Source organism: Thalassotalea sp. G2M2-11 (assembly GCF_017168195.1).
GTDB lineage: Bacteria > Pseudomonadota > Gammaproteobacteria > Enterobacterales > Alteromonadaceae > Thalassotalea_E.
In genome coordinates this window covers 807,399-865,069 of sequence record NZ_JADNYL010000001.1, presented here as the reverse complement: position 1 = coordinate 865,069, position 57,671 = coordinate 807,399, and the positions used below count along the sequence as shown (strand labels likewise).

General features: G+C 39.6%; 56 protein-coding genes (1 of these 56 only partly in view). 24 read left to right on the top strand and 32 right to left on the bottom strand.

Annotated elements, in window-relative coordinates; translation table 11 throughout:
* The 10 genes from IV514_RS03700 to rdgC all read left to right on the top strand — a co-directional run.
* A protein-coding gene (locus tag IV514_RS03700; protein WP_206483542.1) for a hypothetical protein crosses the window boundary here: on the top strand, window positions 1–682 show its 3' portion. It extends 920 nt beyond the left edge of the window; 682 of the gene's 1,602 nt are visible here — the last part of the coding sequence; its start codon lies off the left edge, out of view; the stop codon is at window positions 680–682.
* A gap of 77 nt (window positions 683–759) precedes the next feature.
* Window positions 760–3,447 (top strand): TonB-dependent receptor, encoded by a 2,688-nt coding sequence (locus IV514_RS03695; protein ID WP_206483541.1) that lies wholly within the window; start codon window positions 760–762, stop codon window positions 3,445–3,447.
* Window positions 3,448–3,815: 368 nt separating this feature from the next.
* Complete coding sequence (locus tag IV514_RS03690) at window positions 3,816–4,604, top strand: DUF3450 domain-containing protein (RefSeq protein ID WP_206483540.1); 789 nt, start codon at window positions 3,816–3,818, stop codon at window positions 4,602–4,604.
* Window positions 4,605–4,634: 30 nt separating this feature from the next.
* Window positions 4,635–6,002: a MotA/TolQ/ExbB proton channel family protein gene (locus tag IV514_RS03685; RefSeq protein WP_206483539.1), complete on the top strand. Its 1,368-nt coding sequence runs from the start codon at window positions 4,635–4,637 to the stop codon at window positions 6,000–6,002.
* A 3-nt stretch (window positions 6,003–6,005) separates the two neighbouring features.
* Window positions 6,006–6,533, top strand: coding sequence for a MotA/TolQ/ExbB proton channel family protein (locus IV514_RS03680; protein ID WP_206483538.1), 528 nt, complete (start codon window positions 6,006–6,008; stop codon window positions 6,531–6,533).
* Window positions 6,534–6,558: 25 nt separating this feature from the next.
* Window positions 6,559–6,972: a biopolymer transporter ExbD gene (locus IV514_RS03675; RefSeq protein ID WP_206483537.1), complete on the top strand. Its 414-nt coding sequence runs from the start codon at window positions 6,559–6,561 to the stop codon at window positions 6,970–6,972.
* Between the two features lie 5 nt (window positions 6,973–6,977).
* Window positions 6,978–7,598 carry an energy transducer TonB gene (locus tag IV514_RS03670; RefSeq protein WP_206483536.1) on the top strand — a complete coding sequence of 207 codons (621 nt, stop codon included), beginning with the start codon at window positions 6,978–6,980 and terminating at the stop codon, window positions 7,596–7,598.
* Window positions 7,599–7,611: 13 nt separating this feature from the next.
* A complete protein-coding gene (locus IV514_RS03665) occupies window positions 7,612–8,895 on the top strand; it encodes a CDC27 family protein (RefSeq protein WP_206483535.1) in 1,284 nt (427 codons plus the stop codon).
* Window positions 8,896–9,199: 304 nt separating this feature from the next.
* The gene (locus IV514_RS03660; protein ID WP_206483534.1) at window positions 9,200–10,939 is read left to right on the top strand and encodes an ATP-binding protein; all 1,740 of its coding nucleotides are present in this window, start codon (window positions 9,200–9,202) and stop codon (window positions 10,937–10,939) included.
* Window positions 10,940–11,004: 65 nt separating this feature from the next.
* The gene (rdgC, locus tag IV514_RS03655) at window positions 11,005–11,925 is read left to right on the top strand and encodes a recombination-associated protein RdgC (protein ID WP_206483533.1); all 921 of its coding nucleotides are present in this window, start codon (window positions 11,005–11,007) and stop codon (window positions 11,923–11,925) included.
* Between the two features lie 77 nt (window positions 11,926–12,002).
* Here the strand turns inward: rdgC and IV514_RS03650 are convergent, their stop codons facing one another.
* Window positions 12,003–12,845 carry an HDOD domain-containing protein gene (locus IV514_RS03650; RefSeq protein ID WP_206483532.1) on the bottom strand — a complete coding sequence of 281 codons (843 nt, stop codon included), beginning with the start codon at window positions 12,843–12,845 and terminating at the stop codon, window positions 12,003–12,005.
* Between the two features lie 232 nt (window positions 12,846–13,077).
* Between IV514_RS03650 and yegQ the strand changes: the two genes are divergently transcribed.
* The 3 genes from yegQ to IV514_RS03635 all read left to right on the top strand — a co-directional run bounded on the left by yegQ (window position 13,078) and on the right by IV514_RS03635 (window position 15,476).
* Window positions 13,078–14,430, top strand: a complete 1,353-nt coding sequence (gene yegQ / locus IV514_RS03645) for a tRNA 5-hydroxyuridine modification protein YegQ (protein WP_206483531.1) — start codon at window positions 13,078–13,080, stop codon at window positions 14,428–14,430.
* Window positions 14,431–14,438: 8 nt separating this feature from the next.
* Window positions 14,439–14,684 (top strand): YfhL family 4Fe-4S dicluster ferredoxin, encoded by a 246-nt coding sequence (locus tag IV514_RS03640; protein WP_206483530.1) that lies wholly within the window; start codon window positions 14,439–14,441, stop codon window positions 14,682–14,684.
* A gap of 180 nt (window positions 14,685–14,864) precedes the next feature.
* The gene (locus IV514_RS03635) at window positions 14,865–15,476 is read left to right on the top strand and encodes a hypothetical protein (RefSeq protein WP_206483529.1); all 612 of its coding nucleotides are present in this window, start codon (window positions 14,865–14,867) and stop codon (window positions 15,474–15,476) included.
* 79 nt (window positions 15,477–15,555) lie between these two features.
* Here the strand turns inward: IV514_RS03635 and IV514_RS03630 are convergent, their stop codons facing one another.
* The 4 genes from IV514_RS03630 to rppH all read right to left on the bottom strand — a co-directional run bounded on the left by IV514_RS03630 (window position 15,556) and on the right by rppH (window position 20,423).
* Window positions 15,556–16,389, bottom strand: coding sequence for a thymidylate synthase (locus IV514_RS03630; protein ID WP_206483528.1), 834 nt, complete (start codon window positions 16,387–16,389; stop codon window positions 15,556–15,558).
* 100 nt (window positions 16,390–16,489) lie between these two features.
* Window positions 16,490–17,284, bottom strand: coding sequence for a sulfite exporter TauE/SafE family protein (locus IV514_RS03625; RefSeq protein WP_206483527.1), 795 nt, complete (start codon window positions 17,282–17,284; stop codon window positions 16,490–16,492).
* Between the two features lie 19 nt (window positions 17,285–17,303).
* Complete coding sequence (ptsP, locus tag IV514_RS03620; RefSeq protein ID WP_206483526.1) at window positions 17,304–19,580, bottom strand: phosphoenolpyruvate--protein phosphotransferase; 2,277 nt, start codon at window positions 19,578–19,580, stop codon at window positions 17,304–17,306.
* Between the two features lie 336 nt (window positions 19,581–19,916).
* On the bottom strand, window positions 19,917–20,423 hold the full coding sequence (rppH, locus tag IV514_RS03615) for an RNA pyrophosphohydrolase (RefSeq protein ID WP_206483525.1): 507 nt from the start codon (window positions 20,421–20,423) through the stop codon (window positions 19,917–19,919).
* 164 nt (window positions 20,424–20,587) lie between these two features.
* Between rppH and mutH the strand changes: the two genes are divergently transcribed.
* The gene (gene mutH, locus IV514_RS03610) at window positions 20,588–21,265 is read left to right on the top strand and encodes a DNA mismatch repair endonuclease MutH (RefSeq protein WP_206483524.1); all 678 of its coding nucleotides are present in this window, start codon (window positions 20,588–20,590) and stop codon (window positions 21,263–21,265) included.
* A gap of 13 nt (window positions 21,266–21,278) precedes the next feature.
* On the opposite strand, the gene IV514_RS03605 is transcribed toward mutH, so the two are convergent.
* The 11 genes from IV514_RS03605 to IV514_RS03555 form a co-directional block, all read right to left on the bottom strand.
* On the bottom strand, window positions 21,279–22,175 hold the full coding sequence (locus IV514_RS03605; RefSeq protein ID WP_206483523.1) for a D-hexose-6-phosphate mutarotase: 897 nt from the start codon (window positions 22,173–22,175) through the stop codon (window positions 21,279–21,281).
* Between the two features lie 161 nt (window positions 22,176–22,336).
* Window positions 22,337–23,578, bottom strand: coding sequence for an amidohydrolase family protein (locus IV514_RS03600; RefSeq protein ID WP_206483522.1), 1,242 nt, complete (start codon window positions 23,576–23,578; stop codon window positions 22,337–22,339).
* 14 nt (window positions 23,579–23,592) lie between these two features.
* The gene (locus IV514_RS03595) at window positions 23,593–24,975 is read right to left on the bottom strand and encodes an amidohydrolase (protein WP_206483521.1); all 1,383 of its coding nucleotides are present in this window, start codon (window positions 24,973–24,975) and stop codon (window positions 23,593–23,595) included.
* A gap of 168 nt (window positions 24,976–25,143) precedes the next feature.
* Entirely contained in the window at window positions 25,144–25,749 is a 606-nt protein-coding gene (gene msrQ / locus IV514_RS03590; RefSeq protein WP_241242160.1) for a protein-methionine-sulfoxide reductase heme-binding subunit MsrQ, read from the bottom strand.
* A gap of 12 nt (window positions 25,750–25,761) precedes the next feature.
* Window positions 25,762–26,766 carry a protein-methionine-sulfoxide reductase catalytic subunit MsrP gene (gene msrP, locus IV514_RS03585; protein ID WP_206483520.1) on the bottom strand — a complete coding sequence of 335 codons (1,005 nt, stop codon included), beginning with the start codon at window positions 26,764–26,766 and terminating at the stop codon, window positions 25,762–25,764.
* An 81-nt stretch (window positions 26,767–26,847) separates the two neighbouring features.
* Window positions 26,848–27,210 carry a glutaredoxin gene (locus IV514_RS03580; RefSeq protein WP_206483519.1) on the bottom strand — a complete coding sequence of 121 codons (363 nt, stop codon included), beginning with the start codon at window positions 27,208–27,210 and terminating at the stop codon, window positions 26,848–26,850.
* A gap of 86 nt (window positions 27,211–27,296) precedes the next feature.
* Entirely contained in the window at window positions 27,297–27,848 is a 552-nt protein-coding gene (locus IV514_RS03575; RefSeq protein WP_206483518.1) for a DUF2058 domain-containing protein, read from the bottom strand.
* 42 nt (window positions 27,849–27,890) lie between these two features.
* Complete coding sequence (locus IV514_RS03570) at window positions 27,891–28,514, bottom strand: nucleotidyltransferase family protein (protein ID WP_206483517.1); 624 nt, start codon at window positions 28,512–28,514, stop codon at window positions 27,891–27,893.
* Complete coding sequence (locus IV514_RS03565; protein WP_206483516.1) at window positions 28,502–29,515, bottom strand: XdhC family protein; 1,014 nt, start codon at window positions 29,513–29,515, stop codon at window positions 28,502–28,504. Before IV514_RS03565 ends, IV514_RS03570 begins: the two co-directional genes overlap by 13 nt.
* Before the next feature lie 21 nt (window positions 29,516–29,536).
* A complete protein-coding gene (gene sufU / locus IV514_RS03560) occupies window positions 29,537–30,004 on the bottom strand; it encodes a Fe-S cluster assembly sulfur transfer protein SufU (RefSeq protein WP_206483515.1) in 468 nt (155 codons plus the stop codon).
* Window positions 30,005–30,023: 19 nt separating this feature from the next.
* Window positions 30,024–31,286 carry an aminotransferase class V-fold PLP-dependent enzyme gene (locus IV514_RS03555; protein ID WP_206483514.1) on the bottom strand — a complete coding sequence of 421 codons (1,263 nt, stop codon included), beginning with the start codon at window positions 31,284–31,286 and terminating at the stop codon, window positions 30,024–30,026.
* 106 nt (window positions 31,287–31,392) lie between these two features.
* On the opposite strand from IV514_RS03555, the gene IV514_RS03550 reads away from it, so the two are divergent.
* Together IV514_RS03550 and IV514_RS03545 are read left to right on the top strand one after the other, a co-directional pair.
* Window positions 31,393–31,776 carry an MAPEG family protein gene (locus IV514_RS03550; RefSeq protein WP_206483513.1) on the top strand — a complete coding sequence of 128 codons (384 nt, stop codon included), beginning with the start codon at window positions 31,393–31,395 and terminating at the stop codon, window positions 31,774–31,776.
* A 260-nt stretch (window positions 31,777–32,036) separates the two neighbouring features.
* On the top strand, window positions 32,037–33,212 hold the full coding sequence (locus tag IV514_RS03545) for a chorismate mutase (RefSeq protein WP_206483512.1): 1,176 nt from the start codon (window positions 32,037–32,039) through the stop codon (window positions 33,210–33,212).
* Between the two features lie 32 nt (window positions 33,213–33,244).
* Here IV514_RS03545 and IV514_RS03540 read toward each other — a convergent pair whose 3' ends face one another.
* Entirely contained in the window at window positions 33,245–33,676 is a 432-nt protein-coding gene (locus IV514_RS03540; protein WP_206483511.1) for a hypothetical protein, read from the bottom strand.
* Window positions 33,677–34,001: 325 nt separating this feature from the next.
* Between IV514_RS03540 and IV514_RS03535 the strand changes: the two genes are divergently transcribed.
* The 4 genes from IV514_RS03535 to IV514_RS03520 all read left to right on the top strand — a co-directional run bounded on the left by IV514_RS03535 (window position 34,002) and on the right by IV514_RS03520 (window position 37,394).
* The gene (locus IV514_RS03535) at window positions 34,002–34,745 is read left to right on the top strand and encodes a hypothetical protein (RefSeq protein ID WP_206483510.1); all 744 of its coding nucleotides are present in this window, start codon (window positions 34,002–34,004) and stop codon (window positions 34,743–34,745) included.
* A gap of 58 nt (window positions 34,746–34,803) precedes the next feature.
* Window positions 34,804–35,403 (top strand): hypothetical protein, encoded by a 600-nt coding sequence (locus IV514_RS03530; RefSeq protein WP_206483509.1) that lies wholly within the window; start codon window positions 34,804–34,806, stop codon window positions 35,401–35,403.
* Between the two features lie 96 nt (window positions 35,404–35,499).
* Complete coding sequence (locus IV514_RS03525) at window positions 35,500–37,017, top strand: methyl-accepting chemotaxis protein (protein WP_206483508.1); 1,518 nt, start codon at window positions 35,500–35,502, stop codon at window positions 37,015–37,017.
* A gap of 200 nt (window positions 37,018–37,217) precedes the next feature.
* On the top strand, window positions 37,218–37,394 hold the full coding sequence (locus IV514_RS03520; protein WP_206483507.1) for a DUF3012 domain-containing protein: 177 nt from the start codon (window positions 37,218–37,220) through the stop codon (window positions 37,392–37,394).
* 173 nt (window positions 37,395–37,567) lie between these two features.
* Here the strand turns inward: IV514_RS03520 and IV514_RS03515 are convergent, their stop codons facing one another.
* From IV514_RS03515 to IV514_RS03470, 10 genes are all read right to left on the bottom strand, one after another.
* The gene (locus IV514_RS03515; RefSeq protein WP_206483506.1) at window positions 37,568–38,224 is read right to left on the bottom strand and encodes a Bax inhibitor-1 family protein; all 657 of its coding nucleotides are present in this window, start codon (window positions 38,222–38,224) and stop codon (window positions 37,568–37,570) included.
* 130 nt (window positions 38,225–38,354) lie between these two features.
* Window positions 38,355–38,777: a hypothetical protein gene (locus IV514_RS03510; protein ID WP_206483505.1), complete on the bottom strand. Its 423-nt coding sequence runs from the start codon at window positions 38,775–38,777 to the stop codon at window positions 38,355–38,357.
* Between the two features lie 193 nt (window positions 38,778–38,970).
* The gene (locus tag IV514_RS03505) at window positions 38,971–39,600 is read right to left on the bottom strand and encodes a MarC family protein (protein WP_346776892.1); all 630 of its coding nucleotides are present in this window, start codon (window positions 39,598–39,600) and stop codon (window positions 38,971–38,973) included.
* A 363-nt stretch (window positions 39,601–39,963) separates the two neighbouring features.
* Window positions 39,964–40,443, bottom strand: coding sequence for a thioredoxin family protein (locus IV514_RS03500; RefSeq protein ID WP_206483504.1), 480 nt, complete (start codon window positions 40,441–40,443; stop codon window positions 39,964–39,966).
* Between the two features lie 17 nt (window positions 40,444–40,460).
* Window positions 40,461–41,600: a bifunctional chorismate mutase/prephenate dehydrogenase gene (gene tyrA, locus IV514_RS03495; protein ID WP_206483503.1), complete on the bottom strand. Its 1,140-nt coding sequence runs from the start codon at window positions 41,598–41,600 to the stop codon at window positions 40,461–40,463.
* 10 nt (window positions 41,601–41,610) lie between these two features.
* Window positions 41,611–42,711 (bottom strand): 3-deoxy-7-phosphoheptulonate synthase, encoded by a 1,101-nt coding sequence (locus IV514_RS03490; protein WP_206483502.1) that lies wholly within the window; start codon window positions 42,709–42,711, stop codon window positions 41,611–41,613.
* Between the two features lie 297 nt (window positions 42,712–43,008).
* On the bottom strand, window positions 43,009–44,952 hold the full coding sequence (gene acs / locus IV514_RS03485) for an acetate--CoA ligase (RefSeq protein ID WP_206483501.1): 1,944 nt from the start codon (window positions 44,950–44,952) through the stop codon (window positions 43,009–43,011).
* Window positions 44,953–45,373: 421 nt separating this feature from the next.
* On the bottom strand, window positions 45,374–45,784 hold the full coding sequence (locus IV514_RS03480; protein ID WP_206483500.1) for a phosphate ABC transporter substrate-binding protein: 411 nt from the start codon (window positions 45,782–45,784) through the stop codon (window positions 45,374–45,376).
* Between the two features lie 8 nt (window positions 45,785–45,792).
* Entirely contained in the window at window positions 45,793–46,971 is a 1,179-nt protein-coding gene (locus IV514_RS03475) for a hypothetical protein (protein ID WP_206483499.1), read from the bottom strand.
* A gap of 74 nt (window positions 46,972–47,045) precedes the next feature.
* A complete protein-coding gene (locus tag IV514_RS03470) occupies window positions 47,046–48,665 on the bottom strand; it encodes a methyl-accepting chemotaxis protein (protein WP_206483498.1) in 1,620 nt (539 codons plus the stop codon).
* Window positions 48,666–48,972: 307 nt separating this feature from the next.
* Here IV514_RS03470 and IV514_RS03465 point away from each other — a divergent pair, with 307 nt between their 5' ends.
* Window positions 48,973–50,163 carry a DUF5009 domain-containing protein gene (locus IV514_RS03465; RefSeq protein WP_346776891.1) on the top strand — a complete coding sequence of 397 codons (1,191 nt, stop codon included), beginning with the start codon at window positions 48,973–48,975 and terminating at the stop codon, window positions 50,161–50,163.
* 78 nt (window positions 50,164–50,241) lie between these two features.
* On the opposite strand, the gene rplS is transcribed toward IV514_RS03465, so the two are convergent.
* The 5 genes from rplS to ffh all read right to left on the bottom strand — a co-directional run bounded on the left by rplS (window position 50,242) and on the right by ffh (window position 53,955).
* A complete protein-coding gene (gene rplS / locus IV514_RS03460; RefSeq protein WP_206483497.1) occupies window positions 50,242–50,595 on the bottom strand; it encodes a 50S ribosomal protein L19 in 354 nt (117 codons plus the stop codon).
* 36 nt (window positions 50,596–50,631) lie between these two features.
* Complete coding sequence (gene trmD / locus IV514_RS03455) at window positions 50,632–51,438, bottom strand: tRNA (guanosine(37)-N1)-methyltransferase TrmD (RefSeq protein WP_346776890.1); 807 nt, start codon at window positions 51,436–51,438, stop codon at window positions 50,632–50,634.
* A gap of 3 nt (window positions 51,439–51,441) precedes the next feature.
* The gene (rimM, locus tag IV514_RS03450) at window positions 51,442–51,972 is read right to left on the bottom strand and encodes a ribosome maturation factor RimM (RefSeq protein ID WP_206484012.1); all 531 of its coding nucleotides are present in this window, start codon (window positions 51,970–51,972) and stop codon (window positions 51,442–51,444) included.
* Window positions 51,973–51,996: 24 nt separating this feature from the next.
* Window positions 51,997–52,245, bottom strand: coding sequence for a 30S ribosomal protein S16 (rpsP, locus tag IV514_RS03445; protein ID WP_206483496.1), 249 nt, complete (start codon window positions 52,243–52,245; stop codon window positions 51,997–51,999).
* Between the two features lie 327 nt (window positions 52,246–52,572).
* The gene (ffh, locus tag IV514_RS03440; protein WP_206483495.1) at window positions 52,573–53,955 is read right to left on the bottom strand and encodes a signal recognition particle protein; all 1,383 of its coding nucleotides are present in this window, start codon (window positions 53,953–53,955) and stop codon (window positions 52,573–52,575) included.
* 206 nt (window positions 53,956–54,161) lie between these two features.
* On the opposite strand from ffh, the gene IV514_RS03435 reads away from it, so the two are divergent.
* The 3 genes from IV514_RS03435 (at window position 54,162) to IV514_RS03425 (ending at window position 57,511) form a co-directional block, all read left to right on the top strand.
* Window positions 54,162–55,232: an SO_0444 family Cu/Zn efflux transporter gene (locus IV514_RS03435; protein WP_206483494.1), complete on the top strand. Its 1,071-nt coding sequence runs from the start codon at window positions 54,162–54,164 to the stop codon at window positions 55,230–55,232.
* A gap of 114 nt (window positions 55,233–55,346) precedes the next feature.
* Window positions 55,347–56,147 (top strand): cytochrome c biogenesis protein CcsA, encoded by an 801-nt coding sequence (gene ccsA, locus IV514_RS03430; RefSeq protein WP_206483493.1) that lies wholly within the window; start codon window positions 55,347–55,349, stop codon window positions 56,145–56,147.
* A 77-nt stretch (window positions 56,148–56,224) separates the two neighbouring features.
* Complete coding sequence (locus IV514_RS03425) at window positions 56,225–57,511, top strand: HlyC/CorC family transporter (protein WP_206483492.1); 1,287 nt, start codon at window positions 56,225–56,227, stop codon at window positions 57,509–57,511.
* The last annotated feature ends 160 nt before the right edge of the window (window positions 57,512–57,671 follow it).

The window sequence follows — 57,671 nt, the reverse complement described above, 5'->3', positions numbered from 1 at the left end:
TATTGATATTGACGCAGGTTGGCAAGGGAACGCGCAGTTTTTATATATTCAACACGGCACAGTGACAACTCGTGATGGCGCAACCGCGTATATGGGTAACAATGGTTTTGAAACAGACGGTGAAAAAAATAGTGGCCCTGACTACAGCGATGTGCCAGCGTCTTTCCCAACAATCGCCAATGTTACAGTGATCACCACAGATGGTGCATCCGTTCGTGATGAAGATCCATCACAAGCACACAAATTCGACGATGCCATTAAAACCAATTATTACAATGCATTAGCCATTAAAGCTGATGCTACTAATGGCACTGAGTGTATCGAGTTTAAATCAGACGGTTTGGAAAATGCAGCAGAAATTACCTTTAACAACTCAGTATTAGCGTGTGCGGCTGAATTTAAAGACCCAACGCAAATGCCAGCGGGTATGTCCGTTGAGCAATGGTACGAAAATGGTGGCGTGAACATTCGCGTAGGCGGCGATGCTGACGTACTGTCAACTGATGGTTTCTCAACCAACTCTAGCTCAACAGCCATCACTATCTCTGCAAATAATTTATCTGACTTAGATAATAGCTTCTTTGATTCTGTAGATTTCATTGGTGCGGTATCAGATAAAGATTCTAGTTCAGCTTGGTATCAGTGGGTAGAAGCGGCGGTCGCTGCAGCAAACAACGACTAACCACTTATCACGAGTAATAAGACGCTCAAATTCCCTTTGATGCGTCTTTTTATTAAAGACTGAATTAGGAATTTAAAATGACCAATCAACACAAACTCCAAAGGCTAGCAGTTGCTGTGGGGCTAGGTTTGTTCAGTTATACAAACGTTACTGCTGCCCAAGCTGAAGAACAGCAAGTAATGGAAGAAGTTGTTGCAAAAGCGACTCGTTTACAAGGTAGTGCGGCAGCCGTAATTGAAGAACGTAAAAACCAAGCCTTTGTTGCTGATATCCTAGGTGCAGAGCAAATGTCTAGAACAGGTGACAGCGACGCTGCTTCAGCTTTAAAGCGAGTAACAGGTTTAACGCTTGTTGATGACAAGTTTATTTATGTTCGCGGGCTTGGTGAGCGATATTCAAGCGCACGATTAAATGGCGCTAATATTCCCAGCCCCGACTTAACACGCAATGTTGTGCCCCTTGATATTATTCCGTCAAGCATTATTGAAAGTATGGCGGTGCAAAAAGCATTTTCAGCGAATATGCCAGCGGCATTTGGTGGTGGTGCGATTGATATTCGTACAAAATCAGTTCCTAGTGACTTTACTGCAGGTGTTGAAATTGGCGGTGCATATGACTCTAGCGCGGATAGTGGCTTAACCTATCACCGTCCCAGTGGTGGCATCTCTGAAGAGCTTAAAAATGCTATTGTAGATTATCGTGGTAGATTTACCATCGACAATATTATTCGTCGCTCAAACCTAAGCGCAACAGAAACACAAACGGTTTCAGAACAAGCCATAGCGATCAATCATGGTTTATTAAAATCGTTACCGCGTAATTTAGCTATTTCAGAGACATCGCTTGACCCTGCGTATAATATTAAAGCACATATAGGTAATAGCATTGATGAACAATTGTTTGGTGGACGAATTGGCTTTTTAGCGTCATTAGCGTATGACAACAAATCGGATTCAGCAGAAAAAACAACCTCAGTAATTTCACAAAATCTTAAAGATGACTGCTCCACCTCATTAGCGTCGGCAGAAGATGTTGCTACTTCATGTTTTAATACCGTTAAAAACTCAACGGTGACCACGGAAAACGAGCGATACAATGGCGTTTTCAATCTTGGTTATAAGCTTAATAATCATTCGTTAGCCTGGAACAACTTATATTTAGCCGACAACGAAGATGAAGTTGAAGTATCGCAAGTTGAAAGCCCAGCCGGAAGTACCGTCTATACCATTGCCACGGATGATAGAGCAAACCGTGTACACGAGTTTGATTATCAAGAGCGCACCTTACAAGTGTCTCAATTACTGGGTCAACATACCTTTGTTGATTACTGGGGGCTAGGCATTGACTGGCAATACACGCGTTCAAAAGCTAAAACAGAAATCCCTTTTAGCGCCAAGTTCAATTTCCGTGATAACTTTAATAACGGTGTTTACGCTAACTCCAACATCACAGGTGATGACAACCGAGCAACCTACGCATATACCGATATGGAAGACAGAGTTAATTCCTACGGCGCAAATCTTACCTTACCTGTGTATGGTGATGGCTATGAATTAGAATTTAAAGCCGGTTATGATTTTTCAGATCGTGGGCGTATTTATTCAACCTCTAGCTTTGCTGTTCATAACAAGTCTGGTTCAGGAGTTGTCATCAACGACGGTTCACAATCACCTTTATCAAACAGTAATTACCTCAGTGATGACTTTATTGATGGTCAACGTATATTGGTTGATTTTAATGAACCAACAGCACCGGATGCTGATGATTACATTGCTGCACAAAAGATAGATGCTGCTTATGGTGCATTTGATATGATCCTTGATAACTCATACCGCATCAGTGGTGGTATACGTTATGAAGCATTCAAACAATCTTCTATTGGTACTTCCAGTCTAATATTTGGTCAAGAAGAATTAGACATTTTCTGGTCACCAGAGAAAATTGCCGCAGGCAGTATTGAATCGGATGATTTATATCCCTCATTGGCTTTTACTTATTTAGCCAATGAGCAATATCAAGTGCGCGCCAGCTATGGAGAAACGGTGGTTCGACCTGATTTACGTGAAGTGGTTCCCGTTGCTTATTATGATCCACTGACTGATATTCGTACCTTTGGTCGTGTCGGACTACAAAGTAGCCCGATTAAAAACTATGACTTACGTTATGAGTATTACGCCGATAACGGCGACAGTTACACCATTGCGGCCTTTTATAAAGACATTCAATCCCCAATTGAAACGGTATTACAAATTGGTGACGAAGATTATTCAGCCACCTTTATTAATGGTGAAACCGGCGAAGTTCAAGGGGTTGAACTGGAATGGATGCTAGATTTAACCAAAGTAGCTGAAGGTTTTTTCACCTCAGGTAATATTACCTTAAGTGATTCACAAGTCAGTATTGATCCGAGTTTGGCGGGTAATTTAACCAATCCAACCAAACGGATGAGTGGACATTCAGAGTACGTGGTTAACTTACAGTTAAATTACGACTCAGCAAATGGCAATCACTCGGGTTCATTAGTTTATAACGTCTTTGGTGAACGTATTATTGCTTCTGGTGTTGGTGGCAGAGAAGATGCTATGGAACAACCGTTTCATGCAGTCGATTTGGTCTACACTTACTACCCTAACTTTAACTCTCAAATAAAGGTAAAAGTTAAAAACTTACTCGATGAAGCTCAACAAGTAACACAATCAGGTATTACCGTACGAGAAAAGTCAGTAGGTACTGGTGTAAGCATCAGCTTCAAATACGATTTTTAAACCCTCTGTTTGAATCACGTTAAATGCAATAAAGCCCATCGAACACATGGGCTTTATCATTTTCAAAGAGCTTGTACTGAAAGCGAATTTCACAAAGCAGATAAACGATTCACACCTACCCCCTTTCGCGTTGATAAGATCAATTTTTCAGCAAGAGATCCCCACGCAACCCCATGCATTGCTTTCACTGGCAAATAAACTCGTAAGTGTAAGAAATATGAAACCTTTTTGTCATTTAATAAAGTTGCAATATTGCTGAAACTTAAGTGTCACAATCGATGGATAAAATAGCCTGAAAATTTTGATGATTCATGTTGCTATCTATTGATCCAACAAGTCATTCGTTTTAATCGTAACAGGGTTTATTTATGAAATTGTCCCAAATGACAAAAATTCACTTAATAGCGAGTATGGTTGCTTTAAACTGTATCTCGGTTTTTACCACCCAAGCGGCTCAAGAGAAAGTGCTCGACAAAGTCGTTGACGCAGGTAAAAAAATTAATCAATCAGCCAATCAATCCCAACAAAAAATTGATCAAATCAACGAGCAAATTCAAAGCAAATTGCAAGCATTTAAAACGGTTAATAAAGAAATCGATGGGTTAAATGTTTATAACCAGCAGATGCAAAATCAAATTGCCAATCAAACAAAAGAACTAAAACAATTAGCAACTTCAATGGAACAAGTGAGCGTGATTGAACGTCAAGTTGCGCCACTAATGGCTAGAATGATTGATACTCTTGCGGCTTTTGTTGAATTAGATGTGCCGTTTTTACCACAGGAGCGCAGTCAACGTATTGCTAGTTTAAAAGAGATGTTAAATCGCGCGGATGTGGCTGTGTCTGAAAAGTTCCGCCGAGTATTAGAAGCATACCAAGTAGAAGTTGAATATGGGCGAACCATTGAGGCTTACTCTGGTTTACACACCGTAAATGGTGCAGAAAAAGACGTTGATTTCTTACGTATTGGTCGAGTGAGCTTCGTCTATCAAACACGCGATGGCAGTGAGATGGGCTCCTGGGATCAAGCATCAAAATCCTGGCAAGCCTTACCAGCCGCTTATCGCAGTGACATTAAAAAAGCCCTGCGTATAGCTCGCAAACAATTAGCACCCGACTTAATTATGGTGCCTATCGTACAACACTCAGCAGAATAATTGGCAAACAAGCTAACTAAAGGTTTTACAATGAAAAAATTATTGAAAAATGTATCACTACTGTGCGTGTTGCCATTCGCATTCAACGCAAGTGCACAGCAAGCAAAAAGCTTAGATGAATTACTGACCCAACTGGAGCAAGGTCAAATAGCGCAAAGTGAACAAAATCGTCAACGCGAAGCGGTCTTTTTAGCGAAACAAGATCAACAAGAACGTTTACTAGCCCAAGCAAAAAACTTGCGCGATCAAGCGGTAGAGTTATCTAACGATTTAGAAGAAACATTCCAATTCAATGAGATCAATATCGCCAACAAAGCCGATGCATTAAATCAACGAATGGGCGAGTTAAAGGAACTCTTTGGTGTGTTACAGCAAGTTGCGGGCGACACACAAAGCAAATTTCAAACCTCGGTTATCTCAGCTCAGCTCCCAAATCGTGGCCAATTTTTAAATGAATTTGCCCAAAGCATGGCATCAACATCAAAGTTAGCATCAATTGAAGAAATCGAGCGCCTTTGGTTTGAATTACAACGCGAAATGACACAAAGTGGCAAAGTACATAAGTTCACCCGGGAGGTAGTGGCGGCTGATGGCAGTAAAGCAGATCAGGAAGTCATTCGCATCGGTGGATTTAATTTAGTTTCACAGGGTAAATATCTTGAGTATGTTGATGAAACAGGCTCAGTGGCTGAACTTATCCGCCAACCTGCTAGTCGTTATCTGGCAAGTGCGCAGCAATTAACAACGGCGACAAATGAAGCGGTTCAATTTGCCTTAGATCCAACCGGTGGTTCCATTTTAGGTTTACTGGTTCAAGCGCCTAATACCGAAGAACGGATTGATCAAGGAGGTCCTGTCGGTTATGTCATCTTAGCACTGGGCGCAATTGGCTTATTGATTGCTATAGAGCGCTTTATCACGCTGTTTTTAATCGGTAGTAAAGTCAACAGACAATTAAAAAGTGATACCGCCGCTCAAGATAACCCCTTAGGTCGAGTCATGCAGGTCAAAGATGAAAACGCCAGTGCAGATACTGAAACACTGGAGCTAAAACTTTCAGAGCGTATTCTTGCAGAAGTCCCTCGGTTAACCAGCCGCTTAACCATTATCAAAATCATCTCGGTAGTTGCACCACTGATTGGTCTATTAGGTACAGTTGTTGGCATGATCAACACCTTCCAGGCAATCACCTTATTTGGCACTGGCGATCCAAAGTTAATGGCCGGTGGTATTTCGCAAGCATTAGTGACAACAGTCCTTGGCTTAGTGGTCGCCATTCCAATGGTATTTTTATCAACCATGTTAAATACACGCAGTCGCGGCATTATTAATATTTTGCAGCAGCAAAGTGCCGGCATTATTGCTGAAAGGGCCGAGCGCGCGGAGAAAGGAGCATAACTCATGGTTGTCTTCATCGAAATGATGAACAGCATTCGTGAATTTCTTGACACTGGCGGTCAGGTTTTGACCGTCATTGCCGTTGTCATTGCAATCATGTGGCTGTTTATCTTTGAACGTTTGTTCTTCTTTCTCAGCAGCTATTACCAAGTTAGAAACACCATGATCAATCGTTGGCAACAAAGAAGTGATAGAAGCTCATGGAATGCTGAGCAAGTGAAGTCAGCCTACGTTGCAAGAATCACTGAAATGCTTAATAAAAATGTGGCAATTATTCAAACCTTGGTGGTGTTATGTCCGCTCTTAGGTTTACTCGGCACAGTCACCGGCATGATTGAAGTGTTCGATGTTATGGCAATTTCAGGTAGCGGCAATGCCCGTTCTATGGCATCGGGTGTCTCCAAAGCCACTATCCCCACCATGGCTGGCATGGTCGGCTCATTATCAGGGGTATTTGTCGTCACTTGGTTACAGCGTAAAACTAAACGCCGCACTGAGCAAATGGAAGACAGCTTATTAATGGCTCACTAAGGTAAAAGATCAAAGGTATAAAAAGATGCGTTCACAACTTACAAAAATTTTACAAGAGCAGGAAGAACAAGAAGAAATTAATATGACGCCAATGCTGGATGTAGTATTTATCTTATTGATTTTCTTTATTGTTACTGCCTCATTCGTCAAAGAAGCAGGCATTGAAGTTAACCGGCCAGAAGCCGCAACCGCGGTTAAGAAAGAGCGAGCCAATATTTTAGTGGCAATTAGTGATAAAGGTGAAATTTGGATCAACAAACGCCGTATTGATGTACGGGCAGTACAAGCGAATATTGAGCGTTTAAAGGCTGAAAATCCACAAGGTACAGTGGTGATTCAAGCGGATCAAAAAGCGACCACTGATGTGTTAATCAAAGTCATGGACTCAGCAAGAGCTGCAGGTGTTTTTGATGTTTCCATTGCAGCGCAAGAGGCGTGATCCTGATGCTAGGTAATATTAAACGTTACTCAGCAGGTTTTATCTTAGCGATAGTTGTCACATTTTTACTGCTGTGGAGCATGCAAACCTTGATCACAGGGGGAAATAACGCACTAAGTGATCCCCCAAGAGGTAATGTGCTTGACTTTATTCGACTGAAAAAAGATGAACAAGTGGTGAAAAAGGAGCGCAAACCGCAAAAGCCGCAAAAGCCAAAAGAGCCACCGCCCCAGATGCTACAGCCGCAAATGCAACAGAGCAATCCAGACATTCAATCGGTGTCGACTCACTTTAGTGCCGATGTACAAACGGATGCACAACTGTCATCCGGTTTAAGTTTAGACAGTAGTGATGGTGATTATCTCCCTATTGTAAAAGTAGCGCCGATTTACCCAAGACGCGCACAATCACGCGGCATTGAAGGTTATGTGATTGTTGAGTTTACCGTGACCAGCAATGGCTCAGTACGCGATCCAATAGTGATCGAAGCGAATCCCGAAGGGATATTTGATCGTGCCGCCTTAGATGCAGCACTTAAATTTAAATATAAACCTCGCGTCGTTGACGGCAATGCAACTGAAGTTGCAGGTGTTCAAAATAAAATATCGTTTGAAATAGATGGCTAGAAAGGTGATTTCAATGAAAAAACTTATGATAACAACATTGGTTGTAGTGCTTGGATATGTTACCCCAACATCAGTGATCAATCATGCTTTAGCACAAGTACAAGAACAAACGCAATCCGTACGCGTTCCCGCGATGCGTAACAGAGTGTATACCCAATTTGCTCGCGCCCAGAAAATTGCCGATGAAGGCAACAAAGCTGAAGGTTTAGCGGTATTAGATAGTGTCAAAGCACGTATCAGCAGCTTAAACGAGTATGAACGAGCCATGTTATGGAATTTTTATGGTTTTATGCATTATGCTAATGATGATTTAGCCAATGCTATAGCAAATTTTAACAAGGTAGTTGCTGAACAAGCGATCCCTCAATCACTGAGATTATCGACGCTATATTCGCTCGCTCAATTATCAATGCAGCAAGAGCAGTATCAGCAAACGATCGAATATTTAACCAGATGGCAAGCTATTAACACTGAGCCATTAACAGCGAATCAACATGTGCTATTCGCTCAGGTTTACTATCAAAATAAACAATATCAACAGTCACTTACCTCTATTGAACGAGCTATAGAAATAGCCGAGGAAAACAGTGAACTAGCGAAGGAAAACTGGTTGATTTTACAACGTGCCAATTACTATGAACTAGGTCAACCTAAACAAGTAACTAAAGTAATGGAAGCATTAGTACATCACTATTCTAAACCGGAATACTGGCTGCAACTATCAGGCATGTATGGCGAAATTGGCGAACAAGAAAAGCAACTTTCCGTCATGGAAACCGCTTATCAAAATGGCTTTATTTCTAAACCGCAAGATATTATCTCACTTGCCCAGCTCTACCGCCTTCATCACGTTCCCATTAAAGCTGCGATGCTGTTATCAGAAGCCATCGATACAGGCGCCATCATAGCTAACGAAAAGCACCTAGCAATGCAGGCACAAGCTTTTATTGCCGCAAAAGAAAGCACTAAATCGATACCTGTACTCAAAAAAGCAGCAGAAATTGCAGAAAATGGCGAATTTGATGCACAACTCGCACAGGTTTACTTAAATTTAGCACATTGGCAACTAGCAATTGACGCTGCTGATACCGCATTAAAACGCGGTGGTGTCGAACGTACAGGCAACTTGCACCTCATTATTGGGATGGCCTATTTCAACTTAGCAAAATTCAATGAATCATTACTGGCTTTTAAAGAAGCTGAAAATATCACATCTTCCGCAAAAATGGCCAAGCAATGGACAAAGTATGTCGAACGAGAACAAGGTCAACAATTAGCAATGTTAGCTAGAGAATAGAATATTTAGCTAGTTATCGCACAAAAAATGGGGCATTAATGTGTGCCCCTTTCGACTGGCAATTGAGACAAAATACACCTGAAATAAAAACAGTCGAGCAGCCGCTTAGCACATCTCATCAACCCTACAACACACATCATAGTGTGCGTTCAGTATTTTTATCTTCCTGTTTCTGATAATACATTTAGACACATTTTGTACGTATACTTCACCAACAAGTTCAAGTTTATTAAAGAAAAGACTTTAAACGTTCAATAAAATAGCTAAAATCAAATTAGGTTGTAAATAAAATAAGAAAGAGTACATGAAAGTAACCAGCATCTCTCGTAAGCTACTAACGCGCGTATTATCGTTTTATTTCGTGCTTACTTTTCTGGTCACTTGTGTGCAAATTGCTGCCGAATATAGCAACACTAAAAACCTTATCAAAAGTGACCTACTCACCCTTGAAAAAACCTTTAGCAGTAGTTTAACTCGAGCTGTATGGGAGTTAAATACTCAACAAGCGATTGATATTGCTGAAGGGTTGGTAGCTATCCCGATGATCAAAGGTATTAAGGTGACAGATGAAACCAACCAAGTGATCACCCAGTTAGGTGAAGATCGCGATATTGATGATTTGCATTCTAATGAAATAAAGCAGCAAAGTTACTTCAATTTTAATTCTGAAACTGAAGGATTATTTGGCTATAACTTCCCTCTCATTTTTGAATTTTCTGGCCGCACCACCAAAGTAGGCACAGTCACGCTGTTATCCAGTAACAAAGTTATTTTTGATCGTATTGAAGTGGGCATTTATTTTCTGATCGGTAATGCCATGGTCAAAACAGCCGCATTAGTGTTTTTATTCTCTATCGCTTTTTCTAAGTTACTCACCAATCCGTTAAATGAATTAACGGAGCAAATTAACCAGTTTGACATGGATGATCCCGAAGCGTCTAAAATTGATGTCATTATCCCCGAGCACAATGAACTGAGTATTTTACAAAATGCCCATAATAATTTGTTAACCGAGCTGGCATACAACAAAGAAAAACTTGCCAAAGCGCAAGAAGAAATCATTGCTACTAACAATAAACTCGATGAACATAACTTAATGCTTGAGCAAGAAGTGGCGAAGAAAACCTCATCATTGAGCACCACTATGTTGAAGATGGAACGCCAGCAACGTGAATTACTAGTACAACAAGAACAATTAAAAGCGGAGAACCTCAGACGAAGCCAGACTGAAACAACCTTAGTCAATACCAATCAAGAACTGAAAAACTCAATCGAAGAATTAAACCGAGCCCAAGTTCGTTTACTTGATGCAGAAAAAATGGCCATTTTAGGGACTCTTTCTGCCGAAGTAACGCATGAAATTAACACTCCAATTGGCATAGCGATCACATCAACCACTTATTTATCTGACTTAATCACAAAATTAAATGAAGAAGTCGATAATAATAAGCTCTCTAAACGTTCACTAGAAGAGTTTCGAGATAACGCTAAACAAAGTATCCACTTGCTGGTAAATAATTTAAATCGGGCGTCTGAATTGATCTCAAGCTATAAGCAGGTTGCTGTTGACCAAACCAGTGATAAAATCAGGCAGATTAATTTAGCTAAATATACCAATGAAGTCATTCAGTCATTACAACCTAAACTTAAAAAGACTCAACACATTATTAATGTTGATTGTCCCGAGACTATCGAAGTGTATTGTCATGCAGGTGCTATTTCTCAAATTCTCACGAACTTGATCATCAATTCACTGCTCCATGGTTTCGCTGATATCGAGCAAGGCACCATAGATATTAAAATCTCAATCTTAGGCTCAGAGGTAACGCTGGACTTTCGAGATAATGGTGTTGGTATGTCAGAAGATAATTTAACAAAATTATTTGACCCGTTTTTCACAACCAAAGCAGGCAAAGGTGGTACTGGTTTAGGTACCCATATTATTCATAACTTAGTTACCGATACCCTAAATGGTCAAATCACAGCAAGCTCTCCTGATCATAAAGGCTTACGTTATCTGATCACATTTAATGACATGCGATAAAAATTTAATTAAGATAACTGCCCTTTTTGAGCATAGGCCGTAAGTTATGGCCAAAGGATAACTAAATGTGGTTTAAAAACCTTTACTTTTTTGCCTTTACACGTCCATTTGAATGGTCCGAACAAGATTTAGAAAAACACCTGAGCGAGCATCTTTTTACGCCTTGTGGATCCACTGAGATATCCCATTTTGGTTGGGTAAATGCGTTAGGTAAACACGGGCAAACCATAGTACATTCGGTCAACGGTAATCACCTGTTATGTGCTCGTAAAGAAGAAAAAATTCTACCCGCTCCCGTGATCAAAGACATGATTGAAGAAAAAGTCGCACAACTTGAAGCGGAGCAATCACGAAGCGCCACCAAAAAAGAAAAAGAGCAGTTTAAAGAAGATATTATTTTTGAATTATTGCCCAGAGCCTTTTCTCGGGTCACTGACACTCACGCCTACATCAATGCGAAAGAGAACCTGATTGTCATCAACACCAGTAGCCGAAGTAAAGCCGAAGATTTTCTCGCCCTACTACGTAAAGTACTTGGCACATTACCTGTGACTAGCGTTTCACCAGAAAAAGCACCTGATGAAATCATGACAGATTGGTTAACAGAAACGACTCTAGGAGAGAGTTTTCAATTAGGTATGGAAGCGGAGTTTCATGCGTTAGGTGATGATGGCGCTGTTGTTCGAGTAAAAAATCAAGAACTTGATAGTGATGAAATAAAAGCGCATTTAGATGCCGACAAGTTCGTTGTCAAATTAGGCCTCGAATGGGATGATGCACTGTCATGTATTCTATGTGACGATCTTGCCATTAAACGCTTGAAGTTTTTTGATGTGATCCATGAACAAAATGAAGACATAGATAAGGACGATGTTGTTGCTAGACTCGATGCTGATTTTGCTTTGATGGCTGGTGAAATAAACCGTTTTATCAATGACTTATTAGCTGAGTTTTCTGTCAAAGCCAGTGATTACTTGGAAGAGTAACCATCTTGTAATTACAGAAATACTAACATCAATAAGCGTTATTAGCTTAGCTAATAGCGCTTATAATCTTTGATCAGCTAACCAAACATCTGTTTGATATCAGCAGCGACTTCCTTGAATTCCCCTGAAGACATAAAATCAATTGCTGGTAAAATACCTTTCTCCACATAGCTTTTTAACAGCACTTGTTGCGTACTCTCATTTTTAAAAACACCATGGTAAACAGCACCCGCTCGAATAAAGTCGATATAATGAGGTTCTTTAGGTAAAAAGGTTAAATCGCTCCAGTAGCCTATCAGATCATTAAACTCTTCTGATAAGCCCCATGCCTTACTGACCTCGATACCAACTTTTCCGGAAAGCTTGATAATAGCTTGTTGTAAAAAAGTTGGATTGGCAAACACATCTGGATGTTTTTCAGCTTCCGTTAATATGGGTAACACCCCGATATTATGAATTAATGCCGCCAAAGTCAGCGTATCTAACATCAAGGGAGAATGTTTCTTCTCCTTTAAATAAAAAGTCATTAAGGCAATAGCCACCGATGAAACGTCCACGGTTTTTGCCCACGATTTTTTCAGATACAAAGCAACAATATCATTTTCAGAAATAAAAACTTGCTCTAATGCCATCGCTGTAGCAATACTCTTAATTTGCCGCAAACCAATACGAGTCACTGCCTGATTAACAGTTTCTACCTTAACGCTGCGTCCTAACATTGCACTATTAGCAACTCTTAAAACTCCCATAGATAATGCGGGATCATGAGCAATGATATCACTCATATGAGCAAGATTGACTTCAGGGTCATCGGCAGCTTCACGCACTTTTAGCGCAACTTCAGGTAACGTTGGTAAAATAAGCGCTTCTTGTTTTATTTTTTCAACCAAAATGGAATATAGCGCATTTTCTGTTCCCATACGGTGTCTCTTTATCATTGTATTTATATTGTTAAAAGTAGCACATATTTCCTAGCAAAGAATATTCTATTTAAAGAAAACATCAATATTGTCATCTTTATTTCAAGCAAGCTTGTTATCAATCAATTTTGTTGTTTTTTTCAACAATTGTTTCGTCCAAAACCACAAGTTTCATTGAAAGATTGATATGTTCTACTTATAATGCACGCCCTTTTTTACTAGAGTGCTTACCATGTTAAAACCAGAATTACTTTCACCAGCTGGCAGTTTAAAAAATATGCGTTATGCGTTTGCTTATGGAGCAGATGCGGTTTATGCAGGTCAGCCGAGGTATTCACTCCGTGTACGTAATAATGAATTTAACCTGGAAACAATCCAACAAGGTATTAACGAGGCGCATGCACTGGGTAAAAAGTTTTACTTAGTCAACAATATTGCCCCGCACAATAGTAAATTAAAAACCTTTTTAAAAGACATTAAGCCGGTGATCGATATGCAGCCAGATGCATTGATCATGTCAGATCCTGGTTTGATCATGATGGTACGTGAACATTTCCCTGATATGTCAATTCACCTTTCAGTACAAGCTAACGCCGTCAACTGGTCAACCGTTAAATTTTGGCACCAACAAGGGGTAGAACGTGTTATTTTATCGCGTGAGCTATCACTAGATGAAATAGAAGAAATTCGTTTTCAGTGCCCTGAAATGGAATTAGAAGTGTTCGTTCATGGCGCGTTATGTATGGCCTACTCTGGTCGTTGCTTACTCTCAGGATATATCAACAAACGCGATCCCAATCAGGGAACCTGTACCAATGCTTGTCGATGGAAATATGACGTGCATGAAGCCAAAGAGACTGACACTGGCGATGTGATCGCTCAGCAACCACAAATTATTACCCCAGAAAAGCCCATTGATGATGTTGTGTTACTACAAGAACAAGGTCGTCCGGGCGAATATATGCCTGCATTTGAAGATGAGCACGGCACCTACATCATGAACTCGAAAGATCTGCGTGCGGTTGAGCATGTAGAAAGGTTAGTAAAAATGGGGGTTCACTCATTAAAAATTGAAGGTCGAACAAAATCTTTTTACTATTGTGCGCGTACCGCACAAATATATAACCAAGCAATTTTAGACGCGATGCATGATAAACCATTTAACCCGCAACTCAACACAGACTTAGAGCACCTAGCGCATCGCGGCTATACCGAGGGTTTTTTACAGCGTCACCGTCCAAGCGACACGCAAAATTATGACTATGGTTACTCAAAAAGTGACACCCAACAATTTGTCGGTGAAGTTATTGGTCGTGATCAAAGCTCTGGACTTATCGAGGTAGATGTAAAAAATAAATTCTTAACTGGCGATCAATTAGAATTAATGACTCCAAATGGCAATATCTCTTTTTCTTTAACCCATATGGTGAATAAAAAGGGTGAAGTCATTACCGATGCCAAAGGCTCTGGTCACAAAGTCTTTATTCAACTTGAGACTGATTTAGACTTAAATTTTGCCATTATTATGCGCTACTTAGATGAAGGTGGCACTACTCGTCACCCGTTTGCACAAAATCAAGGCTAAGCATTCATATGGCATTGATAATAGAAGCGGCGTGCATTAATTGTGATATGTGTGATCCTGAGTGCCCTAATCAAGCGATCACACTCGGTGAAGAAATTTATCAAATAGACCCTGACAAGTGTACCGAATGTATTGGCCATTATGACAAGCCCACTTGTATGTCTGTTTGCCCAATTGATTGCATCAAAAAAGATCCCGATCATGTAGAAACCGAAGACCAGTTACTCGCTAAATTTATCCGTATGCATGGCTAAACTAATCGAAGCGCATGCACCGGTTTTATTTTTCACTATTTGTTGAGAATATTCCCTAACAAAGTGTAAAACACACAGAATGAGTTATTTCCAATTTAAATAAAAAGCTATATATCAATAAGTTAACTTTTGGCAAAAAAGTTGCTAGCATTACAAACCTTCACAAAAATAAGTATAAATATGCCCATATCAGCAAAGACATTAATGACAGCAACTTTACTTGCAACAACACTTACTGCGTGTAGTATTGCCAACCACAACGTCCAACGAGGCGAAAGTGTTAGCACCACCATTGGTAATATTGATGTGAATAATAATAAAACAGCTGGATCGCTTTCTACTGTCAATGGCAATGTATCTTTGGCTGTTAATGCAAGCGCTCAGCAAATAGAAGTGGTAAATGGTAATATAAAACTTGCCGAGCTGAGCGAAGCCCAATCATTAGAAACCATTAACGGTAATATTGATATTGGGGAAAAAGCCAAAATAAAGGGAAATATCTCAACCATTAATGGCAATATTGATATCCAGCAACAAACCCAAGTATCAGGCAGTATTATCACTACTTCTGGAAGCATCAATATAGCGAAAGAAACAGTAATATCAGGAGATATTACTGTGAATAAAACAGATCATTGGCTGTCTAAATTTGACAATGATAAACCTGAGTTGATCATTGCCGATAAAGTAAAATTAGCCGGAAACATTCATCTTTATCAAGCAGTTAAGCTCAAATTCGCTGATTCCAACTTATATAAAAAAGTGATCCATCATTACCAAAATAAAATTTAAGCCAACACTCCCCTTTGCTTAAACACGTGACAACACTGTGGTCACGCTTGATAACAAGGGGAGTTACAAAAAACCAAATTTACACTGATATCGGCGCTTTAATATGCGGATGTGCCTGATAATCGACTAATTCGAAATCATCAAATTTAAAATCAAAAATACTATCAACCGCTGGATTAATTTTCATGGTAGGCAAAGGCAATGGTTCACGTGATAACTGCTCTTGTACTTGCTCCATATGATTAAGATACAAGTGTGCGTCACCAAAAGTATGAACAAAATCTCCCAGTTTTAAATCACACACCTGAGCAATCATCATAGTAAACAAGGCATAGCTGGCAATATTAAAAGGAACACCAAGGAAAATATCAGCACTGCGTTGATACAACTGACAAGAGAGTTTGCCATCTAGCACATAAAACTGAAATAGCGTATGACACGGCGGTAAAGCCTGTTTACCTAGTGCTGCATTTTCATTTGGACTGATTGACGTATCAGGAAGTAACGCAGGATTCCAAGCCGTTATGATATGACGGCGAGAATCTGGATTAGTTTTTAAATCGTGGATCAGACCCGCCAGTTGATCAATAGTCTCACCATTAGCGGCAGGCCAGTTACGCCATTGCACACCGTAAACAGGACCAAGTTCACCGTCTTCGGTCGCCCAGTCATCCCAAATTTTTACCCCATGCTCTTTTAAATAGGCAATATTTGATTCGCCCTTAATAAACCACAACAATTCATGAATAATCGACTTTAAGTGACATTTTTTCGTGGTGACAAGTGGAAAGCCCTTGGCTAAATCAAAACGCATTTGGTAGCCAAAAATACTTTTAGTACCAGTACCGGTGCGATCTGACTTTTCAACGCCATTTTCATAAATATGGCGCATTAAATCTAAATAAGCTTTCATTCATTTATCCTAAAAAGTTAATGGAATCGAAGAGAAAATATCACCAATAAATTATGCAGAATTTATCGGTTAATTGCTACGGCAGTCGAAGGAATTTTATCTATTGAAATGCCATTTTTATTGCGACTAAAATTAAAAAACCCGAGAACAAACGTTTTAAGTATCGCACTGGCAATTTTTCCGCCATTTTGACCCCATAAGGAGCGAATAATGAGCTGGTTAATATGATCCCTAATAGCGCAGGTAAATAAATATAACCTAAGCTCCATTCAGGTAACTGCGGATGATCTAACCCCGTAATAATAAAGCCAATTGCACCAAAAATTGCCACAACAAAGCCACATACGGTTGCCGTACCAATGGCGTGACGAATTGACATTGAGTAGTATGTCAAAATAGGCACTAAAATAGCGCCGCCAGCAATCCCCATAATACTAGCGATTGCTCCAGTACTAAAACCAACAGATTTAATCACCCAACCGTTGGGCATAGGTTTAGTTTTCACCGTACGGATAGAAAGCAGCATATAACTTGCTAAAATTGTCACCGCAGTGGCAAAAATATAGGTTAACAATTCGTTCGATAAAGTATCAGCCACATAGGCACCAAGCAAGGCACCAACCGCGATCATTATCATCAATTGTTTGGCAATATCCCAAGGAATATTATTATTTTTATGATGGGCGAAAGTTGCAGATGCCGCAGTAAATACGATAGATGCTAAAGAGGTGGCAATGGCAATCGGCATTAAGCTTTCACCAGCAAAACCTAAACTGGGTAGCAAATACACCAGCGCAGGTACGATAACTAAGCCACCACCAATGCCCAGTAATCCCGCAAGGAAACCAGCAATACAACCTAAAAAAGCACAGGATAAAAATACGGTAAAAAACATGAAAAATCCCTAAAAATTACTACATTCCGGCTCTAACAAAGCCTCCTAACCCAAGTAATTCTAATTGTTCATTTAAAAAGTTATGGACCTGTTTGGCATTGGAAAATGTTAATACGCGTTGTAATATTTTTTGCGCGTTGGTCATTTCAATATGACGAATCACCCACTTAATTCGAGCTATATTATGTGGGTTCATACTTAACTTATCATAGCCCATTGCCAGCAATAATAAAGCGCCTGCAGGTTCACTGGCCAATTCACCACACAAACTTAATGGCACATTAAACTGTCTTGCTTGCTTCGCTATGACATTTAACGCTCTTAATACTGCCGGGTGATAAGAACTATAAAGACTCGCTACCCGCGAATTATTACGATCGACTGCCAACAAATATTGAGTTAAATCATTACTACCTACCGAGAAGAAATCAACTTTGCTCGCCAACTCTTCCAGTTGAAAGAGCACACTCGGCACTTCAATCATGATACCGATTTTTGGCCGAACTAATGTTTGCCCTTGTTCGAAAATTAATTCCGATGAGAGTTCATAGTATGCCTGATTTATCAATCGAATAGCATCATTGACTTCATCTAAATTAGAAATCATCGGCAACATAATTTCTAAATTACCTAAACCAAGATTAGCGCGCATCATCGCCCTAATTTGTAATAAGAATATCTCGGGGTGATCTAAGGTAATTCGTATACCACGCCAACCAAGAAACGGGTTATCTTCTAGGATTGGAAAATACGGTAACGATTTATCACCGCCAACATCAAGAGTACGCATAGTAACAGTACTTTCTGAAAAAGCTTCTAACACCTGGCGATACAATACTTTTTGTTCAAGCTCTGAGGGAAAACAACTACGGTGCATAAAAGGAATTTCGGTACGATATAAACCGATACCATTGGCACCTGCGCTTTTTGAATGCTCAAAACCTGACGATAAACCTGCATTTAATAAACACTCAATCTCGTGGCCATCAAGCGTTTGTGCCGGCAATTGCGCAACAGCGCGTACTTTTTCTGTTAAGGCACTCTCTTCGGCAATGAGATGCTGATATTCATGGATAAGCGCTTCACTGGGATCAACAAACAATTCGCCACTATAACCATCAATAATGCACAACAATTGATCCACTTTACTCAGTGCTGCCCGTTCAACCCCCATGACAGCGGGAATTGCCAATGCACGAGCTAAAATAGCCGCATGAGAATTACTTGAACCACGAACAGACACTATACCTTGTAAGCCTTGATGCTGATACTCAGCTACCATAGATGCTGTCACTTCATCGGCAAGTAAAATAAAGCTATCGGGCGTTTGTCGCTCACCAATACTCTGCGCTTGTAGATTAAATAACAACCGATTACCGAGATCTTTAATGTCCGATGCACGCTCTCTTAAGTATTCATCATCCAACCCTTCAAATTGCAACACATAATTATCTATGACAAGTTTTAAAGCACTTTCTGCCATCCAACCCTGCGCAATTTTCTCGCTAATTTCTTTGCCTAAATTAGCTTTATCCAGCAATTGTTTATAAAACTCAAAAATATCAAGACTTTGATCGCTAATGATCTCCTTAAGCTGACTCGCCATGCGCGAAAAGTCATGATGTGTGCTGGTCACGGCGTTAGTAAAACGCTGCTGTTGTAAGGTGACTTCATTGGATTTACGTAAAGCGATATCGGCTAAATCAACATTGGGATGTACCACCATCAATGGTGCCATTGCTACACCAGATGAGCCTGATACTCCTTGAATAGCGGTTGACCACTGGTGTTGTCCTTGATTTTGAACAATCAAAGCATTGGCTTCAGAATGAGCCATAGACGTTGCTATTTGCGCAGCTAAAGTGACAATAAATGCTTCTTCATTTTCAGTAAAAAAACGTGCCTGTTTTTGTTGAATGGTTAGCACACCTAACACTTTGCGTTGGTGAATAATCGGCGTGCCAAGAAACGCATTAAATTCATCTTCTTCCACTTCAGGTGCATGAACAAAATGAGAGTGTAGTTTAGCGTTAGCTATATTAAGAGGTTCTTCACGTTGCCCGACTAACCCGACTAATCCTTCAGTAAAGCCAACGGTTGTTTGACCAAGAGAACTTGCAGCCAAGCCATCAGACGCTACAAGTACGAAATGCTGTTTTTGATGATCCGCTAGATACACAGAGCAACAATCAGTTTTCATTACCTGTTTAATTTGTGTCACAATACGGCGTAGAGCAACATCGAGTTCATTACCTTGACTGAACTCTAAAGCAATACGTCGTAATTTGGTTAACATAACACTCCTTTAATACTTAGCTTAATTCGCCAACAAACATGATTAATTTAGCTTGGGAACGATGAATCTTTCATCTTAACATTCGCTGACACTTGAGCGTGATAATCGATGCACTTCATTGACTCGTTAATTGTTTCAAATAATTTATGAAACAACACAAAGATTTTTAAAACAACCCGAAAGGTTGTGGCTAACTTTTTTCCTAGTTGAAAATTAGCCAATCACTGGCGCTGATAAGAAAATATCAACAGCCCAATTTATGAAAAAAAATAGCCCACGGTTAGTACAGTGAGCTATTTAATATTGCGTTTACAACTTAGGTTAACACAGTAATAATCAATTACGACGTTTTCGGCGATCATGGCGATGATTAGGTAAACTGTATGTGATAAATTCCTTCATCACTTTACGATAAACCTCACGCTTAAAAGAGACAACTTGCCTAACAGGATACCAATAACTCACCCAACGCCAATCATCAAACTCAGGGTGACCAGAATGTAACAGGTCAACTGCTGATTCTTTTGCTGTCAATTTTAACAAAAACCACTTTTGTTTTTGCCCAATACAAACAGGCTTACTGTCATGTCTGATCAATCGTTTTGGTAATTTGTACCTTAGCCAATGTTTTGTGGAAGCAATTAATTTCACATGCTCAGGTTTTAACCCTACTTCCTCGTACAGTTCCCGATACATGGTTTGCTCTGGTGTTTCACCCTCATCAACCCCTCCTTGAGGGTATTGCCAAGAGTGCTGACCGTAGCGTCTTGCCCAAAAAACTTGTCCCCTGTCATTGATTATGACTATGCCGACATTAGCTCGATAGCCTTCGGCATCTATCACAGGACTTCCCAATAAATTTAACTATAGTTTGATTCTTCCATAATCTCGCGCGCTGAGCAAATAAAAACTGTGATTTCAATCGATAAAAAACGCAATAAACAATTAAACTTGTATTGGCAAAGAGCAAGCAAGATAATACAACTTTTAACTTTAGTAACAATGGCATGGCAACTCTTAATATCCCAACCAGTGAAGCAGAACTAATAAAAAGGGCGCATGCCTTAGCTGGTCTATCGCTCAGCGAAATTGCCAACAGACAAGGGATAAAAGTACCGTCAAACTTGCAAAAAGAAAAAGGCTGGATTGGATTACTGCTTGAACAGGCACTAGGAGCAAGTGCAGGTTCCAAACCCGAGCCAGATTTCCCCCATTTAGGTATCGAACTTAAATCCTTACCCATTGATCGCTATGGTAAACCACTAGAAACCACTTTTGTTTGTGTCGCGCCATTAACTGGATTAATTGGGACAACTTGGCATAACAGTCATATCAGGAATAAACTCAAACAGGTACTTTGGGTGCCAGTTATTTCTGAACGAGAGATCCCCATCGCACAACGCGTGGTCTGTACGCCATTTTTATGGCAACCAAGCCCTGAAGAAGAACAAACACTGGCTCAAGATTGGCAAGAACTCACCGATATGATAGTGCTCGGCGAAGTTGAGCAAATTACCGGTAAAATAGGCCAAGCACTGCAATTACGACCTAAAGCCGCTAATAGCCAAGCCAAAACCCAAGCTTTCAACCAACATGGTCAGCCATTTCAAACCCTGCCACGCGGCTTTTATCTAAAAACAAGCTTTACACAAGCATTACTCGCCAAAAACTTACGGCTTAATTAAGCACTCTCGCTCATCAATCAATGCTAGATAGGTGTTCAACTGAGATGCGTTGTACAATCTGACACTGACTACCAGCCGCAATAATATGTTCATTGGTATTTGCCGCTTCTAAGCAGACAAACTCATTCTCTCCTCCTTGATGAACATCAGACATTTGCTGTGCCGTTTCAAGACCAGGATTCCACAAAACCCATTGCTGACAATTGCTCGCGGCAATGGTGATTTTACGTTGCCATTGTTGATCGATAATCTGTTGAGTTTGCTCACTATGATAAATTCGATCAATAGGACCAACACAATGGTTTAATGGCTGTTTTTGTGCTGTTAGTTGACTTAATTTATCATCAAAGACAGCATGGTGAAGCTGGGGTACTTGCACATTTGACGGGTGACTTACAGCAAAATAAGTATGTAAGGCACTGCTATATTGCACGGGTTGCGAAGATAAGTTCTCCATCACTAACACTTGGCGTAGCTCTTTACCGATAAACAACTGCTGACATAAAGTAAATTTTGATGGCCACAAGTCATGTAAATTTTCACCCGTTAACTCAAGCGTTAACACCGCCTGCTTTTCCTCAATTTGACACTGAACTAGCTGCCAAAGATTATTGCGGGCAAAACCATGATTACCGCCATTATTGCCCTGTTGATCAAGTTTTGGACCAAACCATGGCCAACAAATAGGAATACCGCCGCGAATAGCGTTACCTTGGCCATATTGCGCTTGTTCACTAAGCCAAAGTACGGATTGATGATTTGCCGGTTGCCAACTTAATACTTGTCCACCATACAAAGACACTGTCGCGCTCGCGCAATCATGTAGAATATCAATGAACGCATTCCCCTGCTCATCCGTTTTTTGATGTATTGTGCCAAAATCATTCGACATAAGTGGTTTACTGGTCATAACAAGTGCTTATTTATCAACAATTGCTTTATTCTAGCGAAGCGCTAATGTGGATGAAAGAATAAAAGTATTCACTGTTAACCACTTTATTTGTTGAAGAGCAAATAACAAAAAAGCCAAGACATTGCTGCCTTGGCTTTCGATTCACAAATTGCCAAAAGTTATTTCGTATAAGCTCTAGGCAGCTCTGATTCAGCTGTATAGCGCTCTCTTAATGCATCATGTCGACTGGTGGTCGACTTCTCAACACCATCAATCCACATCTTCTCGACCTTAGTGGATAATTCAAACGGATCATCACTCCACAGTACTAAATCAGCTTTCTTACCAACGGCAATACGACCGGCATTAATATTGAAAACATCAGCAACATTCGCAGTTACCGCAGCCAACGCATTGTCTTTACTGACACCATTTGCCACAGCGACACCTGCATCAAAGCGCAATTGATATAAATTATGGGTATCACCACTTTGAGCAAAGATCACATTCACTCCTGCATCAATCAATTTAGCAGCACTTTCTAATGAACTATGCAAGGCATCAAAGCTAGGTAAATTACCTATCGTCCCTATAATCACGGGGACTTGAGCAGTTGCGATATGTTCAGCGACACGAAGAGCATCACCAGCACCACTGATCACTAAGTCAAGTTCAAAGTCTTTTTTTAATGCCAATAACGCCATAATATCAGTTGCTCGTTCAGCATAAGCAATTAACGGCTTTTCACCCGATAGTAATGAATTTATAATTTTTTCATCACGCTTAGGCTCTTTCTCCGACTTTTTATCATCTTTGGCTTTTTCTGCCGCTTTCGCTAACGCTTTTTGTGCATCTTCAAGTTTATGGCGTAGTTTTTGAATTTCAAACGCTCTTGAGCCTTTACTTTTAGCGCCAAGATCAACAATAACGGCAGAATTTGTACTGACAATGCTATCTAAATCACCCGATAAGTCAGCAACAAATGCTTGGCCCTTAAACATCTTACTTCCACCATAGGGCACCACGACATTGGTCGTGATCCCGCCCTTACGGCTGTAAGCAATTACTGTTGAATATGGATTAAATGCTGCACTAGCATCAAAGGTAATATCTGCTTTCTCCTCACCCGCATCTCGTGTTCTTGATACGGCACTAACTTCCACTAAACCTAATTGATTCATCGAACCAATCAAACCCGGCGTTAAGTTTTTGCCTTGTGCATCAATGGTGGTATCTGCATCAACGCTGTCAGGATTAATTGCACTGATCACACCATCTTCAATAACCACAGTGGCATTATCTAACACCCCCTGCTCGGTTACGGTATGTACCTTAGCATTAGTGATGGCAATGGTGTCAGCCGATGCCGAAGAAGCCGTAGCAAGTGCTAAAGCGATAAGTGAAGTTTTAAATAATTTCATAGTATTATCCCTTATTATTGCTGACCTAACATAAAATCGCTTTTAGCTTGATATTTTTCATCAAAACGATCATATACTTTAGCCCCATCAACAAACACCTGCTCTGCTTGCGCATATACACTAAATGGATTGCGATTCCATAACACCACATCGGCATTTTTACCCGTTTCTAAGCTACCAGTTTTATCAGCAATACCTAATGATTTCGCCGCATTTGCAGTGATCCAGGTAATAGCATGTTCCGGTTTAATATCAAAACCATTATCATTTGCCCGATACATCACTTTACCCGCTTCTTGATTCAAACGCTGAATCGTTGTAGCAGAATCAGAATGTACTACGGCACACGAATTAGCCTTAGCATCGACAATAGCAACATTTTCTTGCACCATGTCATAGGCTTCCATTTTAAAGCCCCACCAATCAGGCCACATAGCCGCACAGTTACCATTTTCAGCTAATTTATCAGCGATTTTGTACGCTTCAATCGCATGATGGAATGTACCAGAGTGATAACCAAACTCTTTGCCTAAATCGATCATCATGGCCATTTCTTCAGCTTTATAGCAATGATTGTGAATCAGTATTTCACCTTCTAACACACCTTTTAAGGTATCTAGCTCAATATCTCTAGCCGGTGCTTCTGGATTTTTGCCAGCCGCATAATCTGCTTCATACTTATCCCAGGCACGTTTATATTCAGACGCTTCTGCCCATGCCATGCGATAACCCGCCATGTTCCCCATACGAGTAGATGGTGACACTTTTTTACCGCCATAAACACGTTTAGGGTTTTCACCACACGCCATTTTTAAACCATAAGGTGCCTCAGGAAATTTCATGCCTTGCATGGTATGACTAGGGACATTACGTAAGGTCACGCCACGACCACCAAATAAGTTTGCTGAGCCAGGTAAAATTTGTAAGGTAGTGATACCGCCAGCTCGTGCTCTTTGAAAACCAGGATCTTGTGGCCAAATACTGTGTTCAGCCCATACTTCTGAAGTATTAGGTTGAGTCGCCTCATTTCCATCAGAGTGAGATTCTGCTGATGGACTAGGATAAACACCTAAATGCGAGTGCACATCAATAATGCCTGGCGTTAACCATTTACCAGAGGCATCGACCTCAACGGCTCCATCAGCGGATAAACCAACACCCACTTGAGAAATTTTACCATCGATCATTAACACATCCGCATTGTCGATGCGCTCACCTGTGCCCGTCAACACAGTCGCATGGCGAATTAACGTATTTGTGCTTGGTAGTGATTGATAAGTACTTGGGTAAGGATTTTTATTGATCTCAACTTTTTCATCTTGCTTATCCGATTGTAAACAACCAGTTAACGCAACAGAAACAGCAGCCACCAATAATGATGGTATAAATTTTTGCATTTTAAAGGGTTCCTAGTGAATCATCAGTCGATGTCGACTAATTTACGCTTATTATTTTACCTAATCTTAACAACATTATTATGAATAATGACGTTGAACAAGTTTATTGTGGCTAATTGATACGGATGTGCGACCAAGTGCTAAAAACTTAAGATGAAATACACAATATCAGTGAACACGACGAGTAAACCTGCGTGTCAGTTTCTTTTTTCGCAGCCATAATAAAACCAAGCAAATCAGTACATAAATACTAGGTTCAATCACTTCAGACTTCACAGACCAGTAAAAATGTAAGGCGATTAATAATAATGCCAGATAAACCCAGTTATGGAGTAACTGCCAATGCCGTCCCAATTGTTTTTTGAGTCGACTAATGGAAGTTACAGCCAGCGCAAATAAAATAACAAAAGCACTCATACCAACCGTGATATAAGGCCGCTCTATTACTTCATCGATAAAAAGTGTCCAATTAAATTGCACTTCAAACGCTAAAAAACTTAAGACATGACATAACGCATAAGTAAAACTATATAAGCCCAATAACCGTCTGACCTTCATCAATATTTGCCACTTAAAACACTTAACTAAAGGGCTAACCGTCAAGCTCAGCAATAACAAGTTAAACGCACCAATACCAGTAAAGTGCAAAACCGCTTCGACCGGATCTGCGCCTAACTGATCGACAATCGCCTGATAATACAAATTAGCTAAGAGTCCTGCCGACAACAGGTGTATAACAGTTTTTAATAGAAAAATAGTATGAGCTTTACTCAAAATACCTAACCCCTAAAAATATTTAGTTAAATCCATATTTTTATATAAATGAGCTACTTGTTCGGCGTATCCATTAAATGGCAAGGTGTCTATTCGATTACGCGCGAAGAGTCCACCTGTGGTGATCCTGCGTTCACTGGCTTGACTCCATCTTGGATGATCAACCTCGGGGTTAACATTCGCGTAAAAACCATACTCATGCGGGGCCAGTATATTCCATGTCGTTGGCGGCATTTTATCCACTAACTTAATGGATACAATCGATTTTATGCTCTTAAAACCGTACTTCCATGGCACCACTAAACGGATCGGAGCTCCATTTTGGGCAGGTAAGGTTTTACCATAAAGTCCAACACTCATTAAGGTTAAAGGATGCGTAGCCTCATCTAATCGTAAGCCTTCAACATAAGGGTAATCAATACCACCACCAATGCGACGACTATTTTGACCTGGCATTTGTTTGGGATCATACAAGGTTTCAAACGCTACATATTTTGCTTTTGATAACGGTTTTGCTTGCTTTAGAATATCGGCCAGCGGAAAACCTATCCAAGGAATGACCATTGACCAAGCTTCAACACAACGCAATCGATAAATACGCTCTTCCAAGGTGAATCGCTTAAAAAGGTCGTCATAATCTAAGGTGATCGGTTGTTCCACTAGCCCTGTGATACTCAGTTTCCAGGGATCAACGTTAAAACTTTGAGCATTTTTTACCGGATCAGATTTCCCCGTACCAAATTCATAAAAATTATTATGGCTAGTTACTTTAGACTCAGGAGTTAATGTTTGTTTACTAGTATCAGCCGCTTTAAAAGTCAGTGGAGAAGTATTAAATACTTGCGGTTTTTTTGATGAAAACCAGTCAATTGCTTGAGTATTAGTGCTAAGCAATGTGCCAGCACCAATAAAACCAAGCTTTTTTAATAATGTCCGACGAGAATGATAAACAGCTTCATCTGTTACTTGATTTTCCGCCAATTGCCAGGATGCAGGTTGACCAATATTTTTTGTCATAGATGTCACTCAAATAGCCTCTGTAATATTCACTAGACCACTTGAGCGACAAAATAATTCTTTCTTTTTTACATCAAGTTGTTATTTAACAAATTGTTGTAAGTATTGGTTAATTTGTGATGACTCATAAAGCCAGGTCACTTGTGCTTGCTCATCTACAATTTTTAAACATGGCACAGTACGTTTACCGCCTTGCTCAATTAACTCTTGACGAAGTGTTTGATCTTTATTGATATTCTTAAGCTCAATATTTAGTCCACCTCTTTTCATGGTTCGTCTGACTTTCACACAAAACGGACAAGCCGGTAGTTGATAAAGGCTTAAATGAGCCGTACTGGCATCCACTTGTTGCTGCTCTTCTTGCGCGCGTTTAGGGCGACGAGGGGAAAAAATAAAATCAAAAAATAATATAATGCGACCGATGATCCAACGCAAAATAACCATATCTACCTCTTATTTAGGCTATTATTCGGCCGCGCAGTCTAGCATAAGCGGTTTAACAGCGACAAGCGCTAACCGCTTAATATAAATTACCACATAAGATCATCAGGAATTTGATAATCGGCATACGGATCATCCGCATCACTGTGCTCATCATCAACTTTGTCATTTTGCACTAAAATCACTTTATCATCTAACTCAGCAAGCTTTTCTGCAGTCTCTTTGGTAACAATATAAGTCACATCTTGTTGCCCGCACAGTGCTAAGCGACCATTGACTAATGCTTGATGCGTCGCACTATTTAAATAAAGTTTTTTAATGACATTATTGAAGGTGTAATTGTATTCTGTTTCGCCATCAACATCTTTTATTTGATGATGTTGCAAAATTTGTTGAATACGTAATTCTTGCTCTTTCAACGCAAGTTGTTCTTGCTTTTGTGCATTTAACGCAGCATCTCTGGCAATTTTTTCTTGCTGCGCTTTCGCTAAATCTTGTTTAACTTGCTCTTGCAAGCTGGTATCAACTTTTGCTCCGCTACGTTTTTGTTTATTTTTTTTACGTTTGTCGGTATTCGCTTGTCGCGCTTTTTGTTTTGTGGTTAAGCCAGCTTTTAAAAGCTGATCTTGTAAAGAAGCCATAGGAAATTCCATCAAATTTATCTTACTGGGGATTTTACCAAGTTAATCTTGGTTAAAAAAGCGTTGCAAGCGTACAAGTTGCTCTGGCGTGTCTAAATCAGTAAACGCCTCAGCCATTGGGATAAATATCACGTTATCCTTATACTGCTTAATTATTGCCTTGGCACCTGAGCCTTTTTCTAAAGCGATTAACTCAGGAAAGTATCGCTTCGGGAATATCACAGGTGGACCAAAGATTGACTTGTCATTGTCACCATTGTCTATTGACGCGCACACAATTTTCTCTGGCACTTGCCGCCAACTATTAACAAGTTTATTAAGGTCGGCTTGGCATAATTGCCATTGATCGACAAGTATCAGCATTATCCCATCAATGTTTGGTGTCAGCGTTTTTATGCCAAATGCAATTGAGTTTGATAATCCTTTTTGCCAATCAGGGTTTACCATACTTTGTATCTTCAACGGTGCAATTTCATCCCCCATACGCTCAGCTTGAAAACCTAGTACACATGTCACATTAGCAGAAATGGATAATGCCAGCTGACATTGTCTGACCAACAAGCTTTGTTGCCCTATTTTCACTAGTTGCTTGGCCTGACCTAAACGAGAAGAGCAGCCTGCAGCCAAAATAACAATAGCAAGTGTTGGCTCGCTTACAGGTACCAAGATTTCATCCCTTGATGTTGCTGTTGATGACTAATAAATTGCTGAATTTGCGCACAAATGGATAAGGCAATCGCTTGTGGACTTCGGCCACCAAGATCCAACCCAATAGGGCCATATACTCGCCCATTTACCTCTTTCGCCGTTAACGACAGTTCGTTGAGTAACTTATCTCTTCGTCCTGCTGGCCCAAGCAAGCCAATATAACCAAGCTCTGCATCAAGAGCATTTTTCAATAATTGTCCATCACTGGTTAAGTTATGCGTCATGATGATCACGCCATCAAAACCAATAAAATCGGCGGCAGTAGTGTGCTCAGCTCGAAGTTTACGTCTGTTAAAGCAATTGGCAAATTCTGGCTGGGCCAAATGGCTGTCACGATGATCTTGTAAAGTAATATGCCAACCTAGTTGCTGAGCCATAGTAACCACAGGAACCGCATCAGGCCCTGCACCACATAATAAAATGCTAAAAATCGGCATCATTGGCGTAACTAACCACTGGGCAGCATCGTCAGTGTGTTTAATTGAAGCTAAAGCTTGTTTTACCGAACCACTATCATCATGATGACAGGCAATAAATGCCGCTTTAGGCTCTGTTTGTTCGGCGATGCGTTGACAATAAAAGCCAGATTTTCTCTGCTCTAGCTGTTGGATAAGTTGATAAAAGCCAAGATGTTCATTTTCAGGAGTAAGGGGTTGTAACAAGATATCAATCGCCCCTTCGCAGCCTAACCCCAGCCCCCACAATAAATCTGCATCGGCTTTTAAATCATACTGAAGTAATTTGCTTTGCTGGTGATTAAAAACCTGTTCGGCATGTAACGCGATATCAGCTTCTAAACAACCACCACTGAGTAGCCCCGTACATTGTCCCTGTTGATCGATTAACATCATAGTGCCAGATTTACGATAAGTAGAACCTTGCGTCGCCACTATGGTAGCCAATACATAAGCTTTTGATGGTTCGAATTGCGCTATCAGTTGTTGCCAGTTTTCTTGCATGCTATTGCCGCTTTATTGCACCTAAGATGTTGCATTGAGTGCCTGTTCCAGTGTCGTCCAAGGTAGCAAAGCACATTGCTTACGTACAGGGAATTTTTCCACTGATCTCAGCGGTTCAAATTGCTCAGCGGCAACACCTATTAAGCTGACATTCTCCGACAAAGACGCCTTGACTTTCTGACTTAATGCGAGCACCTCTGCCACCGAAAGCCCCTTCAGGTGTTGGCAAAGCATCGAAGCAGAAGCGCGACAAATTGCACAACTGTCCCCGTAAAAGGCAAGCGCTTGCAGATAGTTTTGCTCTATTTCAACGGCTATCTTGATATCATCACCACAAGTAGCATTGACTCCTTGTGCACTATGAGTAGCCACTATCGCAAGATTATAACCAACGGGTGATTTATGATGTGCCAACAATGCTTGTTGGTATAATGCATGATCATCATGCACAGCTGGCTGATCTGGCTTTTGTTGTGAAGCTTCACTCATGAAAACTCTACCTTTATCGCTAACCTGTCATTAACTGATACGCTTGATCTAACCCGGCAACTAACTTATCAACATCTGAAAAATCATTATACAAACCAAGCGATGCCCGCACTGTTGCAGTAACTCCTAATGTTTCATGCAGCGGTTGCGCGCAGTGATGACCAGCTCGTACTGCAATATTATTGCTATCAAGTAAACTCGCAACATCATGACAATGCACGTTCTTAAGTCGAAAGCTCACTATCGAAGCTACTTCAGTTGGCTGAGCAGCTAAACGCTTAGCAGATGGCACTATCAGGGGTTGATAATAGGGTAGTTCATTTAACGATGTATTTAAATACAGCGCCAACTTTTCCATATGCTGCTGAATATCCGGCCAAGAGATATCGTGTAAATATTCGATGGCTTCGACTAAACCAACGATACCTGCAACATGGTGTGAACCCGGCTCAAATTTAGTCGCCCCTGCCACGAAATCTGACTCGGTGAAATTTACTTTTGAAACAATTCCACCACCTAGCTGATAGGGTCTCATTTGCTCAAAATGTTCTGTTTTACCATACATTACGCCACAACCAGTTGGGCCATAGAGCTTATGTGCAGAGAAAACATAAAAATCACAATCAATAGCACTGACATTCGTTTTCCCATGAGCCACAGCCTGAGCACCATCAACGATGGTTGGTACATGATGGCGTTTCGCTATCCTACAAATCTGCTCTGCTGGATTAAATCGCCCCAAGACATTGGAGCAATGACTAAAAGCGAGTACTCGAGTGTTATTATCAAGTAACTGAGATAAATGTGCTAAATCCATAATGCCTTCGTCGGTGATCTTCACCACTCTAAGCTCTGCTTGATAACGCTCGGCTAATCGCTGCCAAGGTAACAAATTAGCATGATGCTCAACAGCACTGATCACTAGGTTACTCGGCTTTCCTTTTTTATATGCATCACTTAATATAGGTTCAACAAAACTAAAAGCAATCAAATTAATCCCTTCGGTTGTACCGGAATTAAAACTGATACTTGCTCCGCTGGTAGCGCCAATAAAATCAGCCACCGTTTCACGCGCATGTTCAACTTTTTCAGTAACGTTAGCACTGAGTTGATAAAGTCCTTTATGACTATTAGCATGGCTGTAACATTGATAATGATAGACAGCATCCGCCACATGTTTAGGAGTCAAACACGTGGCTGCACTATCTAAATAACACAGTGATGGGTGCGCATGAGAAGAAAAAATAGGAAAATCTTGTTTCCAAGGACTAGCACTAGTCATAAATAGATAAATTAATTGTTTTCAATTATTAGCAAACTATCATACCAAGAGAGTTTTTCAATGTTACAAGTGTAACCAACAATGAACCGCCATAAAGGAAAATACAATGACCGTACTGATTTACTGTTTATTTATTGCGCTACTACTGCCATACCTAGGTAAAATTCCAGTTGCCATTGCTATGCATAGACTTGGAGGGTATGACAATAATCACCCTCGAGCCCAGCAAGCAAAGTTAACCGGATTTGGTGCACGAGCATTAGCAGCTCACCAAAATGCCTTTGAATCACTCATGATTTTTGCTCCCGCTATTTTATTGGCTATTGCAACTCACCAAACGGGTCAATGGGTGCAACAACTAGCCTTGCTTCATGTTGGCGCTCGAGTTGTGTACCAAATATTATATTTAGTAAATATTAGTGTATTACGCTCTCTTGTTTGGGGCATAGCTACTGTATGTTCTTTCTTGATCGTTTGGCAATGTTTATAGCAAAGTGGTTAGTGAGTTAGAAAAATTGATATAAACAAAGGCTTGAAAACTCAGTAACCGCTCGCTAAAGTGCAATAATGACGAAAAATATTTTTACTCTTTTTATGCTCTTTCTTTTTTTACTGCCTCAGCAGTAGGAGTGTTTGTGTCGTCAACCATTTACGATTAAACCTCCTTCCGGAGGTTTTTTTATTTGAGTAATAGCTAATTTGAAAAGTGCTCAATTGACAATTTATTGGATCTAACTAAGTAGGTAACACGTGAAAGAAGAACTTGACCTGAACAAAATAAGAGAAAAAATTACCCAACTCGATCAACAATTACTTGCTCTGTTTGCTGAACGCCGTGCCCTTACCTTAAATGTTGCGAAAAGCAAGGCGTTACAAGTACGTCCTGTTCGAGATCAACAACGAGAGCAAGAGTTACTGATCCGATTGATCAAACAAGGTAAAGAGTATGGTCTTGATGCACATTATGTCACGAGTGTCTTTCAAACCATCATCGAAGATTCAGTGCTCAATCAACAAGCCTACTTGCAAACCCTAGCAAACCCAAATATTGAAATGCCAACGGTCAGCGTTGCATTTCTTGGCGATAAAGGCTCATACAGCTACTTAGCAAGTCATCGTTATTTTTCTCGCCGAGCCGAAAAAATTATTGAATATGGTTGTCAAAGTTTTGCAGACATCATGCAACAAGTTGAATCAGGCCATGTTGATTACGGTATGTTACCCATTGAAAACACGAGCTCAGGTAGTATCAATGAAGTGTATGATGTTTTACAGCATACAAACCTATCCATTGTCGGTGAAATTACTCAGCCTATTGAACATTGCTTATTAACTGCGGTAAATACTCGCTTAGATAAAATCACCACAATTTATGCCCATGGCCAACCGTTTACTCAATGCAGTAACTTTCTGGACAAACAAGATAATATTCGCATTGAATATTGTGAAAGCACGGCTGATGCCATGGCAAAAGTTTATGAATTACAAGACCCAAGTGTCGCAGTGATCGGTAGTGAGGAAGGTGGTCACCTTTACCAGTTACACGCCTTAGAAAAATCAATTGCCAATCAAAGTGAAAACCACAGTCGCTTTATATTAGTGGCAAGAAAACCTGTCGATGTTGCCGAACAAATTCCAGCTAAAACGGCTATCATTCTCGCAACAGGCCAAACCCCAGGTGCACTGGTGGAATGCTTATTAGTGTTAAAAAATAAAGGCATTAATATGTGCAAACTTGAATCTCGCCCCATTCAAGGACGACCTTGGGAAGAAATGTTCTATTTAGATGTTGAAGCCAACACTAAGCAACTGGCGCTACAAGAAGCGATTAACGAAATAACCCCACTAACTAACTTTATTAAAGTTTTAGGTTGTTATCCCATTGAACATATCAGTCCAACCAGTGTACCAAGTGATGCCATTTAGCCTAGGCTAATAATGATTGAAGAAAATGCGCATTAAACAGCGCATTTTTTTATTCGCGCCACTCGCTGTTGAGATAAACGATAAAATACGGCGATTAACGTGAGTACGGTTAATGAAGGTAGCACTGAAATTAACATTGTCGTTAAACGCTCATTAGCTGAGAGCCCAGTTAACACAATTAAACTAAAACTAGGCAGTAATAACCAAAAGGTGTGCTCACTTGCACAAATATTTAAACCTCGATTCATCAAGTAAAGTGCAGCTAAAGTGGCAATCAACGCACAACCGCTACTGAAAATACTCGGGTAATAATCCAAAATAAACGTTGGGTACGCATGCAGCAATTCAGGCACTGGAGCCAAATGCCCTATATTTACTAACCATAAAAACGCATAAGCGAGCAAACAACCAATATTAAACGACCATAACTTTTTATTCACTTGCGATTTTTTCTTTATATTCACAACCACTTTCCCAGTAATTTTATTATTTTTATTGTTCCCTTTTTATACATTAAGTTTAAATTTTAAGCAAACGAGCTATTTTAAGAGTATTCAACAAGCAATTATCGGTATAACCTTCTAATTAAATATCAATAATAGAAAATATAACTATCTGATAAACTTTTACTTTAAATTAGATTTATTCCCATACAGACTGATTTAGTAAAAAAACACTTAAACCACATTAAATATAAGGTTATTATAATTTAATAATAACTTTGTTTTTATTCATATATACTTAGCCTATACCGTTAAATGTATTCATTGATAATTAAAGGATATAATCGTGAAAATATTAGCTTCAATTGCCGTCGTTATCTTATTGATTTGTGGGGGAGCATTATGGTTTCTTGCTGGTGGCTCGCTCAATGAACTAGTGAAAACGCAAATCGAGACTGTTGGTCAACAAATTACAGAGCAAAAGGTCACTGTCAATAAAGTAGATATTCAATTAACTCAAGGAGCTGGCAGTATTTTAGGGGTAAACCTACCTAATCCTGCTGATTATAAATTACCTAATGCGTTTTCTTTAGGTGAGATAACCTTAGACATCAATTTAGAAAGTTTAACCGAAGAGCCAATCATCATTGACGCAATCATTATCAAAAAACCAGAAGCCTTTGTTGAAATAACAAGTGCAGGTAATGCAAATATACAAGATTTAATTGAAACCATTGAAGGTAATTTACCTCAAAGCTCTGCTGGAGATTCTGCTCCAAGCTCTCAAGCAGATGAGCCTAAAATAAGCGTTAGCCAGATCACATTAGCGAATACCTCGTTACTGCTCGATTTAACGGCCTTAGGCAACAAACAGCATCAACTCACTTTACCAGATATTAACCTAGCTAATATTGGTGGCTCAGAAGGCTTACCAGCGAGTCAATTAGGAAGTGTTATCGCCAAAGAAGCACTTTCAGCGATTTGGCAACAAGCGAAAAAAGAACAAAAAGAGCAACTCAAGCAGCAAGCAAAAGATAAATTAAAAGAGAAAGCGAAGAAAAAACTTTCAGAATTGTTCAATAAATCCTAAGCTTAGCTAAACAATTCAAGTTTTTAACTGGTAAGAATAATTGAAAAGGAAGCAGGAAATGACATCGTATAAATTACTTTTAAGAGTACTCTGTATTTGGGGGCTTACCACTGCGTATTCTGCTAGCGCCGTAGAGTTTGAAATACAACCTTTTATCGGACAAATGTATAGTCCTGATTTACAAGGAAGTACCAGTCAAACAGATCTTTCAGTAGATAATGCCATGAATTACGGTATCGCTCTCTCTTGGCAAGACTCACCCAATGGCTTAGGGCAAGTGATGTTAAATGCAGTTAATCACGAGTTTACCAGTGAACTTGATAATAAAGAGTACTCTTTAGATATACTTTATGCGCACTTTAATGGTGTTGCATTATTTCGCCAACAAAATTATACCACCACTGTCTCTCTAGGCTTAGGTGGTGCTTACTTTGATAGTGATATGAGTCAAGAGTTATATCCGTCAGCAACTATTGCAATAGGCACTCGTTATGAGTTTTCTAACAACTTAGCATTGGTTACAGAACTTAGAGGTTACGCAAGTATTATCGACAATGACGATAATATGTTTTGTCAAGGTGAGACATGTCATGCAACCTTTGATGATAGCTTATGGTCTGAAACCAATATTAGTATTGGTTTCGCTTATAAGTTTTAATTAACTGTTTATCAGCTTTTTTAGATCCGTATCAAATCATTAAAAAAGCAAATAGCGTAAATTCTCAAATCAACACTATTACAAGTATCAAATATTATGCCTGAAAAACAAAAACTGATTTATATCACCAATCAGCAAGGAAAGTATATTTATGTCAACCAAGCGTTCTGCAGAACATTGGGGTATAGTGAGCAAGAGTCTCTAACATTTGATAGTCATCAGCTTACCCATGAGAATATGCCTAAACAAGTGATAGAAGAATTATCACAAACATTAAATAAAGGCTTTTCTTGGCAAGGTGTCCTTAGGCTGAAAGACTCTGAAGGTAAAGATGTTTGGTTAGACGCTTTTATCACCCCTCAATATGAACATGGGGAAATCATCGGTTATCAATCAATTAGCACGCAGGCTTCACAAGAGTTAATTGACCGCGCTCAACGTCTTTATCAAGGCATTAATGCACAAAGTAGCATTGCCACTTTTGAGTTAACAAAAAACCACAAATTTATCTTTTTAGTGTTACTCACCTTAGTCTGTCAATTTTTTATTTTTTCTAAGTTTGGCCTAACTACTTCTTTACTAGTCGCATTTGGTGCAATTGCGCCCATCGCTATTTTTTGGCAAGACATTATTCCAACGGCACTGCGCGCACAGAAACTACAAAATATGTATGATTCCATTTCTCGAAAAGTCTATTTTGGTAAAGGAACCGTAAGCGTTTTTGATTTTAATTTCTCGATGATAAAAGTGAAATTAAAAGCGATCTTAGAACGCACGCTTGATGCTGCAAAACCTATCCGTTCGGTAATGAATAATGTTACTCAAGGCATTGCTGAAACCAGAAGCAACCTAGAGAACCAAAAGCAAGAAATGGCACAACTTTCTGTTGCGATGGAACAAATGCAAGCCTCAACAACAGAGATTGCGAGCAATACAGTTTCTGCTGCCGCTGACTTAGACAGTACATTTGAACAATGTGAAGAAGCCCAACAAGGCATTTTCCACACTACAGATAAAATAAAAGATTTAGCTCAAGAAGTTGAAGCCGCTTCTGCTTCTGCTGACTTATTAACCGAGTCTGCCAACAATGTTGGTGCGCTTATGGAAGACATTCAATCCATCGCTGATCAAACCAATTTGTTAGCGCTCAATGCAGCCATTGAAGCCGCCCGTGCAGGTGAGCATGGCCGAGGCTTTGCCGTTGTTGCCGATGAAGTTAGAAGCTTATCATCACGTACACAGGATTCTGCGAAAGAAATTCATAATCGATTATCGGCCATGTTAGCTACCATTGATGAATGGGTTAAATTAATGGCCAAAAATAAACAAGATGCTGAATTTTGTGTCAAAACGGCAGAATCGTCTAATGACAAAATAGAACGTGTAGTGCAACGCGTACAAAATGTTACGGATTCTGCCAATCAAATCGCTACTGCCGCAGAAGAACAAAGCGCTGTATCGAATGAAATTAACAACCATATCTCTCTAGTGCACCATGCATTAAAAGAAACTGGCGCGCAAACTGATGCGGTTGCCGAGCAAATGGCTGCACTTGAGCGAAGTGTTGAAGATATCGCAAACGTTGCCAACACCTTCATACCGAATAAAAAATAATTCATTCTGCATTTAATAAACAGCATGTTAGCCGTGATAACGATGAGCTTACATGCTGTTATTATCGTATGATCATCCCCTTCTGCCTGAGCGATTCATTTATCATTTAGCATAATTAATATTGTACAAATGCAGTGATTGTTATTTACAATGATCACACCAATTAACAATTTATTATCATTTCCAAAGAGATCATAATTATGTATAAAACACTTATCGCGTTATTCTCATTAGTATTATTTACGGCTTGTTCACCAGAAGTTGGCAGCAAGGACTGGTGTGAACAATTAAAAGAAAAGCCAAAAGGTGATTGGACTGCCAACGAAGCAACGGATTATACCAAACACTGCTTATTCAAAAGTGAAGACGAAGAATAAAAATTAGCAGGATAATTCTTCACTTATGCTGTTAGATTTGATTTGTCGTTTGTGATCAAATCTAACAGTTAATAGTTGGGGTTACTATTGCCCCCAGCTAGAGAAAAATAATTTGCGTGATTTTTTGGCAATAATAAAAAAGTAATTATTGACGCTATAGCCTCTTGTTGGTGCTATTTTCGGCCCAATATTCTAAGAATACGCAAAAACAAATTGATAATATCCATGTACAACGCAGCAGCACTATCTACAGCATTATCATATGTTTTAGGGATAGCATTAGCTCTAGCCCAATCATAACCAATATAACCACAAAAAATAATTGCTACGATCCAATCTAAGACTCCATGATGGGTATTAAATATAAATATTTCAATCAATTCGACAACGATTACACATAACAAGGCTATGGTGAGGCCTCCCGCTATTTTGTTGAAAAAAGCAGGGTACATTGAACCTAAAAGCATCATGACAAAAGTTACCATTCCTGTAACTCTTATCGCTTCCAAAACAATATCTGGATTGTATTGGCTTACAACTAAATTAATTATTAACCCAAAAGGTAAAACGACAAAGTTATACCCAATGAAACTTATGATTGGGCTGTCAGATTTACTAAATAGGTAAATGCCAAAAAAGCAGGATACGAAATAGCCGATAAAAAAGAAAAGAGGATTAATGTTGCTAATAGATTCAACAGGAATGTTTAATACCATCCACCAATTAATGAGAAACCCCCAAATTAATGTTAAGCCAATGACTAAATTATATGTTGAATTACTAATTAATTTGTTTGTGGTCTCTGTTCTATCAAATACACTTACTTCCATTTTCTACTTCCTTATAGTTTAATTTTTAAACTGCACTTTGATGGTTGGTAACGCCGTAATAAACAAACAGCGAAAGTGTTAGTTTAACAGGACCACAAACTAAAGCAGTCCCAAACTTTTTTATTAGTCATTAATTAAAAAACAATGTTGTCTTGTCATCCCAATAGACAGAATTTACGACCCATTTATTTTCAGGCTTATAAAACAGACAAACAAATCTTAAAGCGTGTTTTTCAAATTTAATAGCGTATGTGTGTTGAACAAAACTAGTACCAGCAATTTGAGACTTAATAAAGTCACTACCAAGTATGCGACCAAAACGTCCTGAGACCATATCGAGTTGAGATTTTGTTTGGTAGGAAAGATTATCTAATTCAGCTTTAGGTAAAGGCCAAAAAGGTCTCAAGCTATCAAAAGATTCTGATACTTTGTTTTTGCTAAACTTTTCAACGGCATTGCCACAAATTTCTTTTGTTTGCTCTTGGCTATTGATGCTAGCTGCATTTAAATTTAAGCAAAACAGTAACGTCGTAATTCCTATTACATATTTCATAGTATTTTCCATAATGATGAACAACTTAATAGCAAGAAAATTCTCGCAAATCACGAGAAGGAGACATTCCTTTGCTATTCAATTTATTTGAAAATATCACCGCTTATCAAATATAGCAATGAGCTGGTAAATCTATTCTCGATATTACCTAAAAGCCAATGGCATGCCGTTACATGAAAAGCACCACTAACACTTATCGTGTTATAGCTGAACCTTGGAAAAGTAAATAGGCATCATGAACTCCTTGTATAAACATTTGAGTACCAATAATAGTGAGAATAAGCCCCATTAATCTCGTTGTGATACTGATGCCACCCTCACCTATTTTTTCAATTAATTTAGCGCCATACAGAAAACAAATAAAGGTAATAAGGCACAATAATGCAAAGGCAATAATAGTAATAACAATATGCAGTATTTGCCCTGATGCTGAGTAGTTCATTGCGGTAGCAATAGTGCCTGGCCCAGCTAGGATTGGTAAGGCTAAGGGGGATATTGCAATATCTTTATCTTCATCACCCGTATCGCTAGCTGAGTGAGAGTGCAACTTGGAAGAACTACCGTGCAGCATATGATAACCGACAATAAATACCAAAATACCACCAGAAAGCCGTAGAGCAGGTAAGGTAATGCCAAATATCTCAAAAATACCTTTTCCCAAGAAGCAAAAACTCGTAATAATAACGAAGGCAGTGAGTAATGCTTTAACCGTGGTATTTTTTCGTTGTTGTTGACTTTTATTAGCCGTCATCCCAATAAATACCGCAGTATTGGCAATAGGGTTCATCATGGCAAAGAACCCCATAAAGACAGTAATAGCCATAGTAATAATATCGTGCATCATGTTAATGGGTATATTAAATTAAACAATGTATTACTTAGCTATCATTTTTATAATGCGTTGTCTATATAAACAACCCCCTTTAGATGAGTATCCGCTAAGATCAATAGTTCACAATTAAGCTAAAAAAGCGTGGGACTTACGCTGGTTATCATGGCATCAAGTACCAAAATAAATAGCATTTTTAACATCCTCAGGCCAGTACTACAAAATTTGCGCTTCTTTCTAGCTTAGTTGAAATGCTTTACAGCCGCTCTTAAAGTTAGGGTAACAACTCACCCGTTTTTGTATCGCCAACTAACACTTGTGATTGTTGCCAAGTATGAATTTTTCTGTTTCTAGATACTAACGTTTTAGCAACTGATCAATATCCCGTACTAAAGAGCTTTTTGGCCGTTCAATAATTCGTCCAAGCTCTTTATTGCCACGAAAGACAATGAATGTAGGTGTGTATTTTACTCCGAATAGTTCCGCCTGACCTGCTGGATCGGTTTTGTCATAATCTAAAGCAACTAAATCAAGCGCAATGGTTTGATTGACGTTGACCAGCTTCAAAAATCGAGGTACTTCACGCTGGCTATCATGGCACCAAGTACCAAAATAAACAGCAATTTTCACATCCTCTGGCCATTGCAGCACAGTCTGCGTATCTTGCTCACTTAGTTGATAAGCATTAAAACTATTTCTAAAACCCGGATAACGACTAAACAAATCACTCGTGTTTGTTTCACCAACTAACATATGCAATTGTGGCTGAGTAGATGCACAACTAGTTAATTGTGATAAACCGAATATGATCAATGCAGAAATAATAATTTTTTTCATAAGTCCCTTATGATTACCTAATCTTTTTTAAGTTCATTCGCTTTTAATAACATGGACTTACTTTCTTGTAAAAAGATATCGGCATATTCACCAAACCAATCAGATACCTGTTCAAACATGGCAACAAATGCCGCTTTATCATTAGCTTCTACATCCTCTAATAACTCTAAAAAGCGATAAGCAAAGCGTTTCATCATGGCAATATTATCTTGATTAGCAAAAATAATGTCACTATACAGGATAGGATCTTGAGCAAACAAACGTCCCACCATGATCAGCTCTAAACGATAGATGGGTGAACTCATCTCAACTAATTGGGAAATATCCGCCCCTTCAGTCATCAAGTGATAACCATAAACGATTGTAGAAAAGTGCCGCATTACTTGCACCATAGACATCGCCTGATCATGCTCAGCAGCCGTTACCGGATATATTTTCGCTCCCCATACCTGAAATTGGTCGAGTAACCATTGATATTGCTGCTCACCACGCCCATGACAAGCAATGATGGTTTGTTTAATTAACCCTGACACATCAGGACCAAACATGGGATGTAAACCAAGAACCGGCCCTTGATGCACTTTCATCATTTCATACAGTGGAACTTCTTTCACACTGGTAATATCAGCTAAAATGCAATCATCAGGTAACTGTTCTAGTTGTTTAATCACTTCGTTAGTGATTCGAATCGGCACGGCAACGATCACCACACTTGCATCGCTTAAAATACTATCGCTCTTAGGCCAATCTTCTTGCTCTAATGTGACAACCTGATAATGAGAACGTTGAAATAAATCAACAAATACTTGACCCAGTTGACCTTTACCGCCAACCACCACCACTTTCCGACAATCAGCGTTCACACACAGGTAACCACTCGCATCCTGACTGATATAAGAGTCACGCATTAATCGACGTAAAATATCTTCGATTAAATCAGCGCAAACCCCCACTTTCTTGGCCTGTTCACGCCTTTTACAAAGCAACTGTGCTTCTCGTTCTGGCGCATAAATTGGCATACCAACTTTACTTTTTAACGCACCTACTCGGGTAGTAACTGCACGGCGCTTTGCTAATAAATCGACAAGTTGGCTATCAATTTCATCAATTTGCTCGCGTAAAGCGGCTAATTCAGGTGCAATTTGTTCGCTATTCATTCATCACTTCTTATTGAGCTATTCGTTTGGGTAGTACCGCTTTTAACTGCTGCACTCCCTCATTGATCAGATTCTCTGTTTCATTAAAATCAATACATGCATCGGTAACCGACACACCATAAGCCAATTGATCTTTTGGTAAATCAGCACTTTGATTACCGGCATTAATATGACTTTCCAACATCAAACCAATAATAGAGAGATTGCCTTGGCAAATTTGCGTAAAAACATCTTTAGCAACAATCGGTTGGCGGCGATAATCTTTATTAGAATTACCATGCGAGCAATCTACCACAATTCCAGGCTCTAAACGATGTGTCGCTAACTCATTTTCACAAATAGCAATACTATTCGCATCATAATTAGGCTGCTTGCCTCCACGCAAGATAACATGACCATCCGGATTACCTTTTGTTTTAATCAACGCAACCTGGCCTTGACGATTAATTCCCATAAAACGATGAGAAGAAGCTGCTGATTGCATCGCATTAATGGCAACATCTAAGCTACCATTCGTGCCATTTTTAAAGCCTATAGGCATGGATAAACCACTGGCCATTTCACGGTGTGTTTGTGACTCGGTAGTACGAGCACCAATCGCTGACCAACTAAATAATTCAGCCAAATATTGTGGGCTGATCGGATCGAGTGCTTCCGTTGCTAGTGGTAAGCCCAGTTCGGTTAAATCTAATAATAATTGACGTGCTTTACGAAGCCCGGCTTCGACATCAAAAGAACCATTCATATCAGGGTCATTAATTAAACCTTTCCAACCGACAGTTGTTCTTGGTTTTTCGAAATAAACACGCATCACTATATACATAGTGTCTTTATGCTGATCATGAAGCTTTTTCAACTTTCGCGCATATTCCATCGCCGCATCAATATCATGCACAGAACATGGGCCACTGATCACTAATAAGCGGTGGTCTTTTTTATGAATAATATCGGCAATTTCCTGACGAGCTTTGATCACAAACTCTCGACCTTGTTCAGGTAGAGGCAGTTCTCCTCTAAGCTGTTGAGGCGTAATTAACACTTCTTCGGCATTGACGTGAATATCGTTTAATGAACCCTGAGGGCTAATAGTTGAATGTTTTAAATCTGACATATTATTTTCCAAAATTTACAGCGAGTATTAAAAAGTGAATAGAGTAAAGCGCTTGCTAAATAGGGTTTAGCAATAAAAAGAGAGGTAGTAATAAAATCGGTGATGGTTTACGTTCATGTTAAAAATAAAAATTGTAAAGTTTAGTTTACTCAATTTGTAACTAATATCTTACACTTATATTTTTGTTAGGCAAGTACTTTGTGCAGTAAATCATCACAAATTTACAACCCGCATAAATACCAAGTGACAGAGATAAAAAAAGCGCCACTTAGGCGCTTTTCAATAAGGGTAATTCAATTAGCCATGAACAATTCGATTTGAAATCAGATTATCCACTACCGCTGGATCGGCAAGCGTTGAAGTATCTCCTAAAGTATCGAGATCATTCTCAGCAATCTTACGTAAAATTCGACGCATTATTTTACCTGAACGTGTCTTAGGCAAGCCAGGTGCCCACTGAATATAATCAGGTTTAGCAAATCGACCAAGCTCTTTGGCAACAAACTCGACCAGTTCTTTATTCAATTCGTCAGACTCTGTGGCATTACCCATTAAAGTGACATAGGCGTAAACCCCTTGACCTTTAACCTCATGTGGATATCCCACAACAGCAGCTTCTGCGACAGCAGGGTGAAGCACTAATGCACTCTCAATTTCAGCGGTACCTAAGCGGTGACCCGATACATTAAGTACGTCATCAACACGACCGGTGATCCAATAAAAGCCATCAGCATCACGTTTTGCACCATCACCAGTAAAGTAATTACCTGGATATTGGCTTAAATAAGTTTCATAAAAACGCTCGTGATTACCATAAACACTGCGTAATTGCCCAGGCCAGCTACCTGTCATCACCAATAAGCCTTGGTTTTCCCCTTCAAGGGTGTTGCCATCTTTGTCAAATAATGCAGGTTTAACACCAAAGAATGGTTTACCAGCGGCCCCTGGCTTCATATCAACCGCGCCAGGTAGTGAGGTAATTAGAATGCCTCCAGTTTCTGTTTGCCACCAAGTATCAACGATTGGACAGTTTGACTTGCCAACCACTTCATAATACCAATGCCATGCTTCAGGATTAATTGGCTCACCTACAGTCCCTAACAAGCGAAGCGAAGAAAGATCAGACTGATTAACTAGCTCATCGCCGACACTCATTAAGGCACGAATAGCAGTGGGTGCGGTATAAAACACATTCACTTTATGTTTTTCGCACACTTGCCAAAATCGGCCTGCATCTGGGTAGGTCGGCACCCCTTCAAATACTAAGGTTGTGGCGCCATTCGCTAACGGACCATAAAAAATATAAGAATGTCCTGTGATCCATCCAGCATCGGCAGTACACCAATAAATTTCACCATCTTTATAATCAAACACATACTTATGCGTAATGGCGGCATACAATGAATAACCACCGCACGTGTGTAATACCCCTTTTGGCGTTCCCGTAGAACCTGAAGTATAAAGAATGAACAACGGATCTTCTGCATCCATCACCTCTGGTTCACACATAGCAGGTAACTCGGCTACCGCTTGTTGATAATTAACATCAACCTTGTCATTCCAAGCGACATCTCCACCAGTTCGTTCAACCACAATCACAGAATGAACATTTGGGCATTCAGCAATCGCAGCATCAACATTCGCTTTTAACGGGATCACACGACCACCACGTAAACTCTCATCTGCAGTGATCACCACTTGACAATCCGCATCGGCAATACGTGCACGAATAGATTCGGTAGAGAAGCCACCAAAGACTACAGAATGAACAGCACCAATACGCGCACATGCTAGCATGGCATAACCAACTTCTGGGATCATTGGCATATAAATACAAACGCGATCACCTTTTTTGACACCACGCTGTTTTAATAAGTTAGCAAAACGACAGACATGATCATGCAACTCTTGATAGGTAACTTTTAAATCTTCACTAGGATCATCACCTTCCCAAATAATGGCAACATCATCTGCTTTTGTAGCTAAATGGCGATCAATACAGTTATAACTCACATTAAGTTTACCACCGGAAAACCATTTGATATCAGCAGACTTTAAATCCACATCACAGACACTGTCCCAAGGCTTATACCAATCTAAAAATTTATCCGCTTGTTCAGCCCAAAATTGTTCAGGCTGTTCAATCGACTGTTGATACATAGCTTCATAAGTTGCACTATCAATATGAGTATGGGCTTTGGCTTGCTCTAAGATCGGATATCGACTTTGTAATTCTTGCATGATAAATCCTTCGTTAATAACTTGATATAATCTTTATGGTATACATTAGCAGTCAAGATAAACTATTGCTCAAATTGCTAAAGCTAATGAATTTATAATTTGTTTACGTTGTAATAAGTATCATATAGCAACTTTTTAACTTCGCCTACTCAACTAAAGTCGAATAAAAGCACTAAATTTATCCATTGGCCACAACGCATTCCTATAACCGTACCATTGAACACCAAGAATGACAACGCTGTCAATTGGTATTTGTATTCCATGAAAAGCACAATGTTATTATCTGAATTCAATGAATAAATAAGACTAAATAGTTCTATCTAGAAGGATACATTTCGATTTTGATATCCAGAGTGACGTAACCTGAGCTAGAAATAAAAAAACCCGCACATCGGTGCGGGTTTACTTAATAGAGTAATAACTAGAGCTTAACCAGCACTTTTACACTATCGTCTAGCGCGGCATCACTGACATAACCTATCAGGTTAGGATTTTGGCTAATCAACTTTACTAATTCCGCTTCAGTATCAACGGACTTAGGTGCCTGCCCTTTGCCTGTAAAGATTAATTTAGACCAGTAAGCCTTTAACTGACTTTCTGACTTACCTATGACGGCACCGAGAAATTCAGTTCTGGCATCTCCTCCAGCTAAAGCAACAGGAATAGCTTGCTCACCGTTGGGAAATTTTTTACTTTTCCCCAAAAATATTTTCTTAATCGCACTCTTATCTAGTGAGTTTGTGTTTGAAGGATGAACTATGACATTCACCGCATTAACGTTAAATGCGATAATACTGCACATCGCAACTAATACAGAGACAAAAATTTTCATAATTCCTCCTAAAAGACAATATCAATGCCAGCAGACATTATTGAATAATCACCAACCGATGCGCGCGTGTCTTCACCTTTGAAGTAATCGACTTTAAAAGCGGCACTAGGATGAAAGTCGTAGCGAATTGTGATACCACTGCCTTCATATTCTCTAAAAATTAACCCTTCATGAATAGCTTGGCCTGTCGCTTGCAATACTGGATGAGATACATCATCTAGAAAGTCTAAATCAGTTTCTTGAGCAAAATCTTCGGTATGTATGGTCACCACAAGTTGATCAAAACGTCGGCCTATGGCTAAGTACCATGAATTATTAAATCCGTCCGTACTATCATCTACCCCATAATCACTATATTCAAAATCCACTAACCAGTCATTGTAATCGATACCAAAGCCAGCAAATGTATAAATACCATCTTTTTGATCCCAACCGATCGCTCGATTAAACGCCGCAACATCACCAGCTGAAGCACCTGTGGCCATTGCAGCGGCAACACCTGGTGCAGCCACTTGGAATAAGCCTTGATCAAATTCAGCACCATCAAGTTCAGTCAGAAGTATACCGGCAAAAATTTTCCACCAATCACCTGATAAGGTAGCATTAACAGAGTAGATATCTTTAAACCCTAAGGGGACATTGTCATTCACCGCAGAAATAAACACCTGCCCATTCCAGCTACCATAGAGCAATTTAGTGGTTAGGGTATAATCATCTAAATCAAAGGTGCTATCTAAAGTAATTCCTTCAATCGTGGCAAACTCAAAATCTGAATACACCGCTTTAGGTAGTCTTGAAAAATTATGGGCAAAACCAACTTTTTCATATTGAGATTGGTGAAACAGTGGATTAGCAAAACGACCAACACTAACCTGATGAGCATCGTTGACCTCATAACTAATATAAGCCCAACGAGCATTAACATCGAAATCATTTCGTCCCTCAGCGAATAATTGTACTGTTGCTGAAAGACCTTCACCTAAGTCAGCTCTGGCCTGAATCGCAAATAATGATTCACTTTTAAACGACACTTCCCCTTCTTTGAACTCAGGGAATGGAGCGAGGCCACCATCAGAATTAGCTTGCGATCCCCTTATGGATGCAAAACCATTAAGTGTTATATCTGCAAAACTACTCGGTATAAACAGAGATAATGCACAGACGGCACAGGTTTGTATTTTATTCATATACCAAACTCCTCAGTTAGTATTTCATCTATATTTCATTGATTACCACTTCATCTTGTTATTGAATGTTATTATTATACTTTGAAACCTTTCGCTATAACTTCCAACTCATTCGCTAAGTGTGCTAAATCACCACTGACACTGGCTAGCTCTTGTGAAGCACTAAGAGTTTGCTCAGTGCTTTGGCTGATCTCATCAACATGATCAACAATTTGCTTAGCCGAATCAGACTGGGCTTCAGTAGAATTAGCAATATCGTTCGTCATATTGTTGATTTGAGCCACTGAAGCAGTGATTTCTTTCAATGATTGTCCGGCAGCGCTTACTTGCTCAACACTGGTGTCAGCAAAAGATTTACCATTTTCCATCGCGTTTACGGCTTCTTTTGCAGCAGCCTGTAATTTTTCAATGGTGGTTTGAATTTCAACAGTTGAGTCCTGCGTCCTGGAGGCTAAAGTTCTCACTTCATCAGCTACAACCGCAAAACCACGCCCTTGCTCACCAGCACGCGCAGCCTCAATAGCTGCATTAAGTGCTAATAAGTTTGTTTGTTCAGCAATACCTCGAATAACATCTAATATCACCCCAACTTGATTGGCGTCATTATCTAACTGATCAATTACATCTGACGATTTTTCAACCGTATTAGCTAATTGATGAATGGTCGAAACCGTTTGTTCGACAACTTCAGCCCCATGACTAGAGACTTGCGAGGTTTCTGTCGCCGCAGATGCTGCTTGAGCCGCATTATCTGCCACACTGTGAACACTGGTATTAAGGCTTTCAACCGCTAGTTTTGCATTTTGTGCACCTTGTTGCTGAACCATGGTGATAGTATTAGTTTCTTCCGCCGTGGTACTCACGGTTGATGCCATCTCGGATAAGGGTAAAGCCAAATCAACCACTTGCTTAATAGTGGTTTGTAATTTTTCTATAAATCGATTGAAACACCTGACTAGCTCGCCGATCTCATCTTTAGATTTTGCAGATAATCTAACGGTTAAGTCACCCTCTCCATCTGCTAAATCACTTAATGAGCTGATAACACTTTTCAGCGATGAAGTGATCCCTGAAATAATAGGCACCGCAGCTCCAAAAAGTAACGCTATGGTGACAAAGCCCATAACATAACCTGTGGTCACTATATTTTCTGCAGAGTTATTCGCAGTGGAGATGACATTTTTAAACTGTTCAACATTTTCTTCATTAAAGCGTTTTACTGTGCCCTTTACCGTTTCAAATGCTTCATTCATCGACTTTCCCATCTCAGGTAATTTTTGAAAATCAATGGTTTCATTGATCATACCTTCTGATAGAGCCTTTGCCTGACTGTAATAATCTTGAAACTGTTTCGCCATTTGTTGTTTTTGACCAACAAATTTGGGTGAAATAGCACCAATTTTGTTAATGAGACTATTAATTTCCTCAGCCAATTTATCTGATTTTTCTATTGCTTCTAATTCGCCTGTGGTCACTGCACCATTTAACATTTCAGATATTCTTACAATCGATACCGACACTTCTTTAGAATACTGAACAACCGGAAATTGAACTTCTTTAGCTTCTGATAACAAAGCTACATTTTCGTTCGCAGTTAACGTGGCCAACGTCAGGTAAATCACAAAACTAATTGAACCGATCACCGGAATTAAATAGATTTTTTTTGTAATAGATAACTGGTTTAAAAAGTTCATATACGTAAGTTCTCCACATGTATCTAATTAAAATGTAGAACAAAATTAAAAAAACAGTTAATAAGTTTTTTTAATTAATGCAATATTGTTTATCTAGGCAGAGTGGACGCTTAATCCTGTAGAGAGTAGAACGAATTAGAAAAATTTACTTGTTGATTAACTCCCCGAAACTAGACGGTGGCTTAAACCGTCAGGTATTGTGTTGGTATTGACGTTGGCACAAAATAGTGAGTTGATACAGAATAAACGCAATATCATATTTAACTCTTTCACAAATCGGTGAAGCAATAACATAAGGGAAGAGCTCGTGTTCCAGTTTTTTCGTCAACATGCCGACAACATCTTGGCAAAGTGTCATAATGACCGTTTGTTAGCACTTGATGTGTTAAGAGGGATCACAATTACCGCCATGGTAATTGTTAACAACCCTGGCAGCTGGTCTCATATCTATGCACCACTCAAGCATGCGCATTGGCATGGACTGACACCAACCGACCTTATTTTTCCATTTTTTGTGTTTATGGTTGGCGTTTCAATTGGTATTGTCCAACACCGAAAAAGCAATACCTTAGCTCTACATAAAACCGTCTGGCTGCGTAGTGCCAAACTATTTGGGCTTGGGTTATTTTTATTTCTGTTTTATTTCAACTTCCAGTCCGCTACTTTTAATTGGTTTACTGATAGATTAAGCCAAATAAGGTGGATGGGAGTTCTGCAGCGATTAGCATTGGTATATTTGCTCACCTATTACCTTGCCCATTATTTAACTCGAAAAGGCTTATGGTGGGCGTTTGTCTGCACGCTAGCTGTTTATTGGTTAAGCATGATGTACATCCCTTATACTTCAGCCGATGGCACTGAATATGTAGGTCAATTGCTCTTTGGTAATAACTTTGCTGCCTACCTTGATGCTACTTTGCTCGGAAAACAACATTTATACTACCAAAAGGCCACACCATTTCCTTTTGATCCTGAAGGTATATGGAGCACGATTCCTGCCATTGCTTCAGCGATAAGTGGTGTGTTAACTGGGCAATATCTACTATCACCAAACAACAGCACCCCTACCAAAGCAAAGAAGTTATGCCTTTTTGGGGGGCTCGCACTTATACTTGGGTATACCGTAGCAAATGATTTTCCAATAAACAAACAACTATGGTCACCGTCTTTTGTTTTGGTCAGCTCTGCTTGGGCACTTATTATCTTAAGTGGACTTATTTGGTTATTAGATGTTAAACACTACCGCCGTTGGAGTGCACCATTTGTGGTATTTGGCATGAATGCCATTGGTTTTTTTGTGTTATCAGGAGTCATTGCTAGAGTTTTACTCATGATCCCTGCCGGTGAAGTTAGTTTGAAAAGTTTCCTTTATAACACTGTTTTCTCAAACTTGTTTTCACCAACCTTTGGCTCTTTTGCTTTTGCACTTTGTTTTTGTGGCATCTGTTATTGGATTTTCTACCAGCTATATCAAAAGCAGATATTCTTTAAAGTGTAAAATATTGCCCAATAAAAAAGCCCGAACAATTGTTCGGGCTTTCTCTGGTAAAAGTAATGATTTTTACTTAAGTAAAAATTACTTTTTAGCCAACTTCTCTTTGATACGAGCAGAACGACCTGAACGCTCACGAAGATAGTAAAGTTTAGCTTGACGAACATCACCGCGACGTTTGACTTCAATTGAGTCAACGATTGGGCTGTGTGTCTGGAATACACGCTCTACACCAACACCGCTCGAGATTTTACGAACAGTGAATGCTGAATTAATGCCACGGTTTTTAACAGCGATTACAACACCTTCAAACGCTTGAAGACGTGATTTATCACCTTCTGTTACTTTAACTTGAACGACTACAGTGTCGCCTGGTGCGAACGCTGGTACGTCAGTTTTTAATTGCTCTTGCTCGAGCATATCAATAATTTTACTCATAATTACCTTCTTCCTAGGGTTCACAGTCATCAACAGCTATGACTTGTTACTACGTTTAATAGCCTCAAGCATCTTTTGCTGTTCTGCTGTCAGAGCTAGGTCAGTTAAAAGTTCTGGTCGTCTAGTCCATGTTCTTTCTAACGACTGAAATTCTCGCCATTGCCGAATATGTTCATGATTACCACTTAACAGCACTTTAGGCACAGACTTACCATCTAATACCTCAGGCCGGGTGTAGTGAGGACAATCCAATAACCCAGCTGAAAAGGAATCCTGTTCAGCAGATTGATTATGTCCTAATACCCCTGGCACAAAGCGTGCAACAGCATCAATTACATTCATTGCAGGGAGTTCTCCTCCGCTTAGTACGTAATCTCCAACCGACCATTCTTCATCAATATCTGATTCAATAAGTCGCTCATCGATGCCTTCATAACGTCCTGCTATAAATATCAGTCGGTCATGTTGTGATAATTCGTGTACACCTGCTTGGTCTAATTTCCGTCCCTGCGGTGATAAATATATAACCTTCGCTTTACTACCACCAGTAAGAGAAGCATCTTTGTCAGCTGCTTGTCTTGCTGCTTGGATAGCATCTCGTAATGGCTGTACCATCATCAACATCCCTGGACCACCGCCGTAAGGTCGGTCATCAACAGTACGATGTCGATCATGGGTAAAGTCTCTTGGATTCCATTTATGAAATTCAATCAACCCATTACGAATCGCTCGGCCAGTCACCCCATATTCAGTGATTGCATCAAACATTTCTGGAAAAAGGCTTATCACCCCTATCCATTTTCTCTTATTGCTAAGAGTGCTTGTGGTTTCGCATTCACTCACTAGTTAGAAACCTGGGTCCCAGTCAACACAAATTTGTTTATCTTCCATACTTACCGAAGTTACAACCTGATCAAATAAATAAGGTATTAACCTCTCTTTTTTGCCAAAGGCGTCATTTCGGTTCGCTTTTACAACCAGTACATCATTAGCGCCAGTTTCTAACATGTCAGAAACTGTCCCTAGGTCATAACCTTGGGTTGTCACAACTTGCATACCCATTAAGTCTCGCCAATAAAAATCACCTTCAGGTAATTCTGGCAAGGCGTCTTCGGTAGTAATAATTTCTGACCCAACTAACGCTTGCGCTTCGTCACGATCATCAACATGTCCTACTTTAACAATGAGCCCTTTGTTGTGTTTACGCCAATCAGTTATTTCTACTGATTGAATCTTATTTCCTAATTTTAATGACCAAGGAAAATAGTCAAGGATCGCTTCTTGTTCATCAGTAAAAGAATGAATTTTCAACCAACCTTTAATACCGTAGACACTGCCTACCTTACCAAGGATTATCTGTTTACTTTCTTCCACTATGACTCCAAAACTTACCTGAATTAATTAAGCTGCAACTTGTGCGTCTTTAACTAATTTGGCCACACGATCAGATACTGCAGCACCTTGACCAACCCAATGGTTGATACGATCTAGGTCTAAACGTAATTTTTCTGCTTGACCTTGTGCTGTTGGGTTGAAGAAACCTACTTTCTCGATGAAACGACCATCGCGAGAGTTACGGCTATCAGCAACTACAACCTGATAGAATGGACGCTTCTTAGCGCCGCCACGGGCTAAACGAATGGTAACCATATCGTCCTCTATTTATTTAAGTGTTAAAACGAATTTTCCAGACATTTTCTATCACCTGGGTGACAGAAAAGCTCGCGTATTCTACGCTTTTTTAATCAGAAAGCAAGTATAATAAAGAGAAAAGAGGCTAAGTGGTATAAGGGAAAAAGCAAGATATCTCACAAAAGCAAATGGCTACGCCACTAAAAATTAACCACTCAATTGCAACTCTCGCTAAAATCATATCACTAAATTAGAAGAGCACATATTCAATCGCTGGCTAAAACACATAAAAAAGGTAGCAATTATGCTACCTTATGTCTCATCGTATTGTGCAATCGATAGTGGTTAACGACCGAAACCACCAAAGCCCCCCATACCACCAGGTGGCATCATGCCTTTCATTGAACGCATCATTTTCTTCATGCCGCCTTTGCCTGACATCTTCTTCATCATTTTCTGCATTTGGGTGAATTGTTTTAATAACTTATTTACATCCTGAATCTGAGTACCAGAGCCAGCAGCAATTCGACGTTTACGAGAACCTTTAATAATATCTGGACGCTGACGTTCACCTGGCGTCATCGAGTTGATGATAGCTTCCATTTGAATAGTAACTTTATCATCCACCTGACCTTTGATCTGTTCTGACATATTACCCATGCCCGGCAACTTGTCCATTAACCCCATCATGCCGCCCATATTTTTCATTTGGACTAATTGTTCACGAAAATCTTCTAGATCAAACCCTTTACCAGATTTTACTTTCTTGGCTAATTTTTCTGCCTGTTTACGGTCGACTTTTTGTTCAACTTCTTCAATCAGCGACAGCACATCACCCATCCCTAATATGCGGGATGCAATGCGATCTGGGTGAAAGGGTTCTAAGGCTTCAATTTTCTCACCAACACCCATAAACTTAATTGGCTTACCTGTGATATGGCGAATGGATAGTGCAGCACCACCACGAGCATCACCATCAGTTTTCGTTAATACGACACCTGTTAATGGTAAAGCATCATTAAACGCTTTCGCAGTGTTTGCAGCATCTTGACCTGTCATTGCATCAACAGTAAACAAAGTTTCCACAGGCGTGATGGCTGCGTGTAATGCTTTGATCTCCGCCATCATATCGTCATCTACGTGTAAACGACCCGCGGTATCAACAATTAACACATCAAAAAAGTGCTTTCTAGCATGATCAATTGCCGCATTGGCAATATCAATCGGTTTTTGTTGTATATCACTTGGAAAGAATTCAACACCAACTTCGCCAGCCAAGGTTTCCAACTGCTTAATCGCCGCTGGACGATAAACATCCGCGCTGACGACTAATACTTTTTTCTTTTCACGCTCTTTTAAAAATTTTGACAGCTTAGCGACTGACGTCGTTTTACCCGCACCTTGAAGGCCGGCCATTAACACAACGGCAGGAGGGGTCGTTTTAAGGTCTAATGCCTCGTTAACTTCTCCCATCGCAGATTCAAGTTCTTTTTGTACTATTTTGACAAATACTTGCCCTGGAGTAAGGCTTTTCGATACATCTTGACCAACCGCACTTTCTTTCACTTTCGCGATAAATTCGCGAATAACTGGTAATGCGACATCAGCCTCTAATAAGGCCATGCGCACTTCTCGCAACGTTTCTTTAATATTGTCTTCAGTTAATCGGCCACGACCACTGATATTTTTTAGCGTTTTACTTAAACGATCGGAAAGGTTTTCAAACATGTAACGACTCTAGCAATAACAATTTAGAGGGAATTTTCGCCATTATACTCGTCGGATAAATAAGCGAAAGCAATAAATACATTTATCTACAATATGATGACGATGTATAAAATTTCAATACTGAGGAGGTTATTCCTCTCTAACTTGTTAAGTAGATTAAAAAATATGATAAACTGACATCATCATTAATTACCTAGCCTTTACACGTGGATATTTTCTCACAACTTTTTGTTAATTTTATCGAGCTATCAAGTGAGGCCGCCCCGTGGCTATTACTTGGGTTAATTATCGCAGGATTAATGAAAGCATGGGTACCGACAAAGTTGCTCAGTCATCACCTAGGGCAAGGTAAAGTAGCGATAGTAAAAGCAGCGATTATTGGTGCACCTTTACCACTTTGTTCTTGCGGTGTTATCCCTGTTGCTACCGAACTAAGACGCAGTGGCGCTTCTGTGCCAGCAACTTCTTCATTTTTAGTAGCCACACCCGAAACAGGTGTTGATTCGGTATCTGTCTCTTATGCATTGCTTGGCCCTATTATGGCAATTTATCGTCCTATCACTGCGATTTTATCTGCGATAATGACAGGTTTATTTGTATCCGGCGCTAGCGAACCTGATAAACAACCATCAATGAGTTCACGCTCATGTTGTGCCAGTGAAAATAAGCAAACGACGACAAACACTAACTGTTGTGGTAGTCAATCAACACCTAATCAGCCTAGTGTTATCAGTAAAACACTCAGTGGTTTACGCTACGCGGCGACACAATTGATTGATGATTTAGTGATTTGGTTATCGATAGGTCTAGTATTTGCGACTTTAGTCAGAACTTTTGTACCTGAAACATTTTTACTTAACTACGGCAGTGGATTACCTGCCATGCTATTAATGATCGCGATTTCTATTCCTATGTATATTTGTGCTACCGCCTCAACGCCAGTTGCTGCGGGGTTAATTTTATCGGGCATTTCACCAGGGACAGCATTAGTATTTATGATGGCAGGGCCTGCCACAAATATTTCTACATTAGGTGTGATCAAAAACGAAATGGGTATCCATGTACTTTGGCGATATTTACTCGGTATTAGTAGCTGCGCGGTAGGGTTTGGCTTACTGCTTGATTGGATATTAAGTCATTTTTCTATCAATTTTACTCAACAAATGCAACATAGTCATGAAATCTTGCCTTTTTGGTTTAGTCTTTTTTGTTTATCGTTATTAATTTTTTTAGCGCTTAAACCATTGAGAAAGTTTATAATCAAACCACATCATTGATATAAACCATATTTCAGCTAAAAATTGATCATATTGCTGGTTTCATTGCCGATTTTTGATATATTTTCAATTCAGCTAAACACGATGTAATTGACCACACTTTTGGAGTAATTTTTGGATTTTTCAAATATCAGTTCACTGCTAGCCAGTGTCAGTTATTTAATAGCTACATTAGCCATTATATTTCGTCTTTTTCATCCAAAAGGCCCCAATATTATCGCCGTACTCACTTTTGGTTGTATTGGTATTGTCTTTCATACCTTAACAACTGGACAGTACCTTTTAGCCAGTAACGGCATCGACTTTGCCTTACCCAATGTGATTTCATTAGTGTCGTTAGTCATCACACTCACTATCACCGCCCTGGCACTAAAATATAAAATTAACCTATTATTACCTGTCACCTACGGCTTTGCAGGTACTTGGTTGTTTATTGCGATTTTTATTCCTCATGATCATCATACGCCATTAGTGTTTGAGCAATTAGCTGTGTTTAGCCATGTCACGACCGCCTTAATCGCTTATTGCATTTTGATTATTGCAACGCTATATGCGTTCCAAGTGGCTTATATTAATATGAAATTAAAGAAAAAAAACTTAACAGCTGTGGCACATCTACCGCCATTAATGCAAGTTGAAGGGCAGTTATTTTATATTCTTGCTGTGGGTACAATCTCATTGTTTTTAAGCCAGTTAATTGGGTTGATTTTCTTGGACAACTTTCTATCAAAAGAAAATGCTCATAAAACGGTGTTATCATTACTTGCATTAAGCATTTATAGTATAATTTTATGGGGACATTATAAAAAAGGTTGGCGCGGTCACCGGACATTAATGTTAACCATAATAGCCTCATCTTTGCTCACATTGGCTTATTTTGGCAGCCGTTTTGTGAAAGAGTTTCTCTTATCGTAACTTTTAAGGTATAACTAGCACCATAGTGCGTGATTAGGCGCATCAGCTATATTGATTAGGAACTAAAGGACCACTTTTTGGATAGCATCTCAACCAATATGTTGTTTACCATACTCGGTATACTCATATTAATCTCAGCCTATTTTTCAGGCTCTGAAACCGGCATGATGTCACTTAACCGTTATCGGTTACGTCATTTAGAAAAACAAAAGCATAAAGGCGCGAAACGTGTTGGTCGTTTACTCGAAAGACCTGACCGTCTAATAGGCTTGATACTAATAGGCAACAACTTGGTCAACATTGCTGCTTCAGCTATCGCGACCATTATAGGTATGCGCTTGTTAGGTGACGTAGGTGTAGTATATGCAACTTTTATTCTTACCTTGGTAGTATTAATCTTTGCCGAAGTAACTCCGAAAACCTTGGCTGCGCTTTATCCAGAAAAGGTTGCATTTCCAAGCTCAATCATTTTAACCGTGCTATTAAAATTGCTTTATCCATTAGTTATCGCGGTTAACTGGATCACCAATGGCATTTTATCCTTGCTGGGTGTTAGTTCTAAACAGCGAGAGCAACACAGCTTAAGCTCAGAAGAATTACGCACCGTTGTAAACGAATCTGGCGCATTGTTAGCGGAAAAAGATCAGGATATGCTGGTCAGTATACTGGATTTAGAAAAAGTCACCGTAGAAGACATCATGATACCACGCAGTGAGCTAGTGGGCATTGATATCAACGATGACTGGAAAAAAATTCAGAAACAATTAACCCAATCTACCCATACCCGAGTATTACTTTATCGCGATAGCATTGATGATGTTGTTGGGTATTTTCATATGCGTGATGCCTTAAAATTACTGTCTAAAAATCAGTTCACCAAAGCAACATTGATCCGTGCGGTACGTGAGCTGTATTTTATTCCAGAAGGCACTACCCTCAATGTACAGTTATTGAAATTTCAACATGCGAAAGAACGCTTAGGCCTAGTTGTTGATGAATATGGAGATATTCAAGGTTTAGTTACCTTAGAAGATATACTGGAAGAGATTGTCGGTGACTTTACTACGACAATGACGCCAGCAGCCTGTGATGAGGTAAATATTCAACCTGATGGCAGTTACTTAGTTGATGGTACGGCAACCATCCGTGATATTAATAAAGAAATGAATTGGCACTTCCCCACCGATGGACCAAAAACACTTAATGGCTTGATCCTTGAGTATTTAGAGGATATTCCAGAATCAAACTTAAGTGTCCGTATTGCGGGTTATCCGCTAGAGATAGTTGATGTAACCGATAACATGGTCAAATCAGTACGTATTCAGCCAGAGTTTTATAAAAAAACGCCTGCACAAGAAGAATAGTTCAGACTACGCTTAGCCTAACAACATAGTTGAAGCACTACGTTGTGATTTTCGGCTAAGCGATATCTCCGGCTATGTTTCGACGACTCGCCTTGCCAGAGCTGTAACTTTAAACATTTAATGTGGATAATGGCAAGTTGAAACAAAAAAACTCACAACG

Coding starts and splice junctions, on each gene's coding strand:
- IV514_RS03555 (WP_206483514.1), bottom strand. CDS start 31,286: ATGACTAGTGCTAGTCCTTGGAAACAAGATTTTCCTATTTTTTCTTCT.
- acs (WP_206483501.1), bottom strand. CDS start 44,952: ATGCAAGAATTACAAAGTCGATATCCGATCTTAGAGCAAGCCAAAGCC.
- IV514_RS03675 (WP_206483537.1), top strand. CDS start 6,559: ATGCGTTCACAACTTACAAAAATTTTACAAGAGCAGGAAGAACAAGAA.
- IV514_RS03550 (WP_206483513.1), top strand. CDS start 31,393: ATGACCGTACTGATTTACTGTTTATTTATTGCGCTACTACTGCCATAC.
- sufU (WP_206483515.1), bottom strand. CDS start 30,004: ATGAGTGAAGCTTCACAACAAAAGCCAGATCAGCCAGCTGTGCATGAT.
- ptsP (WP_206483526.1), bottom strand. CDS start 19,580: ATGTTAACCAAATTACGACGTATTGCTTTAGAGTTCAGTCAAGGTAAT.
- rdgC (WP_206483533.1), top strand. CDS start 11,005: ATGTGGTTTAAAAACCTTTACTTTTTTGCCTTTACACGTCCATTTGAA.
- IV514_RS03680 (WP_206483538.1), top strand. CDS start 6,006: ATGGTTGTCTTCATCGAAATGATGAACAGCATTCGTGAATTTCTTGAC.
- IV514_RS03515 (WP_206483506.1), bottom strand. CDS start 38,224: ATGGAAGTAAGTGTATTTGATAGAACAGAGACCACAAACAAATTAATT.
- IV514_RS03520 (WP_206483507.1), top strand. CDS start 37,218: ATGTATAAAACACTTATCGCGTTATTCTCATTAGTATTATTTACGGCT.
- IV514_RS03605 (WP_206483523.1), bottom strand. CDS start 22,175: ATGACCAGTAAACCACTTATGTCGAATGATTTTGGCACAATACATCAA.
- IV514_RS03500 (WP_206483504.1), bottom strand. CDS start 40,443: ATGAAAAAAATTATTATTTCTGCATTGATCATATTCGGTTTATCACAA.
- rplS (WP_206483497.1), bottom strand. CDS start 50,595: ATGAGTAAAATTATTGATATGCTCGAGCAAGAGCAATTAAAAACTGAC.
- IV514_RS03470 (WP_206483498.1), bottom strand. CDS start 48,665: ATGAACTTTTTAAACCAGTTATCTATTACAAAAAAAATCTATTTAATT.
- msrP (WP_206483520.1), bottom strand. CDS start 26,766: ATGACAAAAAATATTGGTCAACCTGCATCCTGGCAATTGGCGGAAAAT.
- yegQ (WP_206483531.1), top strand. CDS start 13,078: ATGTTAAAACCAGAATTACTTTCACCAGCTGGCAGTTTAAAAAATATG.
- IV514_RS03480 (WP_206483500.1), bottom strand. CDS start 45,784: ATGAAAATTTTTGTCTCTGTATTAGTTGCGATGTGCAGTATTATCGCA.
- IV514_RS03650 (WP_206483532.1), bottom strand. CDS start 12,845: ATGGGAACAGAAAATGCGCTATATTCCATTTTGGTTGAAAAAATAAAA.
- IV514_RS03525 (WP_206483508.1), top strand. CDS start 35,500: ATGCCTGAAAAACAAAAACTGATTTATATCACCAATCAGCAAGGAAAG.
- IV514_RS03635 (WP_206483529.1), top strand. CDS start 14,865: ATGCCCATATCAGCAAAGACATTAATGACAGCAACTTTACTTGCAACA.
- IV514_RS03600 (WP_206483522.1), bottom strand. CDS start 23,578: ATGAAATTATTTAAAACTTCACTTATCGCTTTAGCACTTGCTACGGCT.
- IV514_RS03475 (WP_206483499.1), bottom strand. CDS start 46,971: ATGAATAAAATACAAACCTGTGCCGTCTGTGCATTATCTCTGTTTATA.
- mutH (WP_206483524.1), top strand. CDS start 20,588: ATGGCAACTCTTAATATCCCAACCAGTGAAGCAGAACTAATAAAAAGG.
- IV514_RS03670 (WP_206483536.1), top strand. CDS start 6,978: ATGCTAGGTAATATTAAACGTTACTCAGCAGGTTTTATCTTAGCGATA.
- ffh (WP_206483495.1), bottom strand. CDS start 53,955: ATGTTTGAAAACCTTTCCGATCGTTTAAGTAAAACGCTAAAAAATATC.
- IV514_RS03530 (WP_206483509.1), top strand. CDS start 34,804: ATGACATCGTATAAATTACTTTTAAGAGTACTCTGTATTTGGGGGCTT.
- IV514_RS03580 (WP_206483519.1), bottom strand. CDS start 27,210: ATGGTTATTTTGCGTTGGATCATCGGTCGCATTATATTATTTTTTGAT.
- IV514_RS03695 (WP_206483541.1), top strand. CDS start 760: ATGACCAATCAACACAAACTCCAAAGGCTAGCAGTTGCTGTGGGGCTA.
- IV514_RS03640 (WP_206483530.1), top strand. CDS start 14,439: ATGGCATTGATAATAGAAGCGGCGTGCATTAATTGTGATATGTGTGAT.
- IV514_RS03665 (WP_206483535.1), top strand. CDS start 7,612: ATGAAAAAACTTATGATAACAACATTGGTTGTAGTGCTTGGATATGTT.
- IV514_RS03505 (WP_346776892.1), bottom strand. CDS start 39,600: ATGGCTATTACTGTCTTTATGGGGTTCTTTGCCATGATGAACCCTATT.
- IV514_RS03625 (WP_206483527.1), bottom strand. CDS start 17,284: ATGTTTTTTACCGTATTTTTATCCTGTGCTTTTTTAGGTTGTATTGCT.
- IV514_RS03565 (WP_206483516.1), bottom strand. CDS start 29,515: ATGCAAGAAAACTGGCAACAACTGATAGCGCAATTCGAACCATCAAAA.
- IV514_RS03595 (WP_206483521.1), bottom strand. CDS start 24,975: ATGCAAAAATTTATACCATCATTATTGGTGGCTGCTGTTTCTGTTGCG.
- IV514_RS03490 (WP_206483502.1), bottom strand. CDS start 42,711: ATGTCAGATTTAAAACATTCAACTATTAGCCCTCAGGGTTCATTAAAC.
- rpsP (WP_206483496.1), bottom strand. CDS start 52,245: ATGGTTACCATTCGTTTAGCCCGTGGCGGCGCTAAGAAGCGTCCATTC.
- tyrA (WP_206483503.1), bottom strand. CDS start 41,600: ATGAATAGCGAACAAATTGCACCTGAATTAGCCGCTTTACGCGAGCAA.
- IV514_RS03685 (WP_206483539.1), top strand. CDS start 4,635: ATGAAAAAATTATTGAAAAATGTATCACTACTGTGCGTGTTGCCATTC.
- IV514_RS03630 (WP_206483528.1), bottom strand. CDS start 16,389: ATGAAAGCTTATTTAGATTTAATGCGCCATATTTATGAAAATGGCGTT.
- IV514_RS03575 (WP_206483518.1), bottom strand. CDS start 27,848: ATGGCTTCTTTACAAGATCAGCTTTTAAAAGCTGGCTTAACCACAAAA.
- IV514_RS03510 (WP_206483505.1), bottom strand. CDS start 38,777: ATGAAATATGTAATAGGAATTACGACGTTACTGTTTTGCTTAAATTTA.
- IV514_RS03690 (WP_206483540.1), top strand. CDS start 3,816: ATGAAATTGTCCCAAATGACAAAAATTCACTTAATAGCGAGTATGGTT.
- IV514_RS03660 (WP_206483534.1), top strand. CDS start 9,200: ATGAAAGTAACCAGCATCTCTCGTAAGCTACTAACGCGCGTATTATCG.